We start from the raw sequence: 56,049 nt of genomic DNA, 5'->3' as shown, positions 1-56,049 counted from the left end.
GAGATCGGCCGAGGGCTGGACCGGACGCGCCAACTCGGCGTTGCCGGTAGGCGATCCGGACCGCCCGCTGCCGGCCGCCGTGGACGCGGTCGAGCGCTGGTACGCCGAGCAGGGCCAGCCTGCGATGATCAACACACCGCTGCCGCTCGCCGCGCCCGTCGGCGCCGAACTGGACGACCGGGGCTGGGGCAGCCGCCCGCCCACACTGGTGCAGACCGTGCCCCTGCCCCTACCCGAGCCCACGGGCACCGGCGTGGCCGTCGAGCTGGCCACGGTGCCGAGCGAGGAGTGGCTGGCCGTCGCCGCCGGCCGCAAGGGCGGCCTCCCGGACGCCGCCCGGCACGTGCTCACCGCGGTCGAGCAGGTCCGCTTCGCCCACGTGTACGCCGACGGCACGCTTGTGGCCACCGGCCGTGGCACGGTGACCGGTGACGGCCGCTGGCTCGGGCTCAGCCTGATCGAGGTGGTGCCCGCCGCCCGCCGGCAGGGGTTGGCCCGGCGGGTGATCCACGCGTTGGCCGACTGGGGCGTGTCCGCCGGCGCCACCCACGCCTTCCTCCAGGTGGAACAGCGCAACACGGCGGCGGTGGCGCTCTACCGCACCCTCGGCTTCACCACCCACCACACCTACCTGACCCGCGTCGCCCCCTGACCCATCCCGGCCCCACCCCCTCACCACGCCGATCTTGCACTTTCTGCCGTGACAGAAGGGGTGCAGAGCACCAAATCGGCGCGCACAGTGCGAGATCGGCGCGAGGGGAGAGCGGGGCCGGGCGGGGTCAGCGGCGGACCACTCGGCGCGGCTTGGCGGCCTTGACTTCGGCGTACCGCTTGAGCTGCTGCGACCGGTAGTCCCGGCCGAGCGCGGTGAGCACCAGGTACCCGATCAGGATTCCCGCACCCGTGGCGAGCAGGTAGAGCCAGATCTGGGCGAAGAACGTGCCCGCGCCGGCGCCGAACGGGTTGTCGCCGACCAGCAGCGGCCCGACCAGGACGGTCAGCGCCATGGCGATCCCCACCACCAGGGCCAGGTCGGCCAACCAGGCGGACAGTGGCCGGCGGCTGCCCCAGCGGAAGGCGACCACGGCCAGGATCAGTCCGATCACCACGAACATCGCCAGCGACACCCGGTCGGCGGCGGTGTCGTCACCGTCGAAGCCGAGTTTGATGATCAGCCGGGCGGCCACGTTCGCCGCGAACAACGCTCCCGTGAGCACCCCGACGTCACGCCACCGTCTGTCCATCGCACGACCTCCTGCCGTACGCCCCATCGCGGGGCCGCATCCCTGGCAGGAATATCTACCACCCGCACCTGTGTGGCGTCATCAGCCGAGCAGGGTGGGCGGTGGGGTGAGGATCTGCCGGAAACCCATCACCGCGAAGGTCATCGCGCCGGCCACGATCATGGCCAGGCCTACCCAGTTGTCCCCGGCCAGCAGCAGGTCGCCCTCGGAGGTCCGGATGGCGGCCACCGCCATCAGGGCGAACCACGGCACGGCCGGCAGCGCCACCGCCCACCGCCGGCCCACCGCCTCGTGCGCGAACCAGCTCAGCACGATGTTGGCGCCGACGGCGAGCAGCACCGACACGCCGATCAGCTGACCGCCGACGCGGACCGTGGCGAGCAGCAGCTCCAGCACCCCGGTCAGCACACCTGCCACCACGACGACCACCGCACCGGCAACCCGCAGACCCAGGTCCAGCAGACGCGGGGGCGGCCCCGCCTCCGGCGGGGTGCCCTGGTCCTGCACGACCGACATCGGCGCGGCGGGCAGGGTCACCGGAGGCCGGCTGCCGCGACCGGGCGGCGGTCGGTGGCGGATTCGTCGGGAAGCCCGGCGAACAGGTCATCCTCCCAGCCGTACGGGCCGGAGCCCGGTCCCTTCGCACCGACCGCCAGGGTGAAGAACTCCACGCCCATGAACTCGCCGCCGAAGTTGCCGGCGATCGAGTAGAGCCAGGAGGTGGCCGGGATCTGGGTGGCGTGCGCCCGCATCGCGGCCTCCTTGGCGGTGTGCTGGTCGGTGCCGTCGATCCGGGCGGCGATCTCGGCGTCCGGGGTGCCGAAGGGCAGCTCGGCGAGGTCGCGGATGCCGGCGAACGGGTTGTCCGAGGATTCGGCGAAGTGCTCCAGGCCGGCCTCCAGCACGCTGAGCGGCATGGCCGTCCAGTAGACCTTGGCCGGGGCGCAACCCTCGACTGCGGCCAGCTCGACCGCGCGCATCGCCACCCGGTGCGCCTGGATGTGGTCGGGGTGGCCGTAGAAACCGTTGGGGTCGTACGTGACAAGCACCTGTGGGCGTACCTCCCGCATGATCTCCACCAGGTGCCCGGCGGCCTCGTCGAGGTCGGCCTGCCAGAAGGCGCGGGGATGCTCGTTTGTGGCGAGCCCCATCATCCCCGAGTCGCGGTAGCGGCCCGCACCGCCGAGGAAGCGGTGGTCGCTGACGCCGAGCGCCGCGCAGGCGGCGGCCAGCTCGCCGATCCGGTACCCGCCGAGCTGGTCCGCCTCGGCGGCGGCGAGCTGGGCCAGCGCCGGTACGTGGATCTCGCCCTCCTCGCCGAGGGTGCAGGTCACGAGCGTCACGTGCGCGCCGGTGGCGGCGTAGTGGGCCATCGTCGAGCCGGTGCCGATGGACTCGTCGTCCGGGTGCGCGTGGACCAGCAGCAGGCGGCGGTCGGGCAGCGTCGTCACGACGGTCACTCTAACCGGCGGTTCGGCCCTGCCGGCGCTGACGCGTCCGCCCAGGTCGGCCACATCACCCTCGCCACCGCTCTACGATTTGGCGGTGGACTTCCCGGAGCTGGCCGCCCGTACCCGCCGGTTCACCCACGGTGCGCCGCGCGCCGTCGCCGTGGCGGAGGACGGCTCCCGGGTGATCTTCCTGCGTTCCGCCGGTCCGGAGGATCCGGCGGACGCGCTGTGGCAGCTGCACGTGGCCACCGGCGAGGAGCAGCTGGTGGCGGACCCGGCGACCCTGCTGGACGGGGGCGGCGATCCCCGGGCGCTCTCCCCCGGCGAACGCGCGTTACGCGAACGGCTGCGGCTCAACGCCGGGGGCATCGGGTCGTACGCGCTCGACGCCGCCGGCCGGGTGGCGGTGTTCGCGCTGGCCGGGCGGCTCTTCCGGGCCGACCTGGTGCACGGCGACGTGGTGGAGGTGGCAGCCGTCGGCCCGGTGCTCGACCCCCGTCCGGACCCGACCGGGCAACGACTGGCGTACGTGACGGACGCGGCCGAGGGTGTCCGCCGGGGCGAGCTGCGGGTGATCGAGGCCGACGGCACCGACACCCTGCTGGCCGGCGAGGACGCCGGGGTGAGCTGGGGCCTGGCCGAGCACATCGCGGCGGAGGAGTTCGGCAGGTACCGGGGCTACTGGTGGGCGCCGGACGGGCGCATGGTGCTCGCCGCCCGGGTGGACGAGTCCCGGCTGGAACGGTGGCACCTGCACGACCCGGCCGACCCGGCGAGCCCTCCGACCGCTGTGGCGTACCCCCGGGCGGGCGGGCCGAACGCGGAGGTCAGCCTGCACCTGCTCGATCTGGACGACGGCTGGGTCGACGTGCACTGGGACCGCGAGACGTACCCGTACCTGACCGGGGTGAGCTGGGGCGAGGGCAGCCCGCTGATCACTGTGCTGCGCCGGTCGCAGCAGCACGGGCTGGTGCTCGCCGTGGACCCGCGTACCGGTGAGACGCAGGTGCACGCCGAGCTTGCCGATCCGCGGTGGGTCGAGCCGATCGCCGGTACCCCGGCGCACCTGCCGGACGGTCGGGTGCTGGTCGGCGGGGAGCTGGCCCACGACGGGTACGACGCGCGGTGCCTCTTCGCCGACGGCACCCTGCTCACACCGCCGTCGCTGTACGTACGGCGGGTGGTCGGTCGACTGCCGGCCAACTCCGGCCCGGCGGACCTGCTGGTCGAGGCGAGCGACGGCGAGCCGAGCGAGCGGCACCTGTTCCGGGTACGCACCACCATCGGCGGCGGGGTGGACGCCCGCCGGATCACCACCGACTCGGGCTGGCACACCGCCGCCGTGGGCGGGGACGTGCTGGTCATCGGGGTCGCCTCGCTGGACCACGCCGGCGTGCGGTGGACGGTGCGGCGCGGCGACCGGGAGGTGGCCGAGCTGCGGTCGCTGGCGGCGACCCCTCCGTACTCGCCGCTGCCGCTTCTCGAGCGGGTCACCGACCGGCGGTTGCCGGCGGCGGTGCTGTACCCGGACAACCACGTCACGGGCCGGCGACTGCCTGTGCTGCTGGACATCTACGGCGGGCCGGGCCACCAGGAGGTGGTGACCGCCCGCGCGGCCTGGCTGGAGCGGCAGTGGTGGGCCGACGCCGGGTTCGCGGTGGTCACCATCGACAACCGGGGTACGCCGGGAGTGGCCCCGTCGTTCGAGAAGGCGATCCACAGGCGGGTCGCCGACGTGATCCTCACCGACCAGATCGACGCGCTTACCGCGCTCGCCGGCAAGCATCCCGACCTGGACCTGGACCGGGTGGGGGTGCGCGGCTGGTCGTTCGGCGGATGGCTGGCCGGGTTGGCGGTGCTCCGGCACCCGGAGCTGTTCAGGTGCGGCATCGCCGGCGCCCCGGTGACCGACTGGGCGCTGTACGACACCGCGTACACCGAGCGTTATCTCGGCCTGCCGGAGGACGGCATGGACGTGTACGCGCACCACTCGCTGATCGAGCTGGCCGCCGAACCGGTCACCGGCCCGGATCAGGCCCGCCCGCTGCTGCTGGTGCACGGGATGGCCGACGACAACGTGGTGGCCGCGCACACGCTGCGGCTCTCGGCGGCGCTGCTGAGCACCGGCCGCCCGCACGCGGTGCTGCCGCTGACCGGGGCCACCCACATGGCCGCGAACGGCACCGCCGAACGTCTGCTCCCCCTGGAACTGGACTTCCTGCGTACGCACCTGGGGTGAGCGGCACCGGGCCCTCCATCGAAAGGGCGCCAGGAATCCAGCCAGGGCTTTGAGCGCGCGCGAACGCTCAGGTCGACGCGCTCAGGGGCGTGCGTCGTACCGGGTCCGGGCTTCGAAGACGCGGTCCATGTGCGTCTCGGCCCAGTTCTTGATCGCGATCATGACCGGGAACAGTTCGTGGCCGAGTGGGGTGAGTTCGTAGTCGACGCGGACCGGTACCGAGGCGGTGACCGTGCGGGTGACCAGGCCGTCGCGTTCCAGGGTGCGCAGGGTCTGGGTGAGCATCTTCTGGCTGACGCCGGCGACACGTCGGGCGAGTTCGCCGTGCCGCTGTGGGCCGTCGACGAGCGCTGGGATCACCAACGCGACCCACTTGTCGGTGAGCCTGCTCAGCAGCTCACGGGTCGGGCACTGGTCCAGGAACGCGTCGTAGTCGCGTTTGGACTGCTCACGGCGTTGAGCCGCACTCGTCGTCGCCATACTGTCTCCTCCGGGTGCCCTAGGCACTTTAAGGTACCTACTTACCGACAGTGCCGACCAGTCGTACGGTCGTGGTGATCACGAAATCCCACGAAGGAGACGACGATGCGCGCAGTCAGCTATGCGGAGTTCGGGGGACCTGAGGTCCTGCACGTGGCCGAGGTGCCGGTGCCCGAGCCCGGGCCGGGACAGGTCCGGGTGCGGGTCGCGGCGTCGGTCGTCCATCCGGTCGACCTGATGGTCCGCTCCGGTCGGTTCCCCGCCCCGTTGCCGACCGGTCTGCCGTACACGCCCGGCTGGGACGTTGCCGGCAGCGTCGACGCGGTCGGCCCGTCGGTCGAGGAGTTCACGATCGGCGACGAGGTCATCGGCTTCTCGCCATGGCTGCAGACCACCGTCGGCGCCCACGCCGAGTACGTGGTCCTCGACGCCGCCTGGCTGACCTCCGCGCCCGCCGGCGTCCCCGCCACCGAGGCGGCGACCCTGCCGGCCAATGGCCTCGCCGCCGCCCAGGCCCTCGACCTGCTCGCGCTCCCCGCGGGTTCGACAGTGCTCGTCACAGGTGCCGCCGGACAGGTAGGCGGGTTCGTTCTGGCGCTGGCCCGGGCGACCGGTCTGCACGCCACGGGACTCGCCGGGCCGGACGACAGTGAGTTCGTCGAGTCGCTGGGCGCGGCGTTCCTGTCGCGCGCCGACGATCCGACGGGGAAGTTCGACGCGGTCATCGACCTGGCGGTGATCGGCTCCTCGCTGCTGGACGTCGTCCGGGACGGCGGCGGCTACGTGGCCGCGTCGCCCCCGCTTCGCCCGGAACCGGTGCGGGGAATCCGGACCTTCGCGCTGGAGGTGCTACCGGACGGATCCCGGCTGAGCGAACTGGTCACACTCGTCACCAGCGGCGACATCTCCCTCCGGGTAGCCGACGTGTACCCCTTCGCCGACGCGGCGGCAGCCCACGACCGGCTGGCCCGAGGCGGCGTACGCGGTGGCGTGGTGCTCGTCCCCTGACGGTCCCACAGTTCGGCGGGTACAACACGTCGCCGGCACAGTCCTTCACTCACCGGCCGTGCGGTCGTACGCCCGGCCGCCGCTAGCATCGTCGGCATGGCGACGCGGCTCGTGCAGATCAACATGAAGGCTCACAACGACGCCGCGCTCGGCGGTTTCTGGGCGCAGGTGCTCGGCTGGGAGGTGTCCAGCGAGGGGCCGGGCGTGACGAATCTCGAACCCGAGGGTTTCGTCTACCCCGACCCCGTCGCCGTCTGCATCGACCTGGTCGCCTACCCGGACGACCCGAAGACGGTCAAGAACCGGGTGCACGTGGACCTAGCCACCACCTCGGCGGCCCATCACGCGGAACTGCTCACGCGTCTGAGGGATCTCGGCGCGACCCCCGCCGACGTGGGGCAGGGCGATGTCCCGTGGACGGTCATGGCCGACCCGGAGGGCAACGAGTTCTGCGTGCTGGACTGGCACGATGCGGTCCGGGACACCGGTCCGATCGCCTCGGTGGTGGTCGACTGCGCGGATCCGCGAGCCATGGCCCGTTTCTGGGGCGAGGCCACGGACTGGACTGTGCACAAGGTGACCGACGACAGCGCGGTGCTGCGCTCCGCCACGAACGTCGGCCCGTATCTTCAGTTCCTCCGTACGCCCGACCCGAAGACGGTGTGGAACCGCGTACACCTCGATGTGCGTCCGTATCCGGACGACGACCCGAAGGCGGAGGCGGCGCGGCTGGAGTCGCTCGGCGCGACAGTCCTCGACCTGGGCCCCGATGTCCACTGGACGGTTCTTGCCGACCCGGAGGGCAACGAGTTCTGCCTCCTCTCCCCGGCCTGACCCGGGATCTCACGTCACGCCGGCTCGATGGGCAGCCACAGTTCGCAGGTCGCGGTGCTGAAGTCCTCCGCGCGGTCGAGGATGGCGACCATCGAGGGGCCGGGTCGCAGCCGCCACGGGTTGGACGGGAACCACTCGCTCGCGGTCGCGGCCCAGGTCGCCTGGAGCGCCTGCGGGTGCGGCCCGGAGGTGCGGAAGACGGCCCACTGGCCGGCCGGCACCTCGATGGCGTCCAGGTCGTCGGGGACCGGCGTGTCCCGGGAGACCGCGACCCCGTGCAGGTAGGTCAGTTCGCTGCCCTCGGTGGCCTCGGCGTCGACGTCGTCGCTGACCTGTAGCAGTCCGCCGGGTTCGGTGTCGCTGAGGGCCTTGAGCCGGGCGTGCTCCTGTGGGGGCAGTCCGGCGATGTGCTGCTGGATGTGCGGGTTGACGCCCCGGTGGATGAGCGGGACCCGGGCGGCGTGTCCGACGAGCCGGAACGCGGGGCGGTCGACGATACGGGTGTCCATGGGGGTGCTCCCTTCGACGGTCAGGCGGAACCTGAGCTGCGGTTGTGTGCGAAGGGGGCCTCCGTCGCGGCGTACGCCACCGGGGCTGGCGCCGTGGACGGCCCGGAACGCCCGTCCGAACGCCTCGGTCGAGCCGTATCCGTGCCGGACGGCGATGTCGAGCAGATCGTCCTCGCCCCGAACGACGTCGGCGGCGGCGACTGTCATGCGGCGTCGGCGCACGTACTCGGACAGCGTCATCCCGGCCAACGACGAGAACATCCGGCGCAGGTGGTACTCGGTGGTGCCGAGCGCCCTGGCCACTTCGTTCACGTCGAACTCCTCCGTGAGGTGCTCTTCGAGCTGGTCGACGAGCTGGTTGAGCGCCGCGATCACGAGGCCTCCCTTCGACGTCAAGCCTGGCCGAAGGACCCTGCCCCGCACCCGACCGTAGCGGTCCGATCCGATCAGGTCCCCGGGCTGCCGAACGACGACAGGGGTCCCCTCCCGACGGCGTTGTCGGGAGGGGACCCCTGTCTGTCTGCGGTGTGCCTTACGGCTTGACGTGCGCGTTGACGAACGACGGGTAGCCGAAGACGCTGGAGATGAAGATCCCGCCGGCCTTGGACCCGTGCACGTTGTAGGCCACGTCGACGTACATCGGCACGACCGGCGCGTGCTCCTTCATGATCCGCTCGTCGAGCTTGGCCCACTCCGGGCCCTGCTCGGCCGGGGCCAGCGCCAGGATGCGATCCATCTCGGCGTTGACTGCCGGGTCGTTGAAGTAGGACTGGTTGCTGTTGCCCTCGGCCTTGATGGTGCGGCCGTCGTAGAGCACAGGCAGGATCGAGGCTCCGCTCGGCCAGTCCGCCGCCCAGTTACCGATGTACAGGTCCCAGGGGTTGTTCTTCTTCTTGATCTCGTCGAGCTTCGCGTCGTCCGAGATGTTCCGGACGGTGATCTTGAAGCCGGCCCGCTCCAGGTTGGCCTTGAGCTGGGCACCCTGCTGCTGCTCGGTCGTGTTGTCGGCGACACCGAGGACCAGCTCCGGCGTCTTGCCGCCGAGCAGTTCCTTGGCCTTGGCGACGTCGCCGTTCGCCCCGGCCGGGTACGCCTCGTACGCCTTGTAGCCGATCGTGGCCGGCGGCATCAGCGTGGTCAGCGGCGCGGCGACGGTCTGCCCGCCGAGCGCCTTGATCATGCCTTCGCGGTCGATGGCGTAGTTGAGCGCCTGGCGCACCTTCAGGTCGGTGACCCGCTGGTTGTTGATGACGAGCTGGTTGGCGCTGGGGGTCGGCGAGAGGATGCTGCGGGACTTGAGCGAGGCATCCCCGGCCACCTTGGCGACGAGCGAGGCGGGCACGGCGTTGAAGGCGAGCGCGCTCTGGTCGGCGCCGTTGTCGGCGATCACCCGGTTGTTGGCGGCGTCCGCGGTCGGGCCGAAGGTCCACACGAACTGGTCCGGGTACTGGTGCCGGACCGGGTCGGTGTTCGGGTCCCAGTTGGGGTTGCGCTCCAGGGTGATCTGCACGCCTACCTGGTTCTTGGCGACCCGGTACGGGCCGGACGAGAACGGCTGCTTGTCCACGTTGATGCCTGTGTCCTTGTCCGCGGGCAGCGGCGCGGTGGTCGGCAGCGAGACCGCGAACGGCAGGTCACAGCGGGGCTTGGCGAACTCGAAGCGCAGCGTCTTGGCGTCCGGCGTGCTCAGGCCCGGCGGAAGCGACGTCTTGTTCTTCTTGAAGTCCCACTTGGTGTCGAACTGCGCGGTGTCGGCCAGCCACTCCTGGATGTAGGTCGGGCCGCCGGAGAGGTCCGGGTCGAAGGACCTGGCGATGCCGTACGCGATCTCCTTGGAGGTGATCGGCCGGCCGTCCTCGAACTTCACCCCGTCCTTGATGGTGAATTCCCAGACCTTGCAGTCGTTGTTGACGTTCTTGCCCGGAGTCTCGGCCAGGTCGCCGACGAGGACCAGGCCGCCCTTGCCGTCGTCCTTCCAGGTGGTCAGGTAGCGGGACCAGAGCGGGTTGGCCATCAGACCGGCGAACGAGTACGTCCGCTGCGGGTCGAGGTGGGAGATCGGCGTCTCCCGGATGACGGTGAAGGTGCCGCCCTTCTGCGCCCCGCTCACCTCCGCGGCCGGGCCCTGCGAGTCCTTGGGGTCGGTCGCGATGACCCCGGTCTGCTGCCGCTCGGTGTCCACGGTGGTGCCCTCGCCCGTGTTCTTCGAGCACGCACCCAATGCCACCACCAGAGCGATCGCGCCGCCTGCGGCAGCCACCACGCGTGGTCTCATGAAGTACCCCCTTCACCCATGTGCCGTGCGGTTCGTCGGGGCGAGAACCGCCGACGTCCCGAGGATCGTAAGGAAGAAAACCTACGAGTTGTGTAACAGTTGTCGATAAATTTCGCCATCGACAGGTGTGCCGGCCACCCGGCGGATCAGCGCAGCCGCACCCGTGGGTCGATGGCCGCGTAGAGCAGGTCCACCAGCACGTTCGCCAACACCACGAAGACGGCGGCGATCAGCACCGTGGCCATGATCGTGGGTAGGTCACCCGAGCGCACGGCGTCCACCGCCGTACGCCCCAACCCCTGGATGCCGAACGTCGTCTCGGTGATCACCGTGCCACCGAGCGCCCCGCCCACGTCCAGACCGGCGATGGTCACCACCGGGGTGATCGCCGCGCGCAGCGCGTGCCGCCCGTACACCTTGGGTTTGGCCAGGCCCTTGGCCCGCGCGGTGCGGACGAAGTCTTCGGACAGCGTCTCCAACATCTGCGCCCGGGACAGCCGGGCGTAGATGGCCGAGAAGAGGAAGGCCAGCGCCACCCAGGCGAGCACCAGCCCGCTCGCCCACTTCGCCGGGTTGTCGAAGATCGAGGTGTAGCTGGGCACCGGAAGCAGCCGCAGGTTGTAGACGAACACCATCAGCAGCACCGCGCCGACGAAGTAGAGCTGCAACGAGGCGCCGGTAAGCGAGAAACCGATGGCCGCGCGGTCCAGCCAGGTGCCCCGGCGCAGCGCGGAGACCATGCCGAGGCCCACCCCGAGCAGCAGCCAGAGGATCGCCGCCGGGATGACGATGCTCAGCGTCACCGGCAGCACCCGGGCGATGGTGTCCGAGACGGCCTCGTTCGTGACGTACGACCAGCCCAGGCACGGCGCGTCGCACCTACCGCCCTGGGCGCTGCCCAGGTCGCGTCCGGTGACGATGCCCTTCATGTAGCCGGCGTACTGGCTGATCAGCGGGTCGTTCAGGCCCAGGTCGTCGCGGACCCGCTCCAGCCGCTCCGGGTTGCAGTTCTTCGAGCAGATGCTGGTGACCGGGTCACGTGGCAGGGCGAAGAACATCAGGAACGTCAACACGCTCACCGCGAACAGGGTCAGCGTGGCGGAGAAGAGTCGCTTGAGCAGAAATCGCGCCATGATTTGACCCCTACCGGGACGACTTCGGGTCGAGCGCGTCTCGCAACGCGTCGCCGAAGAGGTTGAAGGCGAACACCAGCGCGAAGATCGTGATGCCCGGGAAGAACACGTACGCCGGGTCGGTCTGGAGGAAGTCCAGACTGCGGTAGATCATTCGGCCGAAGCTCGGCGTCTCGTCGCTCAGGCCGACGCCGATGAACGACAGGGCGGCCTCGCTGGTGATGAACTGCGGCACCGCCAGGGAGAACGACACCAGGATCGGCGCCCAGATGTTCGGCAGCAGCTGCCGGAAGATGATGTGCCCCAATCCGGCCCCGCTGGCCCTGGCCGCCTCCACGAACTCCCGCTCGCGCAGCGCGATCACCTGCCCGCGGACCAGCCGGGCCGTGCTGGTCCAGCCGAAGATGGCGAAGACGCCGATCAGCACGCCCACCCCGAAGGCCGCCGACACCTGCCCCCGCTCGCCGTAGAAGCGCAGCGTGACAGTGGGGGTGAGCGCCAACGCGATGATCAGGAAGGGCATGGCGAGCGTCAGGTCGGTGATCCAGTTGACCACCGCGTCGAGCCAGCCGCCGAGGTAGCCGGCGAGCGCGCCGAGCACGACACCGATCGTCGCGGTGATCAACGCGGCGGCGAACGCGATGAACAGCGACGTCCGCAGCCCGTAGATCAACCGGATGAAGATGTCCCGCCCGAGCCCCGGCTCCACACCGAACCAGTGGTCCCCGGTGACCCCACCGGCGTAACCCAGCGGCATCCCGAAACCGTCGAGCAGGTTCTGGAACTGCTCCCGCGGGCCGGTCCCGTAGACCATCTCGATCAGCGGCGCGGACAACCCCAACACCATGAATAAGACCAGGAGTACGCCGCTGACCACGGCCGTACGGTCGCGGCGCAGCCGCAGCCAGGCGAGCTGCCCGGGCGAGCGGCCGACGACGCCCTTGACCGCGGGCTCGCCCACGCCGCCGTCGGACTCGATCTCGGCAAGCGCCACACCCTCCACCGGGGACAGGCTCACGACGGCACCTCCTCGACGACCTGGGTGGTCGATCCCGCGACCCCCGGGCTCGTGCTTGCTGCCTCCCCTTCGGGGAAGTGACACGCGGTGGCCTGGTTGCCGCCGTCACGCGGGACCAGCGCCGGCTCCTCGGTGGCGCAGACGTCCTGCGCCTTCCAGCAGCGGGTGCGGAACCGGCACCCCGACGGCGGGTCCAGCGGGGTGGGCACGTCACCGGTCAGCCGGATACGGCCCGCCGGGCCGAGCTGGGTGACGTCCGGGATCGCCGAGAGCAACGCCCTGGTGTACGGGTGCTGCGGGCGCTCGTAGATGTCCGCCCGGTCGCCGATCTCCACGATCCGGCCCAGGTACATGACGGCGACCCGCTGGCAGAAGTGCCGGACCACGGCCAGGTCGTGGGCGATGAACACGAACGCCAGGCCGAGGTCCCGTTGCAGGTCCCGCAGCAGGTTGACGACCTGCGCCTGGATCGAGACGTCAAGCGCGGACACCGGCTCGTCGGCGACTATCAGTTTGGGCCGCAGGGCCAACGCCCGGGCGATGCCGATGCGCTGCCGCTGCCCGCCGGAGAACTCGTGCGGGTACCTGTTGTAGTGCTCCGGGTTCAACCCGACCAGCTCCAGCAGCTCCTGCACCCGCGCCTTGATCCCACCCGGCGGCTTGATCCCGTTGACCTGCAACGGCATCGCCACGATCCGACCCACCGTGTGCCTGGGGTTCAACGAGGCGTACGGGTCCTGGAAGATGATCTGGAGTTCCTGACGCAGCGGGCGCAGCTCCCGGCGGCCGGCGTGGGTGATGTCCCGCCCGCCGAACTCGATGCTGCCGGCCGTCGGCTCCAACAGCCGCACCAGCATCCGACCGGTGGTGGTCTTGCCGCAGCCCGACTCCCCCACCAGGCCCAGCGTCTCGCCCGGTCGCACGTCGAAGTCGAGCCCGTCGACCGCCCGCACCAGACCGGTGCCGCGCAGCCCCTGACGTATCGGGAAGTGCTTCGTCAGCCCGCGTACCCGCAGCAGTGGTTCGTCGCTCATCGGGCCACCCCCACGGATGCGATGTCCTCGGCGTAGCGCTCGGCGCGCTCCTCGGCGCTCAGGTGACAGGCGACCAGGTGGCCGTCCGCGCCGGCGGGGCGCAGCTCGGGCACCTCGGTGCGGGACCGGTCGCCGTTGCGGTCCGCGTAGCGGCAGCGCGGGTGGAAGGCGCAGCCCGGCGGCAGGTTGATCAGGCTGGGCGGGTTGCCGGGGATGGGCACCAGGTCCGCGTCCGCGTCGCCGTGCAGCGACGGCACGCTGGAGAGCAACCCCCAGGTGTACGGATGCTGCGGCGAGCGGAGCACCTGCTCGACGCTTCCCCGCTCGACGGCACGTCCGCCGTACATCACCAGGACGTCGTCGGCGACCTGGCCGACCACGCCGAGGTCGTGGGTGATCAGGATGATCGCGGAGTGGAACTCGGCCTGGAGGTCGGCGAGCAGGTCCAGGATCTGCGCCTGCACGGTGACGTCGAGCGCGGTGGTCGGCTCGTCGGCGATCAGCAGCGCCGGGTCGTTGACGAGCGACATCGCGATCATCGCCCGCTGGCGCATGCCGCCGGAGAACTCGTGCGGGTACTGGTCGAAGCGGCGGGCCGGCTGCGGGATGCCCACCCGGTCCAGCATGTCCACCGCCCGCTGACGGGCCTCACGCCGGTCGGCCTTCGGGTGGTGCACCCGGTACGCCTCGGCGATCTGCCGGCCGACGGTGTAGTAGGGGTGCAGCGCGGAGAGCGGATCCTGGAAGATCATCGCCATGTCCCGGCCGCGCAGCCGGCGTACCTCCTCGTCGCCGAGGCCGACCACCTGCCGGCCACCGACGGAGATCTCTCCGGTGACGGTGGTCCGTTTGGGGTCGTGCAGGCCGAGGATGGCGAGCGAGGTGACGCTCTTGCCAGAACCGGACTCGCCGACGATGCCGAGGGTGCGACCCCTGTCGACGGCGAAGGACACCCCGTCGACCGCGCGCACCACGCCGTCCTCGGTGTCGAACCGGACCCGCAGGTCACTCACCCGCAGGTAGGCGTCCTCGTCGGAGCGCTGCGCCGGCACGGCGGGACGGTCGTCCGGTTCCCCGGACGGCGACGGTTCCGAGCTGTCCACGGCCACCTCCCTCAGTGACGAAGGGAACTTACAGGAAAGTCCCGAGGGTGAAAATAAGCTACAAAGTCGGCACGTGTCAGCGGGCCCGAGCGTAACGAGTCGGCATCGGCCCTGAACACCCCTCACCTCGCCATCCACGCCCATTCATCTCCTGATCGCACGTCGGGTGCGACCATGGGAGGAGTAACCCGGCAGAGGATGCCCCTGGCACGAGGTGGAGGTGACGATGACCGCGGCGGTGTTCAACCACGAAGGCCCGTGGACCGAAGAGGAGTACCTCGCCCTCGGCGAGACGCAGCAACGCGTCGAACTCTTCGACGGGAGCCTCCACGTGACCCCAGCCCCCACCCCCCGACACCAGAACATCTCCGGCGAACTGCGCGCGGCCCTACGGGCGCCGGCTCGCGAGGCCGGTCTGCACGTGCTGGAAGCGGTGAACGTCCGCCTCCGGCCCGGCCGAATCCCGATCCCCGACCTCGTGATCACCGGCCCGATCGACTTCGACGAACTCAACGTCGAGGCAGGGGACGTGCGGCTGGTCTGCGAGATCATCTCGCCGAGCAACGCGTCCACCGACAAAGTGCTCAAGATGCACTACTACGCCTCAGCCGGAATTGAGTGGTACCTGCTGGTGGAGCAGGCAAATGGCACGCTGCACCTCTACCGACGGCAGGGCAGCCACTACACCGAGCAGTCCGTGACCAGGCCAGGCGACCTGCTCGTGCTCACCGAGCCGGTGAAGGCCACCATCCGGCCGGAGGATCTGCTCCCCTGACGGGTGCCGGTCGACTGGCCTAGGGTCGGTCGCATGACCGAGTTCGACGCGGCCAGCGCCGCCGTCCAGGCCGCCCTCGACGCGGGGGCGCGGTACGCCGACGCGCGGGTGATGCACCGCCGCTACGAGTCGATGACGGCGCGCAACGGCGACGTGGAGGAGCTGACCCAGGACGAGAGCATCGGCCTCGGAGTCCGGGCGCTTGTCGGGGCGAGCTGGGGCTTCCACGCCGTACCCGATCTGTCGGACGCCGCCGCCCGCGACGCCGGCCGGCGCGCGACACGGACGGCCATGGCGAGCGCACGCGTGCCCGGCCCGGCGGTCGACCTGGTGCCGGTCGAGGCGGTGACGGCGAGCTGGGCCTCCGGCTGCCAGATCGACCCGCTCGGGGTTCCGCTGTCCGACAAGGGCGATCTGCTGGTCGGCGCGACCCGCACGATGACCGAGCACGGCGCGGACCTGGCCGAGGGCCTGTACCAGATCTGGGACACCGCCAAATGGTTCGTCTCCAGCGAGGGGCACCGGATCGACCAGCGGATCCGCGAGTGCGGTGGCGGCATCTCGGCCACCTCCATCGGCGACGGCGAGACGCAGCGGCGCTCCTGGCCCAGCTACCGGGGGCAGTACGGCACCACGGGATGGGAGCTTGTCGAGTCGCTCGACCTGGCCGCGCACGCCGCGCAGATCGCCGAGGAGTCCCGGGCGCTGCTGACCGCGCCGCCCTGCCCGGCCGGCGAGACCGACCTGATCCTCGGCGGCGAGCAGTTGGCCCTTCAGATCCACGAGTCGGTCGGGCACGCCATCGAGTTGGACCGGATCCTCGGGTGGGAGGCCGCGTTCGCCGGCACGTCCTGGCTGGACCTGGCCCAGCTCGGCTCGCTGCGCTACGGCTCCGACCTGATGAACATCACCATCGACCCGACCATCCCGGGCGCGCTGGGCAGCTTCGGCTTCGACGACGAGGGCTCCCCCGCGGTCAAGCGGGACGCGGTCCGCGACGGTCGCTGGGTGGGTGTGCTCGCCGGCCGCGACTCGGCGGCCATGGCAAGCCTCGACTACGGCGGCAGCGTACGGGCCGACGGGTGGGCCCGGCTGCCGATGGTGCGGATGACGAACGTCGGCCTGGAGCCCGGCCCGCACACCCTGGAGGAGATCATCGCGGCGACCGACGACGGGGTTCTGATGGACCTGAACCGGTCCTGGTCGATCGACGACAAGCGGCTCAACTTCCAGTTCGGCTGCGAGGTCGGCTGGGAGATCAAGAAGGGCCGGCGGGGGCGGATGCTGCGCAATCCCACCTACACCGGGATCGGGCCGCTGTTCTGGCGCTCGATGGACATGCTCTCCGGCGAGACGGTGCCCTGGGGCACCCCGAACTGCGGCAAGGGCCAGCCCGGCCAGATCGGGCACACCGGCCATCCGGCGGCGCCGGCCCGCTTCCGCAACGTCCGGGTAGGGGTTTCGGCGTGAGCGCGAGGAGTGAGCCGCTCTTGCGAGCCCCGCAGTCGCGAACAGAAGGAGTTTCAGCGTGAGCGCGAGGAGTGAGCCGCTCTTGCGAGCCCCGCAGTCGCGAACAGAAGGAGTTTCAGCGTGAGCGGGTCGGGCGAGCTGGAGTTGGCCGGGCAGGTCGTCGAGCTGGTCCGGCGGCTCGGTGGGCCGGGCGCGCAGGCCGAGGCGGTGGTGACCCGGGCCGATCTGGCGCTTACCCGGTTCGCCAACTCGGCCATCCACCAGAACGTCTCCGAGTCGACAGTCGGTGTCCGGCTGCGGCTGTACCTGGACGGACGGACCGCCGCCGGCAGCGGCAGCGTGGTGACCTCCGACGGCCTGGGCGCGCTTGTCGAGCGCACCCTGGCCGCCGCGCGACTCGGCCCGCTCGACCCGGCCTGGCCGGGTCTGGCGCCGCCCACGCCCGCGCCTGTGGCGCCGCCCGTCGACGAGGCGACCGCGTACGCCGAGCCGGATCAGCGGGCCGACCGGGTGGGCGCGTTCGTGGCCGCCGCAGGGGGTCTGAGCACCGCCGGTTACTGCCGTACCGCGCACCGGTCGTCGGCGTTCGCCAACTCGGCCGGGCACTCGGCGTACGGTCGCTGCGCGGACGCCGCGATGGACGGCATCGCCCGCCGCGACGGTGCGGACGGGGTGGCCCGGCGTTACGCCGACCGGCTGTCCGACCTCGACGGCGCCGAGCTGGGCGCGCACGCCGCCGCGAAGGCGCAGGCGGCGGCCGACCCGGTCGAACTGCCGCCGGGGCGGTACGAGGTGGTGTTCGAGCCGGCCGCCGTGGCGGACCTGTTGCAGAACCTGTCCTGGTACGGCTTCAACGGCAAGCGGTACGTCGAGCGGCAGTCCTTCGCCGAGCCGGGCGTGGCCCAGTTCGACAGGTCGGTGACCCTGGTGGACGACCCGTTGGGCGCGTCGGGGCTGCCGTTCGACGCCGAGGGCACCGGTCGGCGGGCACTGACCCTGGTCGAGGCGGGCACCACCCGCGCGGTGGCGCACGACCGGCGGACGGCCGTCGAGGCGGGTGCGGAGTCCACCGGGCACGCCGTCGCCGGTGGCGCCACCTGGGGCCCGATGGCCCACAACCTGCGCCTGTCCGGCGCGGTGGCTGGTCCGGTAAGCGCGGCGGGCCGGAGCACCACAGGCGCGGCGGCCGGCGCGGTCGGCGACGCGGACACCGCCGCGCTGGTCGCCGGGGTACGTCGGGGGCTGCTGGTGAGCGATCTCTGGTACACGAGGGTGCTCGACCCGAAGAGTCTGGTGATCACGGGGTTGACCCGCAACGGGGTCTGGCTGATCGAGGACGGCGCTGTCGTACGAGCGGTCCGTGACCTGCGGTTCACCGAGTCGTACCCCAGGGCACTCGGGCCGGGCGCGGTGCTCGGGCTGGGCGCGCGGCCGGTGCTCCAACCGGACCGGGTGGACGGTTCCTGGTGGGCCGCGCCCCCGGTGCGGCTGGCGTCCTGGCACTTCACCGGGGGTGCCTCAGGGTGAGCCGGCCGGGCGGACAGTGACGTTCTTAACAGCGGGCCATCGATCGGCGTGCCAGGGCTTTTCCGCAGGCCGGACACACGGGACACTCCCTTGCGCGGACGGCTCGGGAAGATCGGCGTAACGTGTGTCACTTAGCTGCGTCGGTCGATCCGGCGTGGTCGTTGGTGTGCGCATGACGTGGCAGCGGGTGCGGGTTCGCCGGTCCGCGTGCCGACCGGAGAAAGTTCAGCCCGCCCGTACGGGCCCGTCGAGGAGACGACTCGAATGACTTCAACGGCAACGAGGCCGCGGGGAGCGCGGGCGCGCGCCGCCATCGCGGCGAAGACGTTGCGTACCGACCGCTGGTGGTTCGCCCCGCTGATCACGGTGATCGGGCTCAGCGCCTGGGTCGCGTACGCGACGGTCCGGGTCTTCATGCACAAGTGGTACTGGGTGGACCAGTTCCACTACCTGACCCCGTTCTACTCCCCGTGCGTGACCGACAGGTGCGTCGAGGAGGCCTCGCACTTCGGCCGGTTCCTGCCCGGCTGGTGGATCATCCCGGACGCCGCGCTGACCCTGCCGTTCCTGCTGCTGTTCCGGCTCACCTGCTACTACTACCGCAAGGCGTACTACCGGTCGTTCTGGCTGTCGCCGCCGGCCTGCGCCGTCCCGGACGGGCACAAGGAGTACAGCGGTGAGACGCGCTTCCCGCTGCTCGGGCAGAACCTGCACCGCTACTTCTTCTACGCCGCCGCGATCATCTCGCTGATCAACACCTGGGACGCGATTCTCGCCTTCCACTCGCCGAAGGGCTTCGGCTTCGGGCTGGGCAACGTCATCCTCGTGCTCAACGTGGTGATGCTCTGGGCGTACACGATCTCCTGCCACTCCTGCCGGCACATCATCGGCGGTCGGCTCAAGCACTTCTCCAAGCACCCGGTGCGGTACAAGGCCTGGACGTTCGTCTCGGCGTTGAACGTCCGGCACATGCAGCTCGCCTGGATCACCCTCGGCACCCTGGCGCTCGCCGACTTCTACATCATGGCGCTCGCGGCCGGCTGGTTCTCCGACCTGCGGTTCATCAACTAAAGGGCCCCTGACATGACCACTACCACTCGCATCGAACGACACCACTACGACGTCGTCGTCATCGGGGCCGGCGGCGCCGGTCTGCGCGCGGCGATCGAGGCCCGGCTCGCCGGCAAGAAGACCGCGATCATCTCCAAGTCGCTGTTCGGCAAGGCGCACACGGTGATGGCCGAGGGCGGCGCCGCGGCCGCGATGGGCAACGTGAACAGCCGGGACAACTGGCAGGTGCACTTCCGCGACACCATGCGCGGCGGCAAGTTCCTGAACAACTTCCGGATGGCCGAGCTGCACGCGAAGGAGTCGCCGCAGCGGATCTGGGAGTTGGAGACGTACGGTGCGCTCTTCGACCGCACCAAGGACGGCAAGATCTCCCAGCGCAACTTCGGTGGCCACGAGTACCCGCGCCTGGCGCACGTGGGCGACCGGACGGGCCTGGAGCTGATCCGCACCCTCCAGCAGAAGATCGTCTCGCTCCAGCAGGAGGACCACCGGGAGTTCGGCTCGTACGACGCCCGGATCAAGGTGTTCTCCGAGACGACGATCACCGAGCTGCTGCTCGACGGTGACCGGGTCGCCGGCGCGTTCGGCTACTACCGGGAGTCGGGCGAGTTCATCCTCTTCGAGGCGCCGGCGGTCGTGTTGGCCACCGGTGGCGTCGGACGCTCCTACAAGGTCACCTCGAACTCGTGGGAGTACACCGGGGACGGGCACGCATTGGCGCTGCGCGCCGGGGCGACGCTGATCAACATGGAGTTCCTCCAGTTCCACCCGACCGGCATGGTCTGGCCGCCGTCGGTGAAGGGCATCCTGGTCACCGAGTCGGTGCGCGGTGACGGTGGCGTCCTGAAGAACTCCGAGGGCAAGCGGTTCATGTTCGACTACGTCCCCGACGTCTTCCGCAAGCAGTACGCGGAGACCGAGGAGGAGGCGGACCGCTGGTACACCGACCCGGACAACAACAGGCGTCCACCGGAGCTGCTGCCCCGCGACGAGGTGGCCCGCGCGATCAACAGCGAGGTCAAGGCCGGTCGGGGCTCCCCCGCCGGTGGTGTCTTCCTGGACATCGCGAGCCGGCGTTCGGCCGACGAGATCCGCCGCCGGCTGCCGTCGATGTACCACCAGTTCAAGGAGCTGGCCGACGTCGACATCACGGCCGAGCCGATGGAGGTCGGGCCGACCTGCCACTACGTGATGGGCGGCGTCGAGGTGGACCCGGACTCGGGTGCCGCGTTCGGCCACGTACGCGGGCTGTTCGCCGCCGGTGAGGTCTCCGGCGGTATGCACGGCTCCAACCGGCTGGGCGGCAACTCCCTGTCCGACCTGCTGGTCTTCGGCAAGCGGGCGGGTGGGCACGCGGCGAGCTACGCCGACGGGCTGGCCGCCCGGCCGAAGGTGGCCGTGGACGCGGTCGAGGCCGCCGTGGAGACCGCTCTGGCACCGCTGCAGCGCGACACCGGCGAGAGCCCGTACACCCTCCAGCAGGACCTCCAGGCGGTCATGGGCGACCTGGTCGGCATCATCCGGCGCGAGGGCGAGCTGGCCGACGCGCTGGTGCGGCTCGCCGAGCTGCGCGAGCGGGTCGCCAAGGTGAGCGCGGTCGGCGGCCGGCGCTACAACCCGGGCTGGCACCTCGCCCTGGACCTGCGCAACATGCTTGTGGTCTCGGAGTGCACCGCGAAGGCGGCGCTGGAGCGGCAGGAGTCGCGCGGCGGGCACACCCGGGAGGACTACCCGGCGATGGAGCCGAAGTGGCGGCAGGTGAACCTGGTCTGCTCGCTGGACGGCGACACCGTACGACTGACCCGCAAGCCGCTGCCGAAGATGCGACCGGAGCTGATCGGCCTCTTCGACCGGGCCGAGCTGGCCAAGTACCTCACCGACGAGGAGCTCGCCGACTTCGACGCTCTCGTCGCCGACGCTGGAGAGGCGGACAACCGATGAGCGCGAAGCGTCAGTTCCGGATCTGGCGGGGCGACGAGAGCGGCGGCGACCTGCAGGACTACATGGTCGAGGTGAACGAGGGCGAGGTCGTCCTCGACGTCATCCACCGCCTGCAGGCCACCGACGCGCCCGACCTGGCCTGCCGGTGGAACTGCAAGGCCGGCAAGTGCGGCTCCTGCTCCATGGAGATCAACGGCAAGCCGCGGCTGGGTTGCATGACCCGGATGTCGACCTTCGGCGAGGACGAGACCGTCACGGTCACCCCGCTGCGCACCTTCCCGGTCATCCGGGACCTGGTCACCGACGTCTCGTTCAACTACGAGAAGGCACGGGAGACGCCCGCGTTCGCCCCGCCGGCGGACGTCGCCCCCGGTGACTACCGGATGCAGCAGGTCGACGTGGAACGCTCGCAGGAGTTCCGCAAGTGCATCGAGTGCTTCCTGTGCCAGACCGTGTGCCACGTGATCCGCGACCACGACGAGAACAAGCAGGCGTTCTCCGGGCCGCGGTACTTCATCCGGGCGGCCGAGCTGGACATGCACCCGCTGGACACCCGGACCGACCGCAAGGAGTACGCCCAGGCCGAACAGGGCCTCGGATTCTGCAACATCACCAAGTGCTGCACCGAGGTCTGCCCGGAGCACATCAAGATCACCGACAACGGGATCATCCCCATGAAGGAACGGGTCGTCGACCGCAGGTACGATCCCCTTGTGTGGCTTGGTAGCAAGATCTTCCGGCGGGGCGAGACGCCCCAGACCAGCGTGACCACCGCCCGTCAGGGCTCGGCGACGTCGTCGGGCGCGACCCGGGGCGGGGTCCACTCGCACGCGGGTGGCTCCCACGACCCCCGGGCCGAGGCGCAGGCACAGAGCGGCGTCAACTGGGATCGGGAGGTGCCCCACCCGACGGCTCCGGCGGTCGACGACCGGGGCAGGCTGCCGCTGACCGAGCTCACCTTCGACCGGGCCGCCGCGCCGTCGCCGTTCGGCGACGACGTGACCTTCCCGCTGCCTCCGGAGCACCTGAACTTCGCCCACCCGGAGCAGGACGACAAGCACTGATCACCCGAACGACAACGGGGGCCGCGGCACCAGCCGCGGCCCCCGTCCCGTTCCGGGAGGTCAGGGCTTTTTCAGGTGGGGGCGGAGGGCCGCGACGATGGGGGCGTCGGCGGGGAGCCAGGTGACCGAGCCCAACTCGTCGGCGGTGAGCCAGCGCAGGGCCTCGTGCTCCAGGGCCTGCGGTTCGTCACCACCGACCAGGCGGGCCGCGTACACCTTGAGCACCGAGCGTCCGTGGGCCATCCGCACGTTGCGGCCGACCCGGTCGCCGACCTCGACGCGTACGGCAAGCTCCTCGGCGCACTCCCGGATCAGCGCCTCGGTCTCGCCCTCCCCCGGCTCGACCTTTCCGCCGGGGAACTCCCACATGCCCGCCACCTCGGGTGGGGCGGAACGCGCACAGGCGAGCACCCGCCCGTCCCGGATGATCGCCGCTCCCACGATCACCTTCAGGTCCCGTCGTTCGGTCTGCCCGCCGCCATTCGCCCGTTCGGTCCGCACGGGCGTCCAGGGTGCCAGATCAATCGGCGGTTTGGGTACCGTAACCGGCCGCTAGGCCAGGAGAACCCGGAAGTGTGGGCGTGGACACCCCTTCCGAGCGACGACAGACTAGAGGGCACCGACAAGGCACGGGATGGCGACGATTTGGCCACAAGCCGGCAACGACGCTTGGGGGGTGCGGTGATGCGCGTGCTGTTCAACAGCCGGTCCAAGCACGACTACCTTTCCGACGCGTTGACCTTGCTATCTGGTTGGACGCGGGAAGGCGGGCAGATCCGCCGGACTCTGGTGATCGACGATACCCAACACGCGGCGCTCACCGAACGCGTGAAGGTGGTCGCCGACGCGCTGCACCTGCGCCCCGAGATCAGCCGGCGGTCCGACAGCACCCAGATCCGCGTCGGGCACGGCAACGGGGAGCCGCTGACCGAGGGCGAGGTCCTGCTGGCCGCCCGCATCGAGGACGCGTACCGGGCGGTCACCGAGTCCTGAGTTTCCTGAGTGATTGCTGAGATGTGCGGGTTTCGCGAAAGGCGCTCGGGGTACCAATCCGGTGCGGGAGCAGACAACCGCCCCCATACCGGAGACACCCCTCTGACATAGCGCTTTTCAGGAGCTGACATGACCACGCCCACGCAGAATCGCGCCAACGACCACGTCGAGCACGCCGGCCAGCACGACGTCCACCGCGTCCACCGCCACGGCGACGAGACCAAGCCGTCCTGGAAGACCACCGAGCTGGCCGTCTACGTGCTGGCCGTGATCGGCGTGCTGATCGCCTCGAACGCCGTCGGCGACGGCGCCGCGAACAACGGCGCCGACTACTTCGCCGCCGACAAGGCCTGGTGGTACATCACCCTGCTGACCATCGGTTACCTGGTGAGCCGCGGTCTGGCCAAGTCGGGCAGCCGCAGCACCAGCCACGACCCCCGCAACGACCACTGACGTACCGCCGCTCCCCCGAAGCCCCGCGCTTCCCGCTGTCCGGCGGGTGGCGCGGGGCTTTCCCATCACCGCCGGCGTACGCGAGTTCGTCCGCGCCGCGGCCGACGCGAACCCCGATGAGGTACGGCGACCGGCTGGCGCCGGTTTCCTAACCTGGTTCGCATGGCGAACATCGCGTACGACCGCAAGGAGCAGGTCCAGCAGATCCAGAGCGGCCTGCTCGAAGGTGAGCAGATCATCGCCGTCTACGACGCCGTCGGCACCGGCACCGGCTTCATCGGGCTTACCGACCGGCGCGTCATCATCCAGGACCGCTCGTTCGTCGGGAAGCGCTTCGCGATCACCAGCATCCCGTACTCGAAGATCACCAGCGTGAGCGTGGTCAGCAACAAGTCGTGGGGAGGCTCGTTCTTCTCCACCGGCGCCATCGCCATCCACGTCGGCACGCACACCTACGAGGTGGAGTTCCGTGGTGCGCAGAAGAGCCACCACGTGCACAACGTGATCCTGCACCACATCTCCTGACGTACGGCAGCTGTGGGCCCGGCCGGCGTAATTGCCTTGCCGGGCCCCGGCCGTCTCTGGTGTCCTCGCTCGACAGCCGCGCGAAGGGAGAAGCCATCATGGCCAATACGACGAGGTCCCCCGAGCCCCCCGTCATCCGACCTGAGGAATCGAGACTTCGTGAGCACATCTGCTCTCCTGACCACGGCGCCGCGACGCGCCACTGACACCAACCTCGGAGGCCGCTGATGTCCGTCTTCGACGATCCCGGCCTGTTCGGCCGGCTGTGGGCGGCCGACTACGACAGCGGCAACCCCGATCCGGCCTCCGCTGTGGACTTCCTGGCCGACCTGGCCGACGGCGGTCCGGTCCTCGAACTGGCGATCGGCACCGGCCGTGTCGCGTTGCCCCTTGCCGAACGCGGGCTCACCGTGCACGGCGTGGAGGCGTCCGAGGAGATGATCGCGCAGATGCGGGCGAAACCGGGTGGTGACCAGATCCCGGTGGTCGTCGGCGACATGGCGGACGTACCTGTGGAGGGTGAGTTCCGGCTCGCCTACCTGGTGTTCAACACGCTGTTCAACCTGGTGGACGCCGAGCGGCAGGCGGACTGTTTCCGCAACGTCGCGCGGGTGCTGTCACCGGGCGGAGCGTTCGTCATCGAGACGTTCGTGCCGGACCCGCGTAGCTTCGACTCGGACGAGCGGGTGCAGGTGCGGGCCGTCACGGAGGACTCCGCGACGATCCGACTGCATCAGTACGACAGGCCTGCGCAGCGGTTCATCAGGCAGACCATCACGTTCGACAGCGCGGGTGTCCACCTGAAGCCGTTCGCCATGCGGTACGCCTGGCCGCACCAGATCGACGAGATGGCGGAGCGGGCCGGGCTCCGGCTCACCGAGCGGTACGCCGACTGGCACCGACGGCCGTTCACCGCCGACAGCCCGTCGCACATCTCCGTCTACCGCGCCCACTAGCGGTTTGATCGACTCGGGTTCCGGACAGTCGGGGTGCCATCGCCACGACGACACCCCGACCCGAGGACCCGAGTCGATCTCCCGCCGACCGAAGGTGAGATGCCGCCATGAACAGACGAGCCATCCAGGTAGTCCTGGCCGTGTCGGTCGTTCTGATGGTGACCGGCATCATCCTCAAGGTGACCGGGGACGGCGGCGCCGACACCGCCGGCGGGGTGGCGGTGTCGCTCGCCTCGGTGGGTTCGATCGTGGCCGCCGTCGGCTCGTCCTTCCGGGCCTCCCGTGACGGCGGCAGCCGTGACCGGAAGTCCGGCTGACGCTGGGTCACGTTCCGCCCGAAGCGGAATCTGCTGAGAGCAGCCTCGGCTGGTCCGCGACGGCCGTGTCAGGTCGACTGGTGGCATGTCGTCGAATCCGGTCCGCTTCCCGCGCACCTCGCCGTACTGGCCGGTGGTGAGTCACCCGCTGCTGCGGCGGGTCCTGCCCGGGTTGGCGGTGTCCGCGCTCGGTGACGGCATGGCCGTGGTCGCGGTGATCTGGCTCGCCATCGACCTCGCCCCGCACGGTCAGCGTTTCACCTGGATCGCGCTGGCCATGGCGGCGTACACCCTGCCCAGCGCGGCCGGGACGGTCATCTTCGCCAGGCTGCTACGCGGCCGCGGCGGTGCCCAACTCGCCGGGTGGGACGCGATCCTGCGGGCCTGTGCCCTCGCGGCGATTCCCCTCGCCCACCTCGCCGACGTGCTCAGCATCGAGCTGTACGTCGTCCTGCTGGCCGTGTCCGCGCTGCTGCACTCGTGGGGGTCCGCCGGACGTTTCACCCTGATCGCCGAACTGCTGCCGCAGCGCCACCACCTGCCGGCCAACGCGGTGCTCGGCACCATCGGAGGGTTCGCCACAATCGTCGGTCCGCCACTGGCGGGCATCCTGATCGGCTGGGTCGGGGCGGTGTGGGTCATCGCCATCGACGCCGCCACCTTCGCCGCGCTGGCACTGACGTACCGCCTCGCCCTGCCTCCCGCCGGCAGCGTCGACGGGTACGAGCGCGGCGCCTCGCGTACCGCCGGTTTCGCCGTCATCCGCCGCAACCCCGCGCTGCTGGGTCTCCTGGTGCTGAGTCTGTGGTTCTTCTTCCTCTTCGGGCCGGTGTACGTGGCCATGCCGATCCACATCACCGACGACCTGCACGCCTCCGCGACACTGCTCGGCGCCTACTACACCGCGTTCGGCATCGGCGGTCTCACCGGAGGCCTCGTCGCCGGGTACCTTCGCCGCTGGCCGCTGCGCGCCACCACCATCGGCATCGTCGTCGCGTTCGGCGTCGCGATGCTGCCCCTCGGCCTGGGCGCACCGATCGGGGTGTCGTTGCCGGCGTTCGCGCTGGCGGGCCTCATCTGGGCGCCGTACATGTCGACGTCGATGGCGCTGTTCCAGCGCAGCGCGTCCGTCGCGCAACTCCCGGCGGTGCTTGCCGCGAACGGCGCCGTCCTCGTGCTGGCGGTGCCGCTGGGGACGATGCTCGGCGGCCCGCTCGTGGGTGCCCTCGGCGCACGCCCGACGCTGCTGCTCTGCGCGGCGGCGATCGTGGCGCTCGGCCTGGTCGCCGGGGGAATCGCGCTCTCCCGGCGGAGCACGCGACCCTCCGGCGACCCGGCCCCCACAGAGGTCGGTGTCACTCGCTGATGCGGCGCCTCCCGGTGTTTGTCGGACCCGGCGCGCAGAATGCCTGCCATGTCTGAGCCAGCTCCGCACCGGCACCACGCCATCGACTACGTCGAGCTTCCGGTGACCGACGTCGCCGAGGCCAAGCGCTTCTACGCCGACGCGTTCGGCTGGGAGTTCACCGACTACGGGCCCGGCTATGCAGGCATCCGCAGCCCGCACGGCGACGCCGCGCCCGAGGTGGGCGGCCTCCGTCTGGACCAGGACGTCCGGAGGGGCGGCCCGCTCGTGCTGCTCTACTCCGACGATCTGGACCGGTCGGCGCAGGCCGTGAAGGACGCCGGCGGCCAGGTGACGAACGGGCCGTACGAGTTCCCGGGCGGGCGGCGATTCCACTTCACCGACCCCAGCGGCAACGAGCTGGGCGCCTGGGCCGAGCAGTAGCACGCTGCCAGCCCGGGCCGGTCCCACCGGTCGACGCGTTGGTCGACGAACGCGTGACGAGCGGCAGCGGACGACGCGGCTACGATTCTGACGTGGTAGCGACCAGCGGTGTCACGGATGCGGAGCGGTTACGCCGCATCGAGGCGGTAACCGACGCGACGCTGTCCCGGCTCGATGTCGCCGACCTCTTCGACGAGTTGCTCGACCGGGTCCGCGAACTGCTGCACGTCGACACCGCCGCCATCCTGCTTCTGGACGTGCACGCCCGACAACTCGTGGCCACCGCCGCCAAGGGGTTGGAAGACGAGGTCCGGCAGGCCTTCCGGGTCTCGATCGGCCAGGGCTTCGCCGGCCGGATCGCCCTCACCCGCCAGCCGGTGATCATCGAGTACGTCACCGCCGACAAGGTGGTCAACCCGCTCCTACTGGAGACCGGGATCCGGTCCCTGCTCGGCGTACCGGTCTTCACGCGCGGTGAACTCATCGGCGTCCTGCACGTCGGGACCCTCACCCCGCGCCGGTTCGCCGCGGACGACGTCCGGCTGCTCGAACTGGTCGCCGACCGGATCGGCGTGGCAAGCCAGGCCCGGGCTCACAGCCTGAACCAGAACGCCGCCCTGGCCCTGCAACGAAGTCTGCTCCCCACCGAGTTGCCCAGGGCGCCGAATCTGGAGATGGCCGCCCGGTACGTTCCCGGTCACGTCTCCGGCGTCGGCGGCGACTGGTACGACGTCTTCACCCTCCCATCCGGATGGCTGGGAGTGGTCGTCGGTGACGTGTCGGGGCACGGGTTGCAGTCGGCTGTGGTGATGGGACGGATCCGAAGTGCCCTGCGCGCGTACGCCCTGGTCTCGGACGACCCGGCGGAGGCGCTGACCCTCCTCGACCGGAAGGTCAACCATTTCGAGACCGGCAGCCTCAGCACCGCGATGTACGCGATGATCTCCCCGGACGGCGCGACCATCCGCATGTCCCTGGCCGGGCACCTGAGCCCCGTGCTGGTTGCGCCATCGCAGCCCGCCCGTCTGCTCGCCGTGCCTGTCGACCCACCGCTGGGCATCGGCTACCGGACGCCGCAGCGGCGCAGCACAACCGTGGACTTTCCGCCCGGCGCGGTCCTCGTCGGCTACACCGACGGGCTCGTCGAACGCCGCGGCGAACTGATCGACACCGGCTTCGCCCGTCTGACGTCCGCGGTTCCCCTCGCCTCTCCCGACACCGTCTGCGCCACGGTCATGACGGCCCTGGAGATCGAGAACCCCAACGATGACGTCGCCCTGCTTGTGATCCGTCGAACAGCCCCTGGCCCGACCGACCAGGTCAGCTGACCGTCACAACCGCCGGGCACGCAGCACGGCGGTCAGCATCGGCAGGGTGAACTCGCCGTCCGCGGTTTCGGACCTGCTGCCGACGAAATCGCGGATCCGGCCCAGTACGGCTTCCCGGTCCGGATCTCCCATGACCAGCAGGCCTGCCCGCGTCGCGAGTGTCGCGACGAGGGAGTCGGCGGTGCGGAGCTGCCCGTGCGGGAACTCGACGTGCGTCGGAGAGCCGAACCGGGCGGCCAGGCCGGCGCTCGGTACCAGCATGTCCGCCGTCGCGGCGCGCCAACTGCTCACCGTGTCACGGGGGCCGATGGCCGCGCTTCCGCTGACCCGTTCGAGGTCGGCGATCCAGTCGATCCGGTCGTCCAGGACGTTCCACAGCCCGGCCAGGACGCCTCCGGGCGCGAGGACCCTGGCGATCTCCGGCCCCGCGACGGCCATGTCGAACCAGTGCATCGCGTTGCCGGCCAGCACGGCGTCGACTGACGCGTCAGGCAACGGGATCGCCTCAGCGCTGCCCGGCAGGGCACGGACGGTAGGCAGCGCGTGGCGCAACTCGGCGAGCATCGCCGGATCGGGTTCGACAGCGACAACCTCCGCACCCAGCGCGACAAGCGTTGCGGACAGTTTGCCGGTGCCGGCCCCGAGGTCGAGCACCCGAGGACCGGGCGCGGGCTCGAGCGCCCACCGCACCGCGTCCTGCGCGTAGTCCGGGCGGTGCTCGGCGTACGCGGTCGCCGCCGCACCGAATGACGAGCTGAGCTGCAACCGTTCGTCCACGCGCCCACCCTACGTCGAGGACCACTGTGGTCGGTGCCCGACGCGAACGGTCCATCCACCAGCGTTCCGGGGATGACGGCCCAGGCGGCCGTCCGCTGGAGAGCGTCAGGATCAGGGACAGCCTCGCCGACTTCTGCGCGACGCACCACTCCCGCCTGCCCCACCAGTACTGGCGGAACCCCATCCCCCGTGCTCGTGAGTACCTGCGCCAGCACACCCCGCCCTGGGTGTAGTTCAGCCCTCCAACGCCCGGGCGGTCAGCGACAGCGGCCGGCGCGTGGCAGGCTCCCCGGGCATGATCGATGATTTCGCGAAGGAGTACCTGCACAGCGATCTGCGAGAGATGCGCGAGGCGCTGCTCTGGAAACTCGACGGACTGTCCGAGTACGACATCCGCCGTCCCCTGACCTCGACCGGAACCAACCTTCTCGGCCTGGTCAAACACCTGTCGATATGGGAGGCAACCTACTTCGGCGAGGTCTTCGACCGACCCTTCCCCGAACCGCTTCCCCGGTGGGACGACGACGCCCTGCGGCAGGGCCTGGACATGTGGGCGACCGAGCAGGAGACGCGCGAGGACATTATCGACCGCTACCGTCGCGTGCGGCAGCACTCGGACGCCACGATCACGGCCCTCGCCATCGACGCACCCGGCCGCGCGCCCTGGTGGCCGCAACCGGACGTGAAGCTGTTCGCCATCCTGGTCCACATGCTCATCGAGACCAGCCGGCACGTCGGGCACGCCGACATCCTGCGCGAACAGCTCGACGGATCGACCGGGACGATAGCCAGGAGAGCACCCGCCGAACGCGACGCGGCCTTCTGGGAGGCCCGACGCGCAACCATCGAGCGAGCCGCCAGAGCCGCCGACCCCAGCACTGCCTGACAGCGCAGACGGCCGGATTCAGACGTTGAAGCGGAACTCCACCACGTCGCCGTCCTGCATGACGTACTCCTTGCCCTCGATGCGGACCTTGCCCGCCGCCTTGGCCGCCGCCATCGAACCGGCCGCGACCAGGTCGTCGTAGGAGACCACCTCGGCCTTGATGAAGCCGCGCTGGAAGTCGCTGTGGATGACACCCGCGGCCTCCGGCGCGGTCGCGCCGACCGGGACGGTCCAGGCGCGTGCTTCCTTGGGGCCGGCCGTGAGGTACGTCTGGAGGCCGAGCGTGCGGAAGCCGACGCGGACGAGCTGGTTGAGGCCGGGCTCGTTCTGCCCGATCGACTCCAGCAGCTCGCGGGCCTCGTCCTCGGGCAGGTCCACCAGCTCAGACTCGATCTTGGCGTCCATGAAGACGGCCTCGGCCGGGGCGACCAGGGCGCGCAGCTCGTCGAGGAACGTCTCGTTGGCCAGTTCGGCCTCGTCGACGTTGAAGACGTACAGGAACGGCTTGGTGGTGAGCAGGTGCAGCTCGCGCAGGTGCTCCAGCTCGATTTTCGCGGCGGCGGCCCCGGAGTACAGGGTGGTGCCGCCGTCGAGCACCTCGATGGCGGCCTTCGCGGCGGCGACCGCGGCGAGGCGGTCCTTGCGGAGCTTCGCCTCCTTCTCCAGCCGGGGCAGCGCCTTGTCCAGCGTCTGCAGGTCGGCGAGGATCAGCTCGGTGTTGATCGTCTCGATGTCGTCGGCCGGGGAGACCTTGCCGTCGACGTGCACCACGTTCGGGTCGGAGAAGGCGCGGACGACCTGGCAGATCGCCGAGGCGTCGCGGATGTTGGCCAGGAAGGCGTTGCCCCGGCCCTGCCCCTTCGACGCGCCACGCACCAGACCGGCGATGTCGACGAACGACACAGGGGCGGGCAGCACCTTCTGCGACGAGAAGATCTCGGCCAGCTTGCCCAGCCGCTCGTCGGGCAGCCCGACCACGCCGACGTTTGGCTCGATGGTGGCGAACGGGTAGTTCGCCGCCAGCACGTCGTTCTTGGTCAACGCGTTGAAAAGCGTGCTCTTGCCGACGTTGGGCAGGCCGACGATGCCGATGGTGAGACTCACGACGGGCCAGCTTACGCCGGTCCCGGCCGGGCCGGTCCAGGCGGCTCCGATTCCACCGGGCCGGACGCCGGCCCTGGTCACGACTCGACGGATCCCGACGCTGGAATCCCGTTGCTACCCTCTCGGAGTCGCGTGCGACGTGAGGGGGCGTTGTGGACCAGGTGACCGAATTCGACAGGCTGTTCCAGCAGACCCGACAGGCACTGGCGTCGATGCGTTCCACCGGGCAGGTCCCCGACGGCCTGGACGTCGAGCCGGCACGGGGCACCGGCTCCGCGGCGGGCGGTCAGGTCGAGGTCGTTGCGGTCGGCCAACGCGTCGAGTCGGTGACGGTTGACCCGCGCGCCCTGCGGATGGGCGCCGAGATGCTCGGCGAGCAGATCACCCTGGCGGTGAACGCCGCGCTTGACGACCTGCGCCTTGCCGCCGGTGAGGCTGCGGACGCGCCGGCGGTGGACCCGGTGGCGCTGGGCCAGCAGCTCGACGAGTTGCAGAACGAGTCGGTGCGCAGCATGGCGGCGATGACCGACGCGCTCACCGACGCGGTGCGGCGCATCCAGCAGGCAGCGAGGTGATGGCATGCGCGAGGACCTACAGGTGCACCCGCCCGCGCTGCGGCAGGGCGGCGGCCACCTGACGACGGTGGCCGAGCAGCTCGCCGCGCAGTGGGAGGCGCTGCGCGCACGGACGGCGTCGATGGGCGACATCTTCGGCGACGACGACGTGGGCGGCCTGATCGGCATGTCGTACCAGGTGGCCGAGGAGATCGCGGCCGAGTGCCTCGGGTCGGTCGTCGAAGGGCTGCGCGGCTTCGGTGACGGGCTGAGCCTGATGGCCGACCAGTACGACCTGGTGGAGCAGGACAACGACGCCCAGTTCACGACGATGAGCTGGTAGGCGGATCGATGGGGATCATGCTGCCCGGCGAACTCGCCGGCCTGCTGAACGAGCTGGGCTACACCTGGCCCAAGTCGGACGAGGCGAAGATGTTCGAACTCGGTCAGATGTGGATGGAGATGGCCGAGTCGTTGAACAACGCGGCGGCGGAGGGTACGGCGGCCGCGCAGCGGGTGCTGGACGGCAACCAGGGCGACGCGTTGACCGCGTTCCAGCAGCGCTGGGAGTCGGGAGGCTCGGCGATATCGGTGCTCCGCGACGGTGGCACCGGCGCGCAGATGGTGGCCGCGACGCTGTTCGTGTGCGCGCTGATCGTCCTCGCCCTCAAGATCAACGTGATCGTCCAGCTGATCATCCTGCTGGTGCAGATCATCCAGGCGCTCGCGACGGCCGCGCCGACGTTCGGCGCCTCGCTGCTGGAGATCCCCGTCTTCAAGAAGCTCACCGACATCGTCCTGAACATGCTGATCGACCAGGCCATCGGGGTGGTGCTGGGATGACCTCTCCCCTGCCCGAGCTGTATGTCGGCGTCGACGTGGAGGCGGACGGGCCGATCCCCGGGCCGTACAGCATGATCTCGCTGGGTATGGCCGTGGCCGGGCGTCCGGACCTGACGTTCTACACCGAGCTGCGGCCCATCTCCGACGAGTTCGTGCCGGCCGCGCTGGCCGTGTCGGGTCTGGACCGGGACCGCCTGCTGCGCGAGGCGCCGACCGCCCCCGAGGCGATGGCATCGGCGGCAGCCTGGGTCAACGGGCTCCGCCGGATCGGTCGTCCGGTCTTCCTCGCCGCGCCCGCCGTCTGGGACGGCATGTTCGTGCACTGGTACTTCGTACGTTTCGTCGGCCACAGCCCGTTCGGCGCCACCGGGTCCGGCGTGGATCTGCGCAGCTACTGGATGGGGTTGACCGGCAGCGAGTGGGTCCAGACCCGCAAGGGCAAGATCAAGCATGAGCTGGGTCTGCACGACGTGCCACACACCCACCACGCCGGCGAGGACGCCGCCGAGCTGGCGCAGGTCTTCGACGCCGTACTGCGCCGCCGGCAGTCGGACGGGCCGCGATGACCGGCCGTCGGCGGGACCTGCCGGACGGCGCCACCACTGCCGCCCGGGGCATCGTGGCGCAGGCCGCCCGAAGCATGATGCGGCGGGCCGACGACGTGGCGGGCGAGGCCGCCGAGACGGCGACCACCCGTGCCGCCCGCCAGATCCCGCAGGGCTTCACCGAACGGCAGTGGACCCGCTTCGCCCGGGGCGCCCGGCAGACCCAACGGCAGGCCGGGCTGCCCGACGGTGACCTGGTCGCCCACGGCAGCCGGGTGAAGGGCACCGCCCGCCCGGACTCCGACATCGACGTGGCGCTCATCGTCGACGACAAGACCTTCTTCGACCTCGCCGAACGCTCCCTGTCCCGGGCGCCGGACGGCACCCGGCTGCGCAAGACGATGCTGCGCCGGATCAACGAGAACGGTCAGCTCGCCAGCTTCGACCTCGGCACCGACTTCACCCACCTGCGGCGCGAACTGATGGACACGCACGTACCGCACAAGGTGCAGTTCTCCGTGCTGCGCCGGGGCGGCAAGTTCGACAACGGCCCGTTCCTCCCGCTCGATTGAGCGGATCCGCATCTGGCAAGGTGACAGACGTGCAGACGACGTTGCAGTTCCTCATCATGGTCGACGGCCCGCTCACGGCGGCGGAGCTGCTCGACCTGATCCGCACCCGGCTGCCCGACGCGGTGCCCTACCGCCGGGACTCGGTGGACGTCCGGGGCAACCTGCTGGAGATCAACCCCAACGAGGACGCCAACCCGCAGCTCGCCGCCACCGACGAGGACGACTACCTCTACTTCCGGTGGCGGGTGGAGCTGACCCCGATGGACCGGACGGTCGACGAGGCACACCAGATCGCCCTCGCCCGGGAGCTGCTGCGGGCGATCGAGGGACCGCAGGTGCGGGCGACCGTGTGCGCCGCGTTCGAGGACCGGGTCTGACCCGCGCTCAGCCGAGCAACCGGGGAGCGATGACCGCCTCCCGCACGCTGCCGTCCGCGCCGCGGCTCACCTCGTACGCCGAGACGCCCTCGCGGTCCGCGATCGCCTCGACCAGTTGGGTGCCCCGGTAGACGAGACCGACCCCGTCGTCGGTGCAGTGGCTGGTGGGCAGCGTCCCGTCGCCGACCAGCTCGTGCATCAGCGGTCGCCGCTGGGCCTCGCTGTCGTAGTGCACCCCGTTGCCGTACGGCAGCCAGGCCAGCCCCTCGGTGAAGCCGCGCAGTCGGGGGCCGAAGCTGTCGGTGGCGCCGCCCACGTGCCAGCAGATCGAGCCGGCGGAGACGCCGGCCAGCACCACGCCGGCCTGCCAGCACTCGTGCAGGATCTCGTCGAGCCCGTGCACCCGCCAGACGGCGACGAGATTGGCCACGCTGCCACCGCCCACCCAGACGACGTCCTGGGCGAGCAGGTGGGCGCGGACGTCGTCGACGTTCGGCATCGGGAAGAGGGCGAGGTGCGACAGCCGGAACCGGGTGTCGGCGAACGCGCCGTACACAGCTGTCAACGAGGTGGGCTGGTCGCCGACGGCCTGCCCGAGGTAGCACACCCGGGGCTGCTCCCCGGCCTGGGCCAGCTCCGCCGCCAGCTCGAAGACCGGGCTGGGACGCATGTCGTACGGCCCTCGGTCGCCCCGGAAGAAGCCCATGCTGGTGGCGATGATCGTCGGGTCGCTGGCAGGCATTCGTCGTCTCCTTCGTCGGTGCTGACGGCGTCCATCCTGCCGCAGCCCACACCCGCGCGAGGATGACGCCGCTCAGCAGGCCCGGCGCTGGCGGGGCACCACCACCGCGTCGGCCGGCAGCCCGTCGAGGGGCGACTCACCCGCGGGCAGCTGCGCGGCTGCGGCACGCGGCAGGGTGAACCGCTCGGGCGCGGCCGGGCCGGCGGCGGTCGACTCCCGGAGCATCCACAGCACCTCGTCAGTCGTCCAGCCCAGGCTCGGGCGACGGGCGATCTCCCGGAGCAGTCGCCTGCCGACGCGGGTGTCGTCGTCGTAGAACCGCATGCACCAGTGGTGCGTCCACATGCCGAGCGCCCGCAGACCGGCGTCGTCCAGCGAGTGGGCCAGGCGACCGCAGGCGGTGTCGGCGAATGGCCGCTCGATGTCGCCCGCCCGGTCCCGTTCGAGGGCGCCGACCGCGGCCGGCCCGACGGCCCGCATCCGGCGGTAGAAGGACTGGGCCACCGCCCGGGGCAGCGGCGGGAACGCGCCAGGTGTCGACGCCGCCGCCCGACCCGCCACGCTCGCCATCGCCGCACCCCTTCTTGAATTGGTGGCCGGACGTTACCCGGGACGACTGACACTTCCGGGCGGAAACCTCCCGCGGATCAACGGGTTCGCGGCACCGGAGACCCTGTCGTGACGCAGACCTCCTGATCACCGTGGCGGGAACGGGCGCTGGAGGTGGGAGGGTGGCGAGGCAGAGCAGAGGAGACAGCGATGACCGCCCTGGCCCGGGTGCCCGACTCACTCACCGGGCAGCTCGTCACGCCCGGCGACCGTCGGTACGCGCAGCTGCGCTCGACGTACACGACCGCCGCCTCGCCGGCCGCCGTCCTGCTGCCGAAGACCACCGCGCAGGTGGCCGACGCGATCCGCTACGCCCGGGAGCAGCGGCTGCCGATCGCCGTCCGCAGCGGCGGACACGGCCTGTCCGGCGTCTCCTCGAACAACGGTGGCCTGGTCATCGACCTGTCCATGCTCAACCGGGTGCGGGTGCTCGACGAGCGCGCCGGCCTGGTCCGGGTCGAGGCGGGCGCCCGCTGGGCGAACGTCGCGAAGGCGCTGGCCCCGTACGGCCTGGTGATCAGCTCGGGCGACCACGGCGGCGTGGGAGTCGGCGGCCTGGCGACCGGCGGTGGTGTCGGCTGGCTGGTCCGCGCCCACGGGCTCACCATCGACCGCGTCCGCGCGGTGGAGGTGGTGCTCGCGGACGGGACGCTGGTACGCGCCGACGCCCAGCACGAGCCGGACCTGTTCTGGCTGGTCCGGGGCGCCGGTGCGGGGGCGGGGATCGTGGTGGCGTTCGAGATCGAGGCCGTCGAGCAGCGCAACGTCGGGGTGGCGCAGCTCGTCGTCGAGGCACACCCGGACGGCCGGACCCTCCGCGAGTGGGCGAGCTGTCTGGCGCAGGCCCCCCGGGAGCTGTCCGCGGCCGTCGTGCTGTTCGCAGAGGGACGCTCGGCGCTGATGTCCGTCACCGCCGTGGTCGCCGCCGAGAGCCCGCGCCGGGTCCGCCCCGTGGTGGAGCCGCTGCTGGCCATCGGCAAGCTGCTCGAACACCGGACCGACCTGCTGCCCTACCCGACGTTGGTGCCTACCGCGCACCTGCACCCGAACGTCGGACAGCAGCGGAGCACGACCACGAACGGCCTGTTCAGCGGGCTGGACGACGCCGGGGCGCGGGCGTTGATGCGGGCGGTGACCGGGCCGGGCCGGGCGGTGCTCCAGCTCCGCTCGCTGGGCGGGGCGGTGAACGACGTCGCCGCGGACGCGACGGCGTACCCGCACCGGCACCAGGATGTCCTGGTCGTGGCCTCGGTGTTCCCGCCGCAGGGCGACACGGCGTTGGACACCGCCTGGCGGGGAGCCGCAGGTCGGGCCGACGGCGCGTACGTCAATTTCGAGAGCCGGCCGGACCCGGCGGCGTTCGCCCGCATCTACCCGGGCGAGACGGGCGCGCGGGTGCGGCGGCTCTGGCGACGGTACGACCCGGACGGCGTGTTCCGCTCGCCCCTGCTGACGGCACGACCCCAACGGTCGGGACAGCAGGTACGGTCCGGCCGGCCGGCGCGGTCCGGGCAGGCGCGGTCCGGCCAGCCGCACCGGCGTCGCCGCTGAGCCTCGCCCGCCTGGCGGTACGCGCCGGGGTCGGCCCACACCCAGGTCCGATTCCCGCCAGCCGACGGTCGGGTGAGCGGGGCATCATCGGTGACGTGGAGATGGACTTCGAGCGGTGCTACCGGGCCGTGGACAGCCGTGACCAGCGGTTCGACGGCTGGTTCTACACGGGCGTGACGTCCACCGGGATCTACTGCCGGCCGTCCTGTCCGGCGACCACACCCAAGCGGCAGAACGTCCGGTTCTTCTCGTCCGCCGCTGCGGCGCAGGGTGCCGGGCTGCGCGCCTGCCGCCGCTGCCGGCCCGACGCCGCGCCCGGCTCCCCCGAGTGGGACGTCCGCGCGGACGTGGTCGGCCGGGCGATGCGGCTGATCGCCGACGGGGTCGTCGACCGGGGCGGCGTGCCGGGGCTGGCGGCCCGACTGGGCTACACCGAGCGGCACCTGCACCGGATGCTGCGTGCCGAGATGGGCGCCGGACCGCTCGCGTTGGCCCGTGCCCAGCGGGCGCAGACAGCCCGGATCCTGATCGAGACGACCGGACTCGGGATGGCCGAGATCGCGTTCGCTGCGGGTTTCGGCAGTGTGCGGCAGTTCAACGACACGGTCCGCGAGGTGTACGCGAGCGCCCCGTCCGAGCTGCGCGCCGCCCGTGGCCGGCAGCAGGCGGCACCCGGCGCGGGGACCATCTCGCTCCGTCTGGCGTACCGGCCGCCGCTGCACGCCCGGGCGCTGCTGGGCTTCCTCGCGCTGCGGGCGCTGCCGGGCGTGGAGGAGGTAAGCGACGGGACGTACCACAGGGGGTTGCGGTTGCCGCACGGCGTCGGACAGGTGGTCCTGACCCCGGCGGACGGGTACGTGGCGGCGACGCTGCGCCTGGCCGACCTGCGCGATCTGGCGCCGGCGGTGGCCCGCTGCCGCCGGCTGCTCGACCTGGACGCGGACCCGGTGGCCGTCGACGGGACGCTGGCCGCGGATCCGGCGCTGGCGCCGGCGGTGGCGGCGGAGCCCGGAATCCGGGTCCCCCGGGCGGTGGACGGCTTCGAGATGGCGGTCCGGGCCGTGATCGGCCAGCAGATCTCGGTGACAGCGGCAAGAACAACACTGACCCGTCTGCTGAAGCAGGTTGATCATGAAGTTGTCGCAGGCGATGCCGCCATGTCGGGACAACAACCTCACGATCGACACGTCGAGGGCCGGGGCGACCTGCGGGGGTTCCTGAGCGCGGAGGAACTGTTGTCGGTGCCGGACGCCGGGTTCGGGATGCCGGCGGGGCGGCGGGAGACCCTGCGGGCGTTGGCTCGGGCGGTGGTGGACGGGTCGGTCGACCTGGCGCCGGGGGGCGACCGGGAGGAGACCGTACGGCGGCTGCTGGCCCTGCCCGGCATCGGCCCGTGGACGGCCGGCTACCTGGCCATGCGCGCCCTCGGCGACCCGGACGTCTTCCTCGGCACCGACCTGGCCGTCAGGCGCGGCGCGGCGAGCCTCGGCCTGCCCGACGACCCCACGACCCTCGGCGCGTACGCCGACCGCTGGCGCCCCTGGCGGTCCTACGCCACCATCAGACTCTGGAGAGCGGCATGAGCATCGACAGCACCGTTGTGAACACCCCGGCCGGCCCACTGAGCATCCTCGCCGGCCCGGACGGCGACGTGCGGGCGGCAGGCTTCACCCCGGACCCGGCGGCACTGCTGCCCCTGGTCCACCCGACGCTGCGGGCACCCCTGCGGCGGCGGGACGACCTCGGCCCGATCAGCACGGCCGTCGAGTCCTACCTGGACGGCGACCTGGCCGCTATCGACGCGGTGCCGGTACGGCAGCACACAAGCGGCGCGTTCATGGCACACGCCTGGCAGGTGCTGCGCGAGGTGCCCCCGGGCACCCCTGTCACCTACACCGGGTACGCGGCGCTGGCCGGTCGACCGCCGGCGGTGCGGGCCGCCGCGGCCGCCTGCGCCCGTAACGCCGCCGCGCTGTTCGTGCCCTGTCACCGGGTGCTGCGTACCGACGGGACGCTCGGCGGCTACCGCTGGGGGTTGGACGTGAAGACGTGGCTTCTCGGTCACGAGCGACGGCTGACAGCAAGCTGACACAGGAATCGACAGGTATTGACGCTACCGTCGGGTAGTGCCTGCGGAGAACGACGGCGACCCGGCCGCCCGGGTCGCCGCGGGTCCCCACCCGGTGCACAACCTCTGGCGGCTGCGCCGCTACCTGCGCCCGTACGCCGTCGAGTTCGCCTGGCTGCTCGTCGCGGGCCTCGCCGGCACGGCGGCCGGGATCGCCGTACCCCTTGTGGTGCAGCGGGTGGTCGACGGCCCGGTGGCCGGGCGCGAGCCCGGTGCGCTGATCCAGCTCGCCGGTCTGGCGCTGCTGCTCGGCGTGGTCGAGGCGGTGCTCATCTTCATCCGCAGGTGGGTGCAGTCCTCGTCGGCGGTGGGCATGGAGGCGGCCCTGCGCGCCGACGTGTACGCCCACCTGCAACTGTTGCCTGCGAGCTTCCACGACCGCTGGCAGTCCGGCCAGTTGCTCTCCCGGATCACAAGCGACCTGTCGGTGATCCGCCGGTTCCTCTCGTTCGGCGTGTTCTTCCTGCTGCTCAACGTCACCACCTACGTGGTGGTCGTGGCGCTGCTCGTGCATCTGCACCCGGCGCTCGGGCTGCTCGTCGCGGCCAGCGGGGTGCCGCTGCTGCTGATCAGCCGTCGGTTCGGCAGGCACTACCACACGGCGTCGCGCCGGATGCAGGACCAGCAGGGCGACGTGGCGACCCTGGTCGAGGAGACCGCGCAGGGGCTGCGCACCATGAAGGCGTACGGCCGGGGGCCCGAGCTGGCCGCCCGCTTCGCCGGTGGGGCGCGGACGCTGCACGACACAGGCGTGGGCAAGGGCCGACTGCTGGCCAACACCTCGGCGCTGCTCGACCTGGTGCCGAACGTGACCCTGGGCGTGGTGCTGGTCGCCGGGGCCGCCGCCGCCGCGCGGGGCGCGCTCACCATCGGCGAGCTGGTGGCGTTCGTGAGTCTGCAACTGATGCTCATCTGGCCTGTGCAGTCGCTGGGTTGGATCATCGCCAACGGCCAGGAGGCCGCCACCGCGGCCGACCGCATCCAGGAGGTCCTGGACACCCCGCCGCAGATCGTGGACGCCCCCGACGCGCTGGCGCTTCCCCGCGACGCGGTGGTCGGCCGGCTCCGCTTCGAGAAGGTCTCGTTCCGCTACCCGGGCGCCACCGCCCCGGTCCTGCGCGAGGTCGACCTGACCATCGAGCCGGGCGAGACCGTGGCCCTGGTCGGCGCCACCGGCTGCGGCAAGAGCACCCTGCTCTCCCTGGTGCCCCGGCTACACGAGGTGACCGGGGGCCGGATCACGCTGGACGGGCACGACCTGCGTTACCTGCGCCTGGACTCGCTGCGGCGGCTGGTCGGGATGGCGTTCGAGGAGCCGACGCTGTTCTCCATGTCGGTCCGCGAGAACCTCACACTGGGCCGCCCGGACGCCGACGATGACGAGGTACGCGCCGCGCTCGCGCTGGCGCAGGCGGAGTTCGCGTACGACCTGCCGTGGGGGTTGGCCACCAGGGTGGGTGAGCAGGGGCTGTCCCTCTCCGGAGGGCAGCGGCAGCGGCTGGCGCTGGCGCGCGCAGTGCTCGGCCGTCCGGCGTTGCTGGTGCTTGACGACCCGCTGTCCGCCCTCGACGTGCACACCGAGGCGCTTGTCGAGGCGGCTCTGCGGCGGGTCCTGCGCAGCAGCACCGCACTGCTTGTCGTACACCGCCCGTCGACCATCGCGCTCGCCGACCGGGTCGCCCTGCTCGCCGGCGGACGGATCACGGCGATCGGCAGGCACTCCGACCTGCTGGCCACGGTGCCGGCGTACCGGGCCCTGCTCGCCGCCGAACCATCGTCCGGGGAGCCACCGCCGGCCGCGTCCACGACGGACGGATGGGGCCTGGTGCGCTCGTGACGCAGGAGGCCGACCCGCCACCCGGGGAAGAACCGGAGCTGACCCGGTGGCGCGGCACCGCCACCGACCCGGAGGCCGACCGGAGCCGCGCCGAGGACAGCAGCCCGGAGGCGGTGGCCCGGCTGCGCCGCCTCAGCCGCACCCTGCTGGCCGACCTGCTGCGCCCACACCGGCGCCGGCTCGTCGTCGCCGTCGCTCTGCTGCTGGCGCAGAACGCCGCCGCGATGGCAGGCCCGTACCTGGTGATGGTCGGCATCGACAGGGGCATCGCGCCGCTGCGGGACGGGGACGCGGTGCCGCTGGCCGCCGTCGCGGGAGCGTTCGCCGCCGCAGCCGTCGGCGAGTACGCGGCCCGCCGGGGCTTTCTGACCCTCTCCGCCCGGATCGGCCAGGCCGTCCTGCTGGACCTGCGGCAGCGCGTGTTCGGGCACTTCCTGGGGCTGTCGGTGGGCTTCCACGAGCGGTACACGTCAGGCCGCATGGTCTCCCGGCTCACCAGCGACCTGGACTCGATCGCCGAACTCGTCAACGGCGGCATCGACAGCCTGGTGCTGGCCGCCCTGTCGATCCTCTCGGTGGCCGCCATCCTGCTCTGGCTGGACCTGCCGCTGGCCGCTGTGACACTGCTCGCGTTCCCGTTCCTGTTCCTGCTCTCCCGCTGGTTCGCCGGGGCGTCGGCAAGCGCGTACCGGCGGACCCGCGAAGCTGTCGCGCTGGTCATCGTGCACTTCGTCGAGTCGATGCGGGGCATCCGGGCGGTGCAGGCGTTCCGACGGGAGCCCCGCAACCAGCGGATCTTCGTGGCGCTCGGCGACGAGTACCGGCAGACCAGCCTGCGCACGTTCCGGCTGATCGCCACCTACTCCCCCGCGATCAAGCTGATCGGCAACGTCACTGTGGCGGTGGTGCTCTGCTACGGCGGCTGGCGGGTGCTCGGCGGACGGACCGAGGTCGGTGTGCTCGCCGCGTTCCTGCTCTACCTGCGCCGCTTCTTCGAGCCGATGCAGGAGCTGAGCCAGTTCTACAACTCACTCCAGTCGGCCACCGCCGCGCTGGAGAAGCTGGCAGGTGTCCTCGACGAACGGCCCGCCGTCGCCGAGCCGGCCCGGCCGGTGCCGCTGCCGACCGGCCCCGGTCGCGGCGAGGTGGCCTTCCGCGCGGTCTCCTTCGGCTACCGCCCGGACACCCCGATCCTCGACGGGCTGGACCTGGCAGTGCCGGCCGGGCAGACCGTGGCGCTGATCGGCCCGACAGGCGCCGGCAAGTCGACGATCGCCAAACTGGTCGCCCGCTTCCACGACCCGGACACCGGCACGATCCGCCTCGACGGGGTCGACCTGCGCGACGTGGCCGACGCCGACCTGCGCCGCGCGGTGGTGCTGGTGACCCAGGAGAACCACCTGTTCAGCGGGAGCGTGGCGGAGAACATCAGGTTCGGCCGGCCCGGCGCCGACGACGACGCCGTGCGGGCCGCCGCCCGCGCCATCGGCGCGCACGAGTTCATCGCCGCGCTCCCCGACGGGTACGCCACGCAGGTGCACAGGCGCGGCGGCCGGCTCTCCGCCGGGCAGCGGCAGCTCGTCGCGTTCGCGCGGGCGTTCCTCGCCGACCCGACAGTGCTGATCCTGGACGAGGCGACGTCGTCGCTGGACGTGCCGACCGAGCGGCTGGTCCAGCGGGCGCTCGGCACCATCCTGCGTGACCGCACCGCGCTGGTGATCGCCCACCGACTCTCCACCGTGGAGACCGCCGACCGGGTGCTCGTCATCGACGGCGGGCGGATCGTCGAGGACGGCCCGCCCGCCGTGCTGGCCGAGACGGGAGGCCGGTACGCGGCCCTGCACCGCCAGTGGCGCGACTCGCTTGTCTGACCCGGCGATGCGCAACTGCGTGGCCCGGCCCCCTGGTGATGCCTACGATCGCAGGATGACCGACACGGCGAGAACGGCCCGCGCCGGTGTCCCCGACCGTCCGACCCTGGACGGGCTCGAGGAGACCTGGGCGCGCCGCTGGCAGGAGGAGGGCACGTACGCGTTCGACCGCGCCAGGCAGCGGGCCGACGTGTACGCCATCGACACCCCGCCGCCGACCGTATCGGGCGAGCTGCACATGGGGCACGTCTTCTCGTACACGCACACCGACACCGTCGCGCGGTACCAGCGGATGCGCGGCAAGGCGGTGTTCTACCCGATGGGCTGGGACGACAACGGTCTGCCCACCGAGCGTCGCGTGCAGAACGTGTACGGGGTGCGCTGCGATCCGTCGCTGCCGTACGACCCGGTGTGGCGGCCACCGGCGACACCTGTCGACGACTCGGCACGCCGCGACCCCACCCCGCTGTCGCGGCGCAACTTCATCGAGCTGTGCGAGCGGCTGACCGTCGCCGACGAGCAGGCCTTCGAGGCGCTGTGGCGGCGGCTCGGGCTGTCCGTGGACTGGTCCCTGACGTACACGACGATTGGTCGGGTGGCCCGGGCGACAAGCCAGCGGGCGTTCGTGCGCAACCTGCTGCGCGGCGAGGCGTACCAGGCGGAGGCGCCGACGTTGTGGGACGTCGGGTTCGCCACCGCTGTCGCGCAGGCGGAGCTGGAGGATCGGGAACGGCCCGGCGCGTACCACCGGTTGCGGTTCACCACTGCCGACGGGCGTCCGGTGCTCATCGACACCACCCGCCCGGAGCTGCTGCCGGCCTGCGTGGCGCTCGTCTGCCACCCGGACGACGAGCGGTACGCCGACCTGGTGGGCGGTACGGTGCGCAGCCCGCTGTTCGGCGTCGAGGTGCCTGTGCACGCCCATCCGCTCGCCGACCCGGCCAAGGGCACCGGCATCGCGATGGTCTGCACGTTCGGCGACCTCGCCGACGTGACCTGGTGGCGTGAGCTGCGACTGGACACCCGGGTGGTCATCGGCCGGGACGGCCGCCTGCTGCCCGAGCCGCCGGCCGGGGTGCCGGCCCAGCCGTACGCGGCGCTGGCCGGGCAGACAGTCAACGCCGCCCGTCGCGAGATCGTCGGGATGCTTGCCGACGCGGGCGACCTGATCGGTGAGCCGCGCCCGATCACCCACCCGGTCAAGTTCTACGAGCGGGGCGACCGGCCACTGGAGATCGTCTCGACCCGGCAGTGGTATCTGCGCAACGGCGGCAGGGACGCCGATCTGCGGGCGACGCTGCTGGCCCGGGGCGGGGAACTGCACTGGGTGCCGGCGCACATGAAGCACCGCTACGACAACTGGGTGGGCGGCCTGACCGGGGACTGGCTGGTCAGCAGGCAGCGCTTCTTCGGGGTGCCGGTGCCTGTGTGGTACCGGCTCGACGACACTGGCGAGCCGGACTGGTCCCACCCTCTCACGCCTGACGAGACGGCGCTCCCGGTCGACCCGTCGAGCGACCCGGCGCCCGGCTACGACGAGTCCCAGCGCGGCCGGCCGGGTGGCTTCATCGGCGACCCCGACGTGCTGGACACCTGGGCCACCTCGTCGCTGACCCCGCAGATCGTCGGCGGCTGGGAGACCGACCCGGACCTGTTCGCGCGGGTCTTCCCGATGGACCTCCGCCCGCAGGGGCAGGAGATCATCCGGACCTGGCTCTTCGACACCGTGATCAGGTCGCACTTCGAGCACGGGGTGCTGCCCTGGCGGGACACCGTGCTGTCGGGCTGGATCCTCGACCCCGACCACAAGAAGATGGCCAAGTCCAAGGGGAACGTGGTGACCCCGCTGGCACTGCTGGAGCAGCACGGCTCGGACGCCGTGCGCTACTGGGCGGCCAGCGGCAAACCCGGCACCGACCTGGCGTTCGACCCGGCCCAGATCAAGGTCGGCCGGCGGTTGGCCACCAAGCTGCTCAACGCGTCCAGGTTCGCGCTCGGGTTGGGCGCGGCCGACGCGCTGCGCGCCACGGCGACGACCCCGCTGGACCGGGCCATGCTCGCCGAGCTGTCCACAGTCGTCACGGCGGCCAGCTCCGCCTTCGACGCGTACGACCACACGACCGCGTTGCAGGTGACCGAGGCGTTCTTCTGGCGGTTCTGCGACGACTACATCGAGCTGGTCAAGGAACGCGCGTACGGCGCCGGAGCGGCTGCCGACTCGGCACGGGCGGCGCTGGCGTCGGCGCTGTCGGTGCAGTTGCGACTGTTCGCCCCGGTGCTGCCGTACGTCACCGAGGAGGTCTGGTCGTGGTGGCGGTACGGCTCGGTGCACCGCGCGCCGTGGCCCACCACGTACGAGGTGGCCCGCACGATCGAGGGGACGGGTGAGCCGGCGCTGCTGCGGCTCGCCGGTGACGCGTTGAGTCAGGTGCGACGGGCCAAGTCGGAGCGGAAGCTGTCGATGAGGGCCGAGGTGCCGCTGGCCGAGGCGCTCGGCCCGGCGGCGCTGCTGGAGCAGCTCGCCCTTGTCGCCGACGACCTGCGGGCGGCCGGCCGGATCGGCAAACTCGACATGCTGCCGGACCGCACCCCGGAACTCGTCATCGCCTGCGCCTTCTGACGGCAGCCGTCCGCCGCCGCCCACCCCCCGGGGGCGGCGGCGGACGGGTCGTCACCAGCCGCGCAGGAACCGCAGGCCGAGCAGGATCGCGACCACGGCGGGCCCGACCAGCAGGGTGATCGCCTGGAGCCGGTACGGCATCCGGTGCCGGGTCAGCTCCACCGCGTTGCCCAGCACTATCGCTCCGGCCAGCATGAGGAACACCCCCCACCAGCCGGTCTCCAGGTGGATCAGCTCCACCCGGATCAGCAGCAGGGTCAGGCCGAGCAGCGCGCCGGTGAGCGCGAGCAGCGCCACCGCCCGGTGCAGGCCGCGGGCCAGCGGATGGGCCGCCCGCCAGCCGTAGGTGCCGGCGACCGCCAGGCAGGGCAGCACCACCAGCAGCGGCCATCCCCTGCCCATCACGCCGAACATCAGCAGCGCGCCCACCGCGAACACCAGGGTGCCGACGCAGGCGATGACGTACCCGGCGAAGGCCCGACCGCCACCCCGGGCCAGCAGCGGCCCACCGCTGGCGGCGATCAACGCGGCGGGGATCAGGATGAAACCGGCCCACCAGTGGAACCGGCCGCTGCCCTGGGCGGCCGTCGCGACCGTGGCACAGGCCAGCCCGGCGACCGCCAGGCTTGTCAACCAGGGCCGGCTCCTCCGGGAGTACGGGTCAGACAACGACATCCGCTCCGCTTCGACGCTCACGCCCACAAGCGTGGCCCGCCGCCCCGGGGGCCGTCCATCCGGCCAGCACTACCGGCGGATGGTGGCTGGCCGGAACAGCGAGGCGCACCGTCAGCTCGTCTCGCCGGCCACGCTGAACGACCGCAGACGGTCGACGGCCAGCACTGTGAAGCCGACGCTGACCAGCACGGTCATCACCGACGCCACGGGCACCGACACGCTGGTCTCCAGCAGCCCGGTGGGGGCGAGCCGGTCGGCGAGGGCGATCACGTACTGCTGGATGGAGAGCACCTTGGTGCCGCTGACGAAGTTGCCCAGCAGCCCCTCCCAGATCAGCACGTAGACCAGGCCGAGCAGCACCGGCCGGCGAGTGACGAGGCTGAGGGCGAGGAACAGCGCCGAGTACGCCAGCGCGCCGAGGGCCGAGGCGGCGGCCAGCGCCAGACCGAGGCGTACCGAATCGGCGAGGACGCCCGCGACGTAGAGCGGCACCGCCACGGTGACCGCGGTCACCCCGGCGGCCACCGCGAGCTTCGGCAGCACGATCTGCCAGCGCGGCAGCGGCTTGGTCAGGATGTGCACCACCGTGCCGTCGTCGATCTCGGCGCCCAGCACGCCCGTGCCGATGATCAGCGCAACCACCGGCAGCACCACGGCCAGACCGAGGCCCACCAGGACCGGTGGCCCCCACTGCCCGGGGTCCACCCCGAGGGACCGGCAGAGCACTGCCAGACCGAGCAGCACCAGCGGCAGCGGAAGCAGCAGCAGGAACCGACGCCTGCCGAACAGCCCGCGCGTGGTGATCCAGGTAATTGTCGACATGGTCTCAGGCCTCCACCAGGTAGGAGAAGACGCTCTCCAGGGATTCGTCGGACGGCACCAGCTGGCGCACCCGGATGCCGCGGTCCAGGGCGATCCGGGGCAGCGCCCGGGTGAAGGCGCCGTAGTCGCCGGCGCGCACCGTCAGGCCGGTACGGTCCAGTTCGACGCCGCTCACCGACTCCTCGGCGATCAGCGCGACGGCCAGCGCCCGGTCGTCGGTGGAGCGCACCGCGAAGACGTGCGGACGGTTCGTCATCAGCCGGCGGATGGTCCGGAAGTCGCCGGAGGCGGCCAACCGGCCCGCCACCATCACCTGCACCGTGCCGGAGACCTGCTCGACCTCCTCCAGGATGTGCGAGCTGAACAGGATCGTCCGGCCGGCGTCGCCCAGGGTGTGCAGCAGCTCCATCATGTGCAGCCGCTGGCGCGGGTCCATGCCGTTGAACGGCTCGTCGAGCAGCAGCACCTGCGGGTCGTGCACCAGCGCGGCGGCCACCCGCGCACGCTGGCGCATGCCCTTTGAGTACGTGCCGATCCGGCGGTCCTGCGCCGACTCCAGCTCCACCAGGTCGATCGCGCGTCGGGCGGCCGCCGCCGGATCGGCCAGCCGGTGCAGCTTCGCGCTGGCCAGCACGAACTCGTACGCGGTGAGGAAGCCCTGCACCGCCTCCCGTTCACTGACCAGCCCCAGCCGCCGGTAGACGTCGGGGTTGCGCCAGGTCGGTTCGTCGTCGAGGGTGACCGTGCCGCGCGACGGGGACAGGAACCCGGCCATCATGTGCAGCAGCGTGGTCTTGCCGGCACCGTTCGGGCCGAGCAGGCCGGTGACGCCCGGCCCCAGGGCCATGCTGATGTCGTTGACCGCGACCACGTTGCCGTACCACCGGGACACCCCGGTAAGGCTCAGCGTGCTCATCAGGAGGCGACCTTCCGGTAGCGGGCCAGCAGGAGGGCTGTCGCGCCGGCGACGAGCAGCACCGCGGCCAGGGCGTAGACGGGGCCGAAACCGCCGATCATCATCTCGCCCGGATCGCCCTCGACCAGGAGGTCACCCAGCGACCAGATGCCGACGCCCTGCACCAGGGTGGAGGGGGAGGCGAGCCCGGCCAGTTCGTTGGCCGCCTGCGACGGCAGGATGCTCAGCACGCCGACGATCGGGGTGGTCATGAGGAAGACCGCGACCACACCGCCGGCGGCGAAGGCCCGCTTGCCGGTCAGCGACGCGACAAGCAGCCCGATCGAGGCGAAGACCACCGCCCAGAGGCCGGCGTAGAGCAGCCCGGGCAGCAGGTCGAGCAGCTCGTTCCAGACCCCGCGCATGCCGTCCTTGGTGGTGAATGCGGCACCCAGGAACATCACCAGCTGCGGCCCACCGAGCAGCAGCCAGAGCGCGGTGACGAGCGCCAGCAGCTTGGCCAGCGCGTAGTCGGTGCGCGGCAGCGGTCGGGAGAAGTACAGCGGCAGCACCCCGCTGCGCAGGTCGCGGGAGACCAGCTCGGGCGCGGCCACCGCGACGAAGAAGATGACCAGCCAGCTCATCGCGTCGGCGAACTGGGCGTACGTGGCGACCGGCTCGCCGATCTGGCTGCGTACCGCCGCCAGGGCCACCGCGACCAGGGTGACGATCCCGACCACCAGCCACGGAAAGATCTTGGCCTTGACGCTGCGCCCGAACCCGAACGTGGTGCGCAACCCGTGCAGGTAGAGCGCGCCGAAGACGTGCCGCCGGCCCAGCCTCGGGCCCTGGTAGCGCTGGTAGCCGATGTCGTGGATGACGCCTGTCGGCGCGGAGCGCACGGCGGCGGTTGACGGCTCAGGCATGGGTGAGCTCCCTCGTCGCGAAGAGTTCGGCCACCCGGTGTCGACGCTGGTCCAGTCGGTGCAACGGCAGGTCCAGTTCGGCGACCGCGCCGAGGATCAGGTCGTAGGTGCCGTCGTCGGCGAGCGGCACGAGAAGCAGCCGGCCCTCGCGCGCCACCGGCAGGTCGAGCGCGGCCAGCCGGGCGGCCAGTTCCTCGGTGCCCTCGCTGACCTCCACGGCGAGCACGTCGGTGGCGGAGGTCATCGCGGAGATGTGGTCGGCGCGCAGCAGCCGGCCGCCGTCGATCGCGACGAGCGTGTCGCAGATCCGTTCCACCTCGCCGAGCAGGTGCGAGCAGACCAGCACGGAGATGCCGAACTCGGTGCCGATCCGGTGCACCAACGCCAGCATGGCGTCGCGGCCGGCCGGGTCCAGACCGTTCGTCGGCTCGTCGAGCAGCAGCAGGTCGGGGTCGTGCACCAGCGCCTGGGCGAGCTTCACGCGCTGCTTCATACCGGTGGAGTAGCCGCCGACCGGACGGTAGCGCTCCTCGTACAGCCCGACGTGGCGAAGCGCCTCGGAGGCCCGTTCGCGTGCCGCCGTACGGGGCAGGCCGCTCATCCGGCCGAGGTGGGTGACCAGCTCGGCGGCGGACAGGTCCGGCGGGAGGCAGTCGTGCTCGGGCATGTAGCCGACCCGGGCGCGGACGGCAGCCGGGTCGGCCGTCGGGTCGATGCCGAGCACCGAGACCTGACCACTGGTCGGGGCGATCAGGCCGAGCAGGATCTTGATCAGCGTGGATTTGCCGGCGCCGTTCGCGCCCACCAGACCGATGATCCCGGGCTCGACGGCGACGGTGAGGTCGGTCAGCGCGGTGACCCTGCCTCCGTACGTCTTGGTGAGCGACTGGGTCGCTATCAGTGTCACGCTGCCCAGCGTAGGGAGTCGATGCGCACCGGAGGCACCGGCGCGCCCCCGGTACCTCCCTGATCCTTGCCGCAGTGGACCCCTAGGGTCCGTCGCCCCTGGTGTCGGAGCGTCAGCGCCGGTCCCGTGTTCGGCCGGACCCCGACTGGGGAAAGGCCTCCGGAAGGTGACACCATTCACTTCCCGTTCGCCGGGCAGTGTCTCGGTGGCCTGCCGGGCCGACGGCGCCCGCCCGCCCCGGTCGTGGAGTGGCGCCCTCGACCGATCGGCGGTCGGCTGCGAAACTGTGTGCCGGTCAGCGAGTGGGGGGTGTGGATGAGCAACGGCTGGGTGCTGCCCGACGAGGTGCTCCGGGGCGCGCCGGCGTACACGCCGCGTCCCGGTGAGCTGGCGGATCTTGAGCTGCTGCTGACCGGTGCGTACGCCCCCCTGACGGGGTTCATGACCCGCGCCGACCTGGTCTCGGTGAGCCGGCGGGGCCGGTTGGCCGACGGCACCCCGTGGCAGGTCGCGGTGACCCTCCAGGTGCCGACGGCACTGGCCCAGGGTTTCGATCCGCGTGACCCGGCCCGCCGGGCGCTGGTGCTGACCGACGGCGAGGGCGCGCCTGTCGCCGGCCTGGACGTGTCGGACGTCTGGCCGGTGCGCGACGGCGTTGCGGGCGTCGGCGGTCAGGTCCGGCGGCTGGGTGACGGTGGCCACGGCCCGTTCCAACGGTTGCGCCGCAGTCCGGAGGAGGTGCGGGCTTTGCTGCCCCCGGGTCGGGTGCTCGGCGTGATCGCCGACCGGCCCCTGCACCGCCCGCAGCTCGCCCAGATCGCGCACGCCGCCCGTACCCTGGCCGCGCACCTGCTGGTGATGATCCCGGTCGGTGAGGGCGGCGCCGGTGGGCTCACGCCTGAGGCGCTTGTGCGGTCCGTGTTCGCCGCACGGGACAGGATGCCGCCCGCCACCCTGGTCGCGGTGCCGCTGTCGCACCGACGCGAGGAGATCGACGACGCGCTGCTGCGCGCCCGGGTCTCCGCCGCGTACGGCGTCACCCACCTGCTGTCCACCGGGGAGATGCTCTCCGGTGCCGGGCTGCGGGTGCTGGTGCCGCGCGAGCTGGCGTACGACAACCGGGACGGGCAGTGGCGGTGGCGGGAGGACATCCCGCCGCGCAACCGTCGCCTCGCGCTGACCCAGGCCGAGATCGACGATCTGCTCGACAGGGGTTTCCCGCTGCCGGAGTGGCACACCCCGCCCGCTGTGGCGAAGGAGCTGGCCAAGGCGCGGCCGGCGCGCCGGCACCGCGGGCTGGTGGTCTTCCTGACCGGGCTCTCCGGCTCGGGCAAGTCGACTGTGGCCCGAGGGCTGACCGACGCGCTGCGGGAGAGCGGCGAACGGACGGTGACCCTGCTGGACGGGGACGTGGTGCGCCGGGAACTCTCCGCGGGATTGGGCTACAGCAAGGCCGACCGGGATCTCAACGTCCGGCGGATCGGCTGGGTGGCGGCGGAGATCGCCCGGCACCGGGGGGTGGCTGTCTGCTGCCCCATCGCCCCGTACGCGGCGGCGCGCGCCACGGCGCGGGAGATGGCTCTGAGCGCCGGGGCGGGTTTCGTGCTGGTGCACGTCGCCACCCCGCTGGAGGTGTGCGAGCAGCGGGACCGCAAGGGCCTGTACGCGCGGGCCCGCGCCGGCCTGCTCACCGGCATGACGGGCATCGACGACCCGTACGAGGTGCCGACCGACGCCGAGCTGGTGCTGGACACCACCGACGTGAGCGTGCCGGAGGCGGTGGAGGCCGTGTTGCAGCACCTGACGGAGACCGGCTGGGTGGAGTTGAAGATCCCGTCCAGCTGAGGCGTCGTCGCACCCCGTTTCTTCCGCAGGTACCCGCCACGCGCTAGTGTTCATCTTTGTTGGAACACGTTCGACCGCGTGAGAGTACGTGGGGACCGGGGAGGCACGGCGAATGCTCGCTCAGCAGCGGCAGACGGCCATCCTGGAACGGGTCCGGTCCGCCGGCGGCGTCCGGGTGACCGACCTGGCCACCGAGTTCGGCGTCTCCGACATGACCATCAGGCGCGACCTGGAGGCGCTGCACGAGCGCGGCCTGCTGGCCAAGGTGCACGGCGGCGCGACGGCCGCCGGCCCGAGTTCGACAGACGAACCGGGCTTTCGCGCCAAGTCGGTCCGTCAACTGCCGGAGAAGGCCGCCATCGCCGACCGGGCCGCGCAGCTCGTCCGCCCCGGCGCGGCGGTCGCGCTGTCCGCCGGCACCACCACCGCCGAACTGGCCCGCAGGCTGGTGGACGTGCCAGGCCTGACCGTGGTGACCAATTCGCTGCCGGTTGCCGAGATCCTGCACGGCGGCGGTCGACCGGACCAGACGGTGGTGCTCACCGGCGGCGTACGCACACCGTCGGACGCGCTGGTCGGCCCGCTGGCCGTCGACGCCATCCGGACACTGCACCTGGATCTGCTCTTCCTGGGCGTGCACGGCATCACCGAACGGGCCGGCTACACCACTCCGAACCTCATGGAGGCGGAGACCGACAGGGCGTTGGTGGCGGCGGCGGACCGGTTGGTGGTGCTCGCCGACCACACCAAGTGGGGCACGGTGGGCATCTCCTCGATCGTCGGGCTGGCGGCGGCGCACGTGCTGGTCAGCGACGAGGCGTTGCCTACACCCGCCCGACGGGTACTCGGCGAACAGGTGGGTGAGTTGATCATCGTGAAGGCGACGGGGGCGGGACGCGCGACGCGCACGCCGACGAGTGAGGGGACGGCGCCGTGAAGCGCACCGCGATCGACTTGGCCGACGGCCGGGAGCTGATCTACTTCGACGAGCGCGACGACGCCGTACGCGACCAGCCGGACCGTCGGGAGCTGCCACCGCCGCCGCCCGCGTCCCAGCTGCGCTACGACCCGCTTACCGACGAGTGGGTCGCGGTGGCCGTGCACCGGCAGACCCGCACCTTCCTCCCGCCGGCGAACGAGTGCCCGCTCGACCCGTCGGTCGGTGACCGGTTGACCGAGATCCCCGCTCCGGACTACGACGTTGTCGTCTTCGAGAACCGGTTCCCGTCGCTGAGCGGCCGGGTGGCCGACGAGCCCGGGGAGATCACCCCGTTCACGCCGGTCCGCCCCGGCCTGGGCCGGTGCGAGGTCGTCTGCTTCACGTCGGACCACAACGCCTCCTTCGCCAGCCTCCCGCCGCGCCGGGTCCGTACCGTGCTTGACGCGCTCGCCGACCGGACCGAGGTGCTCGGCGAGCTGCCCGGGGTGGAGCAGGTGTTCTGCTTCGAGAACCGGGGCGTCGAGATCGGCGTCACGCTGCACCACCCGCACGGGCAGATCTACGCGTACCCCTTCGTGACGCCGCGCACCCGGGCGCTGCTGGCCGCGGCGCGGCGGCACGCCGAGCGGACCGGCGGCAACCTGTACGCGGACGTGCTGGCCGCCGAACGCGCCTCCGGCGAGCGGGTGGTCGCCGAGAACGACCACTGGACGGCGTTCGTCCCGGCTGCGGCCCGCTGGCCGTTCGAGGTGCACGTGGCGCCGCGCCGGGTGGTGCCGGACATCCCGGCGCTCAGCGACGGCGAGCGGGACGCGTTCGGGCCGCTCTACCTGGATCTGCTGCGCCGCTTCGACGGGCTGTTCGACATGCCGATGCCGTACATCTCGGCGTGGCACCAGGCGCCGGTGCGGGTCGACCGGGAGCTGGGCCATCTGCACCTTCAGCTGTTCAGCATCCGGCGGGCCAAGGACAAGCTGAAGTATCTGGCGGGCTCGGAGTCGGGGATGGGCGTCTTCATCAACGACATCTCCCCGGAGCGGGCCGCCGAGTTGCTGCGCGCCGCCTGAGAAGGGTGTGAAACAGGGCGCGGGGGGCCCGGGACAGGGCCCCCCGCAGGGAAGGGACGGCTGGCTGTGCACGACACAGCCGGGAAGGCTGGCTGATCGGCAGGCATTGCCGCGAGGCGACCGAAGTCAACCTTCCTGGACGCGACTGGCATCTCGTCCACCCTGCTCAACGAGGCGCGGCCGGTGACGGTGACGCCGAGGCCGTGTGTCGAGCACTGGACACGCCGGAGCCCGCCGACACATGCCGACGGGCTCCGGTGCTGTGGTATCTGCCAGCTCAGGCGAGCTTGCGGGCCAGGTTCTCGTCGAGCGCGTTCATGAACTCGTCGGTGGTCAGCCACGGGGCGTCGCGCGAGATGAGCAGCGCGAGGTCCTTGGTCATCTGGCCGCCTTCGACGGTGTCGACGATGACCTGCTCCAGGGTGTTGGCGAACTCGGTGACCGCCGGGGTGCCGTCCAGCTTGCCCCGGTGGGCCAGGCCCCGGGTCCAGGCGTAGATGGACGCGATCGGGTTGGTCGAGGTCTTCTCGCCCTTCTGGTACTGCCGGTAGTGCCGCGTGACGGTGCCGTGGGCGGCCTCCGCCTCGACGGTACGGCCGTCCGGGGAGAGCAGGACCGAGGTCATCAGACCCAGCGAGCCGAAGCCCTGCGCGACGGTGTCGGACTGCACGTCACCGTCGTAGTTCTTGCAGGCCCAGACGTAGCCGCCCTCCCACTTGAGCGCGGCGGCGACCATGTCGTCGATGAGCCGGTGCTCGTAGGTGATGCCGGCGGCGTCGAACTCGGCCTTGAACTCGTTCTCGAACACCTCGGCGAAGATGTCCTTGAACCGGCCGTCGTACGCCTTGAGGATGGTGTTCTTGGTGGACAGGTAGACCGGGTAGTTGCGGTCCAGCCCGTACCGGAACGAGGCCCGGGCGAAGTCCCGGATCGACTCGTCGTAGTTGTACATACCCATGGCGATGCCGCCGCCGGGGAAGTTGGCGACCTCCATCTCCATGGGGGCGCCGCCGTCGGCCGGGGTGTAGGTGATGGTCACCGTGCCCGGGCCGGGGACGACGAAGTCGGTGGCCTTGTACTGGTCACCGTGGGCGTGCCGGCCGATGATGATCGGCTTGGTCCAGCCGGGGACGAGCCGCGGCACGTTGGACATGATGATCGGCTCGCGGAAGACGACGCCGCCGAGGATGTTGCGGATGGTGCCGTTGGGCGACCGCCACATCTTCTTCAGGCCGAACTCCTCGACCCGGGCCTCGTCCGGGGTGATGGTCGCGCACTTGACGCCGACGCCGTGCTCCTTGATGGCGTTGGCGGCGTCAACGGTGACCTGGTCGTCGGTCTCGTCGCGGTGCTGGATCGACAGGTCGTAGTAGTGCAGGTCGACGTCGAGGTAGGGCAGGATCAGCTGCTCACGGATCTGCTTCCAGATGATCCGGGTCATCTCGTCGCCGTCGAGCTCCACGACCGGGTTGTTTACCTTGATCTTCGCCATCGGCCGGCGCTCCTCTCGGGGGACACGTGCTCAAGCAGTACGAGCGTACTGCAATTGGGCCGGCAGCCCCCAGCCGGCCTCTACCGGCCGGCGGAAACCGGGCTGCACGGCACAGCATTTCCCTGACACCATCACCCGATGCCTCTGAGCCGCACCCTCGGGTCTATCACGGTCACCGCGCTCACCGACGGGGAGGGCCCCTTCTTCCAGCCCCGCGCCGAGGCGTTCCCCGAGGCCACAGCGGCGCACTGGCGGGAGGCCGACCGCCGCGACCCCGGCTCGGTGACCGCCGACGGGCAGTGGTGGCTGCCGTTCCGCGGCTTCGCGATCCGCGTCGACGACGGGCCGGTGACCCTGGTCGACGCGGGCATCGGGCCGCCGGACTCCCCCGGCGCGAGCTGGGCGCCGGTGCCCGGCCAGCTGCCCGCCGAACTGGCCGCCGCGGGCATCGACCCGGCCGACGTCGACACGGTCGTACTCACCCACCTGCACAGCGACCACATCGGTTGGGCGGTGACCGGCACACCTGGTCTGCCGTACTTCCCGAACGCGGCCTACCTGGTGCAGCGCGCCGAGTTGGACGCGGCGGAGACCATCAGCCCCCGCCTGCCGGCCGGCCTGATCGCGCCGTTGCGCGCCGCCGGCCAGCTCCGGGTGGTCGACGGTGAGACCACCCTCACCCCGGCGGCGCGACTGCTGCCGACGCCCGGGCACACCCCAGGCCACCAGTCGGTGCTGCTGGAGGCCGCCGACGAGCGGGTGCTGATCACCGGCGACCTGCTGGTGCACATGGTGCAGCTCGTCGACCCCGACCTGGCGTACGCCCACGAGGTGGACCCGGACCTCGCCCGGGCCTCCCGGCGAAACGCCCTGGACACCCACTCCCCCGTCGTCCTGGCCACCCCCCACCTGGCCACCCCCTTCACC

55 protein-coding genes and 2 pseudogenes (1 of these 57 only partly in view) are annotated in these 56,049 nt (G+C 71.4%); 36 read left to right on the top strand and 21 right to left on the bottom strand.

The annotated features are described in order from the left end of the window. A protein-coding gene (locus tag ACZ6N8_RS20160; protein WP_466011857.1) for a GNAT family N-acetyltransferase crosses the window boundary here: on the top strand, nt 1-652 show its 3' portion. It extends 293 nt beyond the left edge of the window; the window shows 652 of its 945 coding nt (coding positions 294-945); its start codon lies off the left edge, out of view; its stop codon occupies nt 650-652. Between the two features lie 127 nt (nt 653-779). On the opposite strand, the gene ACZ6N8_RS20155 is transcribed toward ACZ6N8_RS20160, so the two are convergent. From ACZ6N8_RS20155 to mshB, 3 genes are all read right to left on the bottom strand, one after another. Then, nucleotides 780-1,244, bottom strand: a complete 465-nt coding sequence (locus ACZ6N8_RS20155) for a hypothetical protein (RefSeq protein ID WP_466011855.1) — start codon at nt 1,242-1,244, stop codon at nt 780-782. A gap of 81 nt (nt 1,245-1,325) precedes the next feature. Further along, nucleotides 1,326-1,760, bottom strand: coding sequence for a hypothetical protein (locus ACZ6N8_RS20150; RefSeq protein ID WP_364375644.1), 435 nt, complete (start codon nt 1,758-1,760; stop codon nt 1,326-1,328). Nucleotides 1,761-1,777: 17 nt separating this feature from the next. Beyond that, nucleotides 1,778-2,704 carry an N-acetyl-1-D-myo-inositol-2-amino-2-deoxy-alpha-D-glucopyranoside deacetylase gene (gene mshB, locus ACZ6N8_RS20145; RefSeq protein WP_364375164.1) on the bottom strand — a complete coding sequence of 309 codons (927 nt, stop codon included), beginning with the start codon at nt 2,702-2,704 and terminating at the stop codon, nt 1,778-1,780. Between the two features lie 85 nt (nt 2,705-2,789). Here mshB and ACZ6N8_RS20140 point away from each other — a divergent pair, with 85 nt between their 5' ends. Beyond that, nucleotides 2,790-4,934, top strand: coding sequence for a S9 family peptidase (locus ACZ6N8_RS20140; RefSeq protein ID WP_466011853.1), 2,145 nt, complete (start codon nt 2,790-2,792; stop codon nt 4,932-4,934). Nucleotides 4,935-5,015: 81 nt separating this feature from the next. Here the strand turns inward: ACZ6N8_RS20140 and ACZ6N8_RS20135 are convergent, their stop codons facing one another. Beyond that, nucleotides 5,016-5,414: a winged helix-turn-helix transcriptional regulator gene (locus ACZ6N8_RS20135; RefSeq protein ID WP_466011851.1), complete on the bottom strand. Its 399-nt coding sequence runs from the start codon at nt 5,412-5,414 to the stop codon at nt 5,016-5,018. A 105-nt stretch (nt 5,415-5,519) separates the two neighbouring features. On the opposite strand from ACZ6N8_RS20135, the gene ACZ6N8_RS20130 reads away from it, so the two are divergent. Beyond that, a complete protein-coding gene (locus ACZ6N8_RS20130) occupies nt 5,520-6,422 on the top strand; it encodes an NADP-dependent oxidoreductase (RefSeq protein ID WP_466011849.1) in 903 nt (300 codons plus the stop codon). A 96-nt stretch (nt 6,423-6,518) separates the two neighbouring features. Next, nucleotides 6,519-7,256, top strand: coding sequence for a VOC family protein (locus ACZ6N8_RS20125; protein WP_466011847.1), 738 nt, complete (start codon nt 6,519-6,521; stop codon nt 7,254-7,256). A 14-nt stretch (nt 7,257-7,270) separates the two neighbouring features. Here the strand turns inward: ACZ6N8_RS20125 and ACZ6N8_RS20120 are convergent, their stop codons facing one another. The 6 genes from ACZ6N8_RS20120 to ACZ6N8_RS20095 all read right to left on the bottom strand — a co-directional run bounded on the left by ACZ6N8_RS20120 (nt 7,271) and on the right by ACZ6N8_RS20095 (nt 14,277). Next, nucleotides 7,271-8,140: an AraC family transcriptional regulator gene (locus ACZ6N8_RS20120; protein ID WP_466011845.1), complete on the bottom strand. Its 870-nt coding sequence runs from the start codon at nt 8,138-8,140 to the stop codon at nt 7,271-7,273. Nucleotides 8,141-8,297: 157 nt separating this feature from the next. Continuing rightward, a complete protein-coding gene (locus tag ACZ6N8_RS20115) occupies nt 8,298-10,040 on the bottom strand; it encodes an ABC transporter substrate-binding protein (RefSeq protein WP_466011843.1) in 1,743 nt (580 codons plus the stop codon). A 146-nt stretch (nt 10,041-10,186) separates the two neighbouring features. Further along, a complete protein-coding gene (locus tag ACZ6N8_RS20110; protein WP_466011842.1) occupies nt 10,187-11,173 on the bottom strand; it encodes an ABC transporter permease in 987 nt (328 codons plus the stop codon). Between the two features lie 10 nt (nt 11,174-11,183). Then, nucleotides 11,184-12,191, bottom strand: a complete 1,008-nt coding sequence (locus ACZ6N8_RS20105; RefSeq protein WP_466011840.1) for an ABC transporter permease — start codon at nt 12,189-12,191, stop codon at nt 11,184-11,186. Beyond that, on the bottom strand, nt 12,188-13,225 hold the full coding sequence (locus ACZ6N8_RS20100; protein ID WP_466011839.1) for an ABC transporter ATP-binding protein: 1,038 nt from the start codon (nt 13,223-13,225) through the stop codon (nt 12,188-12,190). Before ACZ6N8_RS20100 ends, ACZ6N8_RS20105 begins: the two co-directional genes overlap by 4 nt. Further along, nucleotides 13,222-14,277 (bottom strand): ABC transporter ATP-binding protein, encoded by a 1,056-nt coding sequence (locus ACZ6N8_RS20095; protein WP_466012168.1) that lies wholly within the window; start codon nt 14,275-14,277, stop codon nt 13,222-13,224. The genes ACZ6N8_RS20100 and ACZ6N8_RS20095 overlap by 4 nt, the downstream gene beginning before the upstream one ends. A 277-nt stretch (nt 14,278-14,554) precedes the next feature. Here ACZ6N8_RS20095 and ACZ6N8_RS20090 point away from each other — a divergent pair, with 277 nt between their 5' ends. The 6 genes from ACZ6N8_RS20090 to ACZ6N8_RS20065 all read left to right on the top strand — a co-directional run bounded on the left by ACZ6N8_RS20090 (nt 14,555) and on the right by ACZ6N8_RS20065 (nt 22,176). Continuing rightward, complete coding sequence (locus ACZ6N8_RS20090; RefSeq protein ID WP_466011837.1) at nt 14,555-15,103, top strand: Uma2 family endonuclease; 549 nt, start codon at nt 14,555-14,557, stop codon at nt 15,101-15,103. Between the two features lie 33 nt (nt 15,104-15,136). Then, nucleotides 15,137-16,573 carry a TldD/PmbA family protein gene (locus ACZ6N8_RS20085; RefSeq protein WP_466011835.1) on the top strand — a complete coding sequence of 479 codons (1,437 nt, stop codon included), beginning with the start codon at nt 15,137-15,139 and terminating at the stop codon, nt 16,571-16,573. A gap of 120 nt (nt 16,574-16,693) precedes the next feature. Next, on the top strand, nt 16,694-18,100 hold the full coding sequence (locus tag ACZ6N8_RS20080) for a TldD/PmbA family protein (RefSeq protein ID WP_466011834.1): 1,407 nt from the start codon (nt 16,694-16,696) through the stop codon (nt 18,098-18,100). Between the two features lie 264 nt (nt 18,101-18,364). Continuing rightward, nucleotides 18,365-19,171, top strand: a complete 807-nt coding sequence (locus ACZ6N8_RS20075) for a hypothetical protein (protein ID WP_364375197.1) — start codon at nt 18,365-18,367, stop codon at nt 19,169-19,171. 12 nt (nt 19,172-19,183) lie between these two features. Further along, nucleotides 19,184-21,112, top strand: a complete 1,929-nt coding sequence (locus tag ACZ6N8_RS20070) for a fumarate reductase/succinate dehydrogenase flavoprotein subunit (RefSeq protein ID WP_357988123.1) — start codon at nt 19,184-19,186, stop codon at nt 21,110-21,112. Further along, the gene (locus ACZ6N8_RS20065) at nt 21,109-22,176 is read left to right on the top strand and encodes a succinate dehydrogenase/fumarate reductase iron-sulfur subunit (protein WP_357988126.1); all 1,068 of its coding nucleotides are present in this window, start codon (nt 21,109-21,111) and stop codon (nt 22,174-22,176) included. The genes ACZ6N8_RS20070 and ACZ6N8_RS20065 overlap by 4 nt, the downstream gene beginning before the upstream one ends. A 60-nt stretch (nt 22,177-22,236) precedes the next feature. Here the strand turns inward: ACZ6N8_RS20065 and ACZ6N8_RS20060 are convergent, their stop codons facing one another. Beyond that, nucleotides 22,237-22,677, bottom strand: a complete 441-nt coding sequence (locus ACZ6N8_RS20060; protein WP_466011831.1) for a (deoxy)nucleoside triphosphate pyrophosphohydrolase — start codon at nt 22,675-22,677, stop codon at nt 22,237-22,239. A 183-nt stretch (nt 22,678-22,860) separates the two neighbouring features. Between ACZ6N8_RS20060 and ACZ6N8_RS20055 the strand changes: the two genes are divergently transcribed. The 8 genes from ACZ6N8_RS20055 (at nt 22,861) to ACZ6N8_RS20020 (ending at nt 28,537) form a co-directional block, all read left to right on the top strand. Continuing rightward, nucleotides 22,861-23,169, top strand: coding sequence for a 4a-hydroxytetrahydrobiopterin dehydratase (locus tag ACZ6N8_RS20055; RefSeq protein WP_466011830.1), 309 nt, complete (start codon nt 22,861-22,863; stop codon nt 23,167-23,169). A gap of 129 nt (nt 23,170-23,298) precedes the next feature. Beyond that, nucleotides 23,299-23,622 (top strand): hypothetical protein, encoded by a 324-nt coding sequence (locus ACZ6N8_RS20050; RefSeq protein ID WP_364375210.1) that lies wholly within the window; start codon nt 23,299-23,301, stop codon nt 23,620-23,622. A gap of 162 nt (nt 23,623-23,784) precedes the next feature. Next, the gene (locus tag ACZ6N8_RS20045; protein ID WP_466011828.1) at nt 23,785-24,147 is read left to right on the top strand and encodes a PH domain-containing protein; all 363 of its coding nucleotides are present in this window, start codon (nt 23,785-23,787) and stop codon (nt 24,145-24,147) included. A 227-nt stretch (nt 24,148-24,374) separates the two neighbouring features. After that, nucleotides 24,375-25,103 carry a class I SAM-dependent methyltransferase gene (locus ACZ6N8_RS20040; RefSeq protein ID WP_466011826.1) on the top strand — a complete coding sequence of 243 codons (729 nt, stop codon included), beginning with the start codon at nt 24,375-24,377 and terminating at the stop codon, nt 25,101-25,103. 107 nt (nt 25,104-25,210) lie between these two features. Continuing rightward, complete coding sequence (locus tag ACZ6N8_RS20035) at nt 25,211-25,420, top strand: hypothetical protein (RefSeq protein ID WP_466011824.1); 210 nt, start codon at nt 25,211-25,213, stop codon at nt 25,418-25,420. Between the two features lie 85 nt (nt 25,421-25,505). Beyond that, a complete protein-coding gene (locus ACZ6N8_RS20030; RefSeq protein ID WP_466011823.1) occupies nt 25,506-26,786 on the top strand; it encodes an MFS transporter in 1,281 nt (426 codons plus the stop codon). 48 nt (nt 26,787-26,834) lie between these two features. Next, on the top strand, nt 26,835-27,209 hold the full coding sequence (locus tag ACZ6N8_RS20025; protein ID WP_466011821.1) for a VOC family protein: 375 nt from the start codon (nt 26,835-26,837) through the stop codon (nt 27,207-27,209). Between the two features lie 92 nt (nt 27,210-27,301). Beyond that, on the top strand, nt 27,302-28,537 hold the full coding sequence (locus tag ACZ6N8_RS20020) for a PP2C family protein-serine/threonine phosphatase (RefSeq protein WP_466011820.1): 1,236 nt from the start codon (nt 27,302-27,304) through the stop codon (nt 28,535-28,537). A gap of 3 nt (nt 28,538-28,540) precedes the next feature. Here ACZ6N8_RS20020 and ACZ6N8_RS20015 read toward each other — a convergent pair whose 3' ends face one another. Beyond that, nucleotides 28,541-29,314: a class I SAM-dependent methyltransferase gene (locus ACZ6N8_RS20015; RefSeq protein WP_466011818.1), complete on the bottom strand. Its 774-nt coding sequence runs from the start codon at nt 29,312-29,314 to the stop codon at nt 28,541-28,543. Between the two features lie 295 nt (nt 29,315-29,609). Between ACZ6N8_RS20015 and ACZ6N8_RS20010 the strand changes: the two genes are divergently transcribed. Next, entirely contained in the window at nt 29,610-30,200 is a 591-nt protein-coding gene (locus ACZ6N8_RS20010; RefSeq protein ID WP_466011817.1) for a DinB family protein, read from the top strand. An 18-nt stretch (nt 30,201-30,218) separates the two neighbouring features. On the opposite strand, the gene ychF is transcribed toward ACZ6N8_RS20010, so the two are convergent. Then, on the bottom strand, nt 30,219-31,304 hold the full coding sequence (gene ychF, locus ACZ6N8_RS20005) for a redox-regulated ATPase YchF (RefSeq protein ID WP_364375241.1): 1,086 nt from the start codon (nt 31,302-31,304) through the stop codon (nt 30,219-30,221). A 152-nt stretch (nt 31,305-31,456) separates the two neighbouring features. Between ychF and ACZ6N8_RS20000 the strand changes: the two genes are divergently transcribed. Genes ACZ6N8_RS20000 through ACZ6N8_RS19975 form a run of 6 tightly spaced genes read left to right on the top strand, consistent with a single transcriptional unit; the run spans nt 31,457 to nt 34,195 of the window. Continuing rightward, nucleotides 31,457-31,879 carry a YbaB/EbfC family nucleoid-associated protein gene (locus ACZ6N8_RS20000; protein WP_364375244.1) on the top strand — a complete coding sequence of 141 codons (423 nt, stop codon included), beginning with the start codon at nt 31,457-31,459 and terminating at the stop codon, nt 31,877-31,879. 4 nt (nt 31,880-31,883) lie between these two features. After that, nucleotides 31,884-32,201, top strand: coding sequence for a hypothetical protein (locus tag ACZ6N8_RS19995; protein WP_364375247.1), 318 nt, complete (start codon nt 31,884-31,886; stop codon nt 32,199-32,201). Between the two features lie 8 nt (nt 32,202-32,209). Further along, complete coding sequence (locus tag ACZ6N8_RS19990) at nt 32,210-32,701, top strand: WXG100-like domain-containing protein (RefSeq protein ID WP_466011814.1); 492 nt, start codon at nt 32,210-32,212, stop codon at nt 32,699-32,701. Continuing rightward, nucleotides 32,698-33,267, top strand: coding sequence for an exonuclease (locus ACZ6N8_RS19985; protein ID WP_466011812.1), 570 nt, complete (start codon nt 32,698-32,700; stop codon nt 33,265-33,267). Before ACZ6N8_RS19990 ends, ACZ6N8_RS19985 begins: the two co-directional genes overlap by 4 nt. Further along, entirely contained in the window at nt 33,264-33,818 is a 555-nt protein-coding gene (locus ACZ6N8_RS19980; RefSeq protein ID WP_387115771.1) for a nucleotidyltransferase domain-containing protein, read from the top strand. The genes ACZ6N8_RS19985 and ACZ6N8_RS19980 overlap by 4 nt, the downstream gene beginning before the upstream one ends. A gap of 29 nt (nt 33,819-33,847) precedes the next feature. Then, on the top strand, nt 33,848-34,195 hold the full coding sequence (locus ACZ6N8_RS19975) for a hypothetical protein (protein ID WP_139585502.1): 348 nt from the start codon (nt 33,848-33,850) through the stop codon (nt 34,193-34,195). 7 nt (nt 34,196-34,202) lie between these two features. Here the strand turns inward: ACZ6N8_RS19975 and ACZ6N8_RS19970 are convergent, their stop codons facing one another. Next, entirely contained in the window at nt 34,203-34,937 is a 735-nt protein-coding gene (locus tag ACZ6N8_RS19970) for a Type 1 glutamine amidotransferase-like domain-containing protein (protein ID WP_387115766.1), read from the bottom strand. A gap of 72 nt (nt 34,938-35,009) precedes the next feature. After that, nucleotides 35,010-35,507: a hypothetical protein gene (locus ACZ6N8_RS19965; RefSeq protein ID WP_466011810.1), complete on the bottom strand. Its 498-nt coding sequence runs from the start codon at nt 35,505-35,507 to the stop codon at nt 35,010-35,012. Nucleotides 35,508-35,696: 189 nt separating this feature from the next. On the opposite strand from ACZ6N8_RS19965, the gene ACZ6N8_RS19960 reads away from it, so the two are divergent. The 7 genes and pseudogenes from ACZ6N8_RS19960 (at nt 35,697) to valS (ending at nt 45,553) form a co-directional block, all read left to right on the top strand. After that, complete coding sequence (locus ACZ6N8_RS19960) at nt 35,697-37,097, top strand: FAD-binding oxidoreductase (protein WP_466011809.1); 1,401 nt, start codon at nt 35,697-35,699, stop codon at nt 37,095-37,097. 95 nt (nt 37,098-37,192) lie between these two features. After that, a pseudogene (locus ACZ6N8_RS19955) lies at nt 37,193-38,219 on the top strand (bifunctional transcriptional activator/DNA repair enzyme AdaA); the annotation flags it as partial. Nucleotides 38,220-38,302: 83 nt separating this feature from the next. Next, a pseudogene (locus tag ACZ6N8_RS19950) lies at nt 38,303-38,680 on the top strand (DNA-3-methyladenine glycosylase family protein); the annotation flags it as partial. Then, nucleotides 38,677-39,186, top strand: a complete 510-nt coding sequence (locus ACZ6N8_RS19945; RefSeq protein ID WP_387115754.1) for a methylated-DNA--[protein]-cysteine S-methyltransferase — start codon at nt 38,677-38,679, stop codon at nt 39,184-39,186. The pseudogene ACZ6N8_RS19950 and the gene ACZ6N8_RS19945, both read left to right, overlap by 4 nt. Before the next feature lie 37 nt (nt 39,187-39,223). Continuing rightward, nucleotides 39,224-41,062, top strand: a complete 1,839-nt coding sequence (locus ACZ6N8_RS19940; protein ID WP_466011807.1) for an ABC transporter ATP-binding protein — start codon at nt 39,224-39,226, stop codon at nt 41,060-41,062. After that, nucleotides 41,041-42,933 carry an ABC transporter ATP-binding protein gene (locus ACZ6N8_RS19935; RefSeq protein ID WP_466011805.1) on the top strand — a complete coding sequence of 631 codons (1,893 nt, stop codon included), beginning with the start codon at nt 41,041-41,043 and terminating at the stop codon, nt 42,931-42,933. Before ACZ6N8_RS19940 ends, ACZ6N8_RS19935 begins: the two co-directional genes overlap by 22 nt. A gap of 55 nt (nt 42,934-42,988) precedes the next feature. Next, on the top strand, nt 42,989-45,553 hold the full coding sequence (gene valS / locus ACZ6N8_RS19930; protein ID WP_466011803.1) for a valine--tRNA ligase: 2,565 nt from the start codon (nt 42,989-42,991) through the stop codon (nt 45,551-45,553). Nucleotides 45,554-45,604: 51 nt separating this feature from the next. Here the strand turns inward: valS and ACZ6N8_RS19925 are convergent, their stop codons facing one another. From ACZ6N8_RS19925 to ACZ6N8_RS19905, 5 genes are all read right to left on the bottom strand, one after another. Further along, nucleotides 45,605-46,249, bottom strand: coding sequence for a hypothetical protein (locus ACZ6N8_RS19925; RefSeq protein ID WP_357988213.1), 645 nt, complete (start codon nt 46,247-46,249; stop codon nt 45,605-45,607). A gap of 90 nt (nt 46,250-46,339) precedes the next feature. Beyond that, on the bottom strand, nt 46,340-47,050 hold the full coding sequence (locus ACZ6N8_RS19920) for an ABC transporter permease (RefSeq protein ID WP_466011801.1): 711 nt from the start codon (nt 47,048-47,050) through the stop codon (nt 46,340-46,342). Between the two features lie 4 nt (nt 47,051-47,054). Then, entirely contained in the window at nt 47,055-47,966 is a 912-nt protein-coding gene (locus ACZ6N8_RS19915; RefSeq protein WP_466011799.1) for an ABC transporter ATP-binding protein, read from the bottom strand. Further along, the gene (locus ACZ6N8_RS19910) at nt 47,966-48,871 is read right to left on the bottom strand and encodes an ABC transporter permease (RefSeq protein ID WP_466011797.1); all 906 of its coding nucleotides are present in this window, start codon (nt 48,869-48,871) and stop codon (nt 47,966-47,968) included. The genes ACZ6N8_RS19915 and ACZ6N8_RS19910 overlap by 1 nt, the downstream gene beginning before the upstream one ends. Further along, complete coding sequence (locus ACZ6N8_RS19905) at nt 48,864-49,778, bottom strand: ABC transporter ATP-binding protein (RefSeq protein WP_364375293.1); 915 nt, start codon at nt 49,776-49,778, stop codon at nt 48,864-48,866. The genes ACZ6N8_RS19910 and ACZ6N8_RS19905 overlap by 8 nt, the downstream gene beginning before the upstream one ends. Nucleotides 49,779-50,093: 315 nt before the next feature. Here ACZ6N8_RS19905 and cysC point away from each other — a divergent pair, with 315 nt between their 5' ends. From cysC to galT, 3 genes are all read left to right on the top strand, one after another. Continuing rightward, entirely contained in the window at nt 50,094-51,623 is a 1,530-nt protein-coding gene (cysC, locus tag ACZ6N8_RS19900) for an adenylyl-sulfate kinase (RefSeq protein WP_466011794.1), read from the top strand. Nucleotides 51,624-51,735: 112 nt separating this feature from the next. Further along, nucleotides 51,736-52,560, top strand: coding sequence for a DeoR/GlpR family DNA-binding transcription regulator (locus tag ACZ6N8_RS19895; protein ID WP_466011793.1), 825 nt, complete (start codon nt 51,736-51,738; stop codon nt 52,558-52,560). After that, a complete protein-coding gene (gene galT, locus ACZ6N8_RS19890) occupies nt 52,557-53,630 on the top strand; it encodes a galactose-1-phosphate uridylyltransferase (RefSeq protein WP_357988236.1) in 1,074 nt (357 codons plus the stop codon). The genes ACZ6N8_RS19895 and galT overlap by 4 nt, the downstream gene beginning before the upstream one ends. 277 nt (nt 53,631-53,907) lie before the next feature. Here galT and ACZ6N8_RS19885 read toward each other — a convergent pair whose 3' ends face one another. Then, a complete protein-coding gene (locus ACZ6N8_RS19885; protein ID WP_203176969.1) occupies nt 53,908-55,122 on the bottom strand; it encodes an NADP-dependent isocitrate dehydrogenase in 1,215 nt (404 codons plus the stop codon). 138 nt (nt 55,123-55,260) lie between these two features. On the opposite strand from ACZ6N8_RS19885, the gene ACZ6N8_RS19880 reads away from it, so the two are divergent. Further along, the coding region (locus tag ACZ6N8_RS19880) for an MBL fold metallo-hydrolase (RefSeq protein ID WP_466011790.1) at nt 55,261-56,049 on the top strand (789 nt) is incomplete at its 3' end.

It is taken from the genome of Micromonospora sp. NPDC047521 (assembly GCF_055587305.1).
Note: the sequence above shows the minus strand (reverse complement) of the source record. Positions and strands in the feature narration are given on the sequence as shown.

Bases quoted from the DNA above. Each gene is read 5' to 3' on its own strand.
- ACZ6N8_RS20155 (WP_466011855.1), bottom strand. From the start codon at position 1,244: ATGGACAGACGGTGGCGTGACGTCGGGGTGCTCACGGGAGCGTTGTTC.
- ACZ6N8_RS20150 (WP_364375644.1), bottom strand. From the start codon at position 1,760: ATGTCGGTCGTGCAGGACCAGGGCACCCCGCCGGAGGCGGGGCCGCCC.
- ACZ6N8_RS20135 (WP_466011851.1), bottom strand. From the start codon at position 5,414: ATGGCGACGACGAGTGCGGCTCAACGCCGTGAGCAGTCCAAACGCGAC.
- ACZ6N8_RS20130 (WP_466011849.1), top strand. From the start codon at position 5,520: ATGCGCGCAGTCAGCTATGCGGAGTTCGGGGGACCTGAGGTCCTGCAC.
- ACZ6N8_RS20125 (WP_466011847.1), top strand. From the start codon at position 6,519: ATGGCGACGCGGCTCGTGCAGATCAACATGAAGGCTCACAACGACGCC.
- ACZ6N8_RS20115 (WP_466011843.1), bottom strand. From the start codon at position 10,040: ATGAGACCACGCGTGGTGGCTGCCGCAGGCGGCGCGATCGCTCTGGTG.
- ACZ6N8_RS20110 (WP_466011842.1), bottom strand. From the start codon at position 11,173: ATGGCGCGATTTCTGCTCAAGCGACTCTTCTCCGCCACGCTGACCCTG.
- ACZ6N8_RS20100 (WP_466011839.1), bottom strand. From the start codon at position 13,225: ATGAGCGACGAACCACTGCTGCGGGTACGCGGGCTGACGAAGCACTTC.
- ACZ6N8_RS20090 (WP_466011837.1), top strand. From the start codon at position 14,555: ATGACCGCGGCGGTGTTCAACCACGAAGGCCCGTGGACCGAAGAGGAG.
- ACZ6N8_RS20085 (WP_466011835.1), top strand. From the start codon at position 15,137: ATGACCGAGTTCGACGCGGCCAGCGCCGCCGTCCAGGCCGCCCTCGAC.
- ACZ6N8_RS20075 (WP_364375197.1), top strand. From the start codon at position 18,365: ATGACTTCAACGGCAACGAGGCCGCGGGGAGCGCGGGCGCGCGCCGCC.
- ACZ6N8_RS20070 (WP_357988123.1), top strand. From the start codon at position 19,184: ATGACCACTACCACTCGCATCGAACGACACCACTACGACGTCGTCGTC.
- ACZ6N8_RS20065 (WP_357988126.1), top strand. From the start codon at position 21,109: ATGAGCGCGAAGCGTCAGTTCCGGATCTGGCGGGGCGACGAGAGCGGC.
- ACZ6N8_RS20055 (WP_466011830.1), top strand. From the start codon at position 22,861: ATGCGCGTGCTGTTCAACAGCCGGTCCAAGCACGACTACCTTTCCGAC.
- ACZ6N8_RS20050 (WP_364375210.1), top strand. From the start codon at position 23,299: ATGACCACGCCCACGCAGAATCGCGCCAACGACCACGTCGAGCACGCC.
- ACZ6N8_RS20045 (WP_466011828.1), top strand. From the start codon at position 23,785: ATGGCGAACATCGCGTACGACCGCAAGGAGCAGGTCCAGCAGATCCAG.
- ACZ6N8_RS20040 (WP_466011826.1), top strand. From the start codon at position 24,375: ATGTCCGTCTTCGACGATCCCGGCCTGTTCGGCCGGCTGTGGGCGGCC.
- ACZ6N8_RS20035 (WP_466011824.1), top strand. From the start codon at position 25,211: ATGAACAGACGAGCCATCCAGGTAGTCCTGGCCGTGTCGGTCGTTCTG.
- ACZ6N8_RS20030 (WP_466011823.1), top strand. From the start codon at position 25,506: ATGTCGTCGAATCCGGTCCGCTTCCCGCGCACCTCGCCGTACTGGCCG.
- ACZ6N8_RS20025 (WP_466011821.1), top strand. From the start codon at position 26,835: ATGTCTGAGCCAGCTCCGCACCGGCACCACGCCATCGACTACGTCGAG.
- ACZ6N8_RS20010 (WP_466011817.1), top strand. From the start codon at position 29,610: ATGATCGATGATTTCGCGAAGGAGTACCTGCACAGCGATCTGCGAGAG.
- ACZ6N8_RS19995 (WP_364375247.1), top strand. From the start codon at position 31,884: ATGCGCGAGGACCTACAGGTGCACCCGCCCGCGCTGCGGCAGGGCGGC.
- ACZ6N8_RS19990 (WP_466011814.1), top strand. From the start codon at position 32,210: ATGGGGATCATGCTGCCCGGCGAACTCGCCGGCCTGCTGAACGAGCTG.
- ACZ6N8_RS19985 (WP_466011812.1), top strand. From the start codon at position 32,698: ATGACCTCTCCCCTGCCCGAGCTGTATGTCGGCGTCGACGTGGAGGCG.
- ACZ6N8_RS19980 (WP_387115771.1), top strand. From the start codon at position 33,264: ATGACCGGCCGTCGGCGGGACCTGCCGGACGGCGCCACCACTGCCGCC.
- ACZ6N8_RS19970 (WP_387115766.1), bottom strand. From the start codon at position 34,937: ATGCCTGCCAGCGACCCGACGATCATCGCCACCAGCATGGGCTTCTTC.
- ACZ6N8_RS19965 (WP_466011810.1), bottom strand. From the start codon at position 35,507: ATGGCGAGCGTGGCGGGTCGGGCGGCGGCGTCGACACCTGGCGCGTTC.
- ACZ6N8_RS19960 (WP_466011809.1), top strand. From the start codon at position 35,697: ATGACCGCCCTGGCCCGGGTGCCCGACTCACTCACCGGGCAGCTCGTC.
- ACZ6N8_RS19945 (WP_387115754.1), top strand. From the start codon at position 38,677: ATGAGCATCGACAGCACCGTTGTGAACACCCCGGCCGGCCCACTGAGC.
- ACZ6N8_RS19935 (WP_466011805.1), top strand. From the start codon at position 41,041: ATGGGGCCTGGTGCGCTCGTGACGCAGGAGGCCGACCCGCCACCCGGG.
- valS (WP_466011803.1), top strand. From the start codon at position 42,989: ATGACCGACACGGCGAGAACGGCCCGCGCCGGTGTCCCCGACCGTCCG.
- ACZ6N8_RS19920 (WP_466011801.1), bottom strand. From the start codon at position 47,050: ATGTCGACAATTACCTGGATCACCACGCGCGGGCTGTTCGGCAGGCGT.
- ACZ6N8_RS19915 (WP_466011799.1), bottom strand. From the start codon at position 47,966: ATGAGCACGCTGAGCCTTACCGGGGTGTCCCGGTGGTACGGCAACGTG.
- ACZ6N8_RS19910 (WP_466011797.1), bottom strand. From the start codon at position 48,871: ATGCCTGAGCCGTCAACCGCCGCCGTGCGCTCCGCGCCGACAGGCGTC.
- cysC (WP_466011794.1), top strand. From the start codon at position 50,094: ATGAGCAACGGCTGGGTGCTGCCCGACGAGGTGCTCCGGGGCGCGCCG.
- ACZ6N8_RS19895 (WP_466011793.1), top strand. From the start codon at position 51,736: ATGCTCGCTCAGCAGCGGCAGACGGCCATCCTGGAACGGGTCCGGTCC.
- ACZ6N8_RS19885 (WP_203176969.1), bottom strand. From the start codon at position 55,122: ATGGCGAAGATCAAGGTAAACAACCCGGTCGTGGAGCTCGACGGCGAC.